General features: G+C 65.3%; 50 protein-coding genes, 1 tRNA gene and 3 pseudogenes (1 of these 54 cut by a window edge). 22 read left to right on the plus strand and 32 right to left on the minus strand.

Going from position 1 to position 56,677, the window contains the following annotated elements; all coding sequences use genetic code 11:
• Positions 1-293: pseudogene (locus CI41S_RS42940) on the plus strand (IS5/IS1182 family transposase); the annotation flags it as partial.
• Positions 294-717: 424 nt separating this feature from the next.
• On the opposite strand, the gene CI41S_RS42945 reads toward CI41S_RS42940, so the two are convergent.
• Positions 718-1,560 (minus strand): SDR family NAD(P)-dependent oxidoreductase, encoded by an 843-nt coding sequence (locus CI41S_RS42945; protein ID WP_139864983.1) that lies wholly within the window; start codon positions 1,558-1,560, stop codon positions 718-720.
• A 192-nt stretch (positions 1,561-1,752) separates the two neighbouring features.
• Between CI41S_RS42945 and CI41S_RS42950 the strand changes: the two genes are divergently transcribed.
• The gene (locus CI41S_RS42950; RefSeq protein WP_139487485.1) at positions 1,753-2,715 is read left to right on the plus strand and encodes a sensor histidine kinase; all 963 of its coding nucleotides are present in this window, start codon (positions 1,753-1,755) and stop codon (positions 2,713-2,715) included.
• A gap of 16 nt (positions 2,716-2,731) precedes the next feature.
• Here CI41S_RS42950 and CI41S_RS42955 read toward each other — a convergent pair whose 3' ends face one another.
• Complete coding sequence (locus CI41S_RS42955; RefSeq protein WP_139864984.1) at positions 2,732-2,911, minus strand: hypothetical protein; 180 nt, start codon at positions 2,909-2,911, stop codon at positions 2,732-2,734.
• 244 nt (positions 2,912-3,155) lie between these two features.
• Between CI41S_RS42955 and CI41S_RS42960 the strand changes: the two genes are divergently transcribed.
• Together CI41S_RS42960 and CI41S_RS42965 are read left to right on the plus strand one after the other, a co-directional pair.
• On the plus strand, positions 3,156-4,856 hold the full coding sequence (locus CI41S_RS42960; protein WP_244626878.1) for a putative bifunctional diguanylate cyclase/phosphodiesterase: 1,701 nt from the start codon (positions 3,156-3,158) through the stop codon (positions 4,854-4,856).
• A 473-nt stretch (positions 4,857-5,329) separates the two neighbouring features.
• Positions 5,330-5,734, plus strand: a complete 405-nt coding sequence (locus CI41S_RS42965) for a YccF domain-containing protein (RefSeq protein ID WP_139864986.1) — start codon at positions 5,330-5,332, stop codon at positions 5,732-5,734.
• Positions 5,735-5,884: 150 nt separating this feature from the next.
• Here the strand turns inward: CI41S_RS42965 and CI41S_RS45475 are convergent, their stop codons facing one another.
• The 3 genes from CI41S_RS45475 to CI41S_RS42980 all read right to left on the minus strand — a co-directional run bounded on the left by CI41S_RS45475 (position 5,885) and on the right by CI41S_RS42980 (position 8,375).
• Positions 5,885-6,145 carry a GCG_CRPN prefix-to-repeats domain-containing protein gene (locus CI41S_RS45475; protein ID WP_430650076.1) on the minus strand — a complete coding sequence of 87 codons (261 nt, stop codon included), beginning with the start codon at positions 6,143-6,145 and terminating at the stop codon, positions 5,885-5,887.
• A 103-nt stretch (positions 6,146-6,248) separates the two neighbouring features.
• Positions 6,249-7,286, minus strand: a complete 1,038-nt coding sequence (locus tag CI41S_RS42975) for an alpha/beta hydrolase (protein ID WP_139864988.1) — start codon at positions 7,284-7,286, stop codon at positions 6,249-6,251.
• 87 nt (positions 7,287-7,373) lie between these two features.
• On the minus strand, positions 7,374-8,375 hold the full coding sequence (locus tag CI41S_RS42980) for an LLM class flavin-dependent oxidoreductase (RefSeq protein ID WP_139864989.1): 1,002 nt from the start codon (positions 8,373-8,375) through the stop codon (positions 7,374-7,376).
• A gap of 131 nt (positions 8,376-8,506) precedes the next feature.
• Between CI41S_RS42980 and CI41S_RS42985 the strand changes: the two genes are divergently transcribed.
• Positions 8,507-8,583 (plus strand) — tRNA-Arg (locus CI41S_RS42985).
• Between the two features lie 92 nt (positions 8,584-8,675).
• Here the strand turns inward: CI41S_RS42985 and CI41S_RS42990 are convergent.
• A complete protein-coding gene (locus CI41S_RS42990; protein ID WP_139864990.1) occupies positions 8,676-9,236 on the minus strand; it encodes a TetR/AcrR family transcriptional regulator in 561 nt (186 codons plus the stop codon).
• Positions 9,237-9,383: 147 nt separating this feature from the next.
• Here CI41S_RS42990 and CI41S_RS42995 point away from each other — a divergent pair, with 147 nt between their 5' ends.
• On the plus strand, positions 9,384-10,790 hold the full coding sequence (locus tag CI41S_RS42995; protein ID WP_139864991.1) for an amidase: 1,407 nt from the start codon (positions 9,384-9,386) through the stop codon (positions 10,788-10,790).
• Between the two features lie 591 nt (positions 10,791-11,381).
• Positions 11,382-12,290 (plus strand): division plane positioning ATPase MipZ, encoded by a 909-nt coding sequence (locus tag CI41S_RS43000; RefSeq protein WP_139864992.1) that lies wholly within the window; start codon positions 11,382-11,384, stop codon positions 12,288-12,290.
• A 397-nt stretch (positions 12,291-12,687) separates the two neighbouring features.
• Here the strand turns inward: CI41S_RS43000 and CI41S_RS43005 are convergent, their stop codons facing one another.
• Positions 12,688-13,575, minus strand: coding sequence for a LysR family transcriptional regulator (locus CI41S_RS43005; protein ID WP_139865029.1), 888 nt, complete (start codon positions 13,573-13,575; stop codon positions 12,688-12,690).
• A 145-nt stretch (positions 13,576-13,720) separates the two neighbouring features.
• Here CI41S_RS43005 and CI41S_RS43010 point away from each other — a divergent pair, with 145 nt between their 5' ends.
• From CI41S_RS43010 to CI41S_RS43035, 6 genes are all read left to right on the plus strand, one after another.
• Positions 13,721-14,824 (plus strand): NADH:flavin oxidoreductase, encoded by a 1,104-nt coding sequence (locus tag CI41S_RS43010; protein WP_139864993.1) that lies wholly within the window; start codon positions 13,721-13,723, stop codon positions 14,822-14,824.
• An 18-nt stretch (positions 14,825-14,842) separates the two neighbouring features.
• Positions 14,843-15,073 (plus strand): hypothetical protein, encoded by a 231-nt coding sequence (locus tag CI41S_RS43015; protein WP_139864994.1) that lies wholly within the window; start codon positions 14,843-14,845, stop codon positions 15,071-15,073.
• A gap of 373 nt (positions 15,074-15,446) precedes the next feature.
• Entirely contained in the window at positions 15,447-15,743 is a 297-nt protein-coding gene (locus tag CI41S_RS43020) for a putative quinol monooxygenase (RefSeq protein ID WP_139864995.1), read from the plus strand.
• Between the two features lie 112 nt (positions 15,744-15,855).
• Entirely contained in the window at positions 15,856-16,581 is a 726-nt protein-coding gene (locus CI41S_RS43025) for an alpha/beta fold hydrolase (RefSeq protein WP_139864996.1), read from the plus strand.
• 53 nt (positions 16,582-16,634) lie between these two features.
• The gene (locus tag CI41S_RS43030; protein WP_139864997.1) at positions 16,635-17,561 is read left to right on the plus strand and encodes an MBL fold metallo-hydrolase; all 927 of its coding nucleotides are present in this window, start codon (positions 16,635-16,637) and stop codon (positions 17,559-17,561) included.
• A gap of 371 nt (positions 17,562-17,932) precedes the next feature.
• Positions 17,933-18,259, plus strand: a complete 327-nt coding sequence (locus CI41S_RS43035) for a hypothetical protein (protein WP_139864998.1) — start codon at positions 17,933-17,935, stop codon at positions 18,257-18,259.
• 307 nt (positions 18,260-18,566) lie between these two features.
• Here CI41S_RS43035 and CI41S_RS43040 read toward each other — a convergent pair whose 3' ends face one another.
• The 8 genes from CI41S_RS43040 to CI41S_RS43075 form a co-directional block, all read right to left on the minus strand.
• The gene (locus CI41S_RS43040) at positions 18,567-18,989 is read right to left on the minus strand and encodes a CBS domain-containing protein (RefSeq protein ID WP_172627224.1); all 423 of its coding nucleotides are present in this window, start codon (positions 18,987-18,989) and stop codon (positions 18,567-18,569) included.
• Positions 18,990-19,806: 817 nt separating this feature from the next.
• Positions 19,807-20,277, minus strand: a complete 471-nt coding sequence (locus CI41S_RS43045; RefSeq protein ID WP_172627225.1) for an aminoacyl-tRNA deacylase — start codon at positions 20,275-20,277, stop codon at positions 19,807-19,809.
• 227 nt (positions 20,278-20,504) lie between these two features.
• On the minus strand, positions 20,505-21,317 hold the full coding sequence (locus CI41S_RS43050) for a pentapeptide repeat-containing protein (RefSeq protein ID WP_139864999.1): 813 nt from the start codon (positions 21,315-21,317) through the stop codon (positions 20,505-20,507).
• Positions 21,318-21,360: 43 nt separating this feature from the next.
• Positions 21,361-21,681 carry a hypothetical protein gene (locus CI41S_RS43055; protein ID WP_139865000.1) on the minus strand — a complete coding sequence of 107 codons (321 nt, stop codon included), beginning with the start codon at positions 21,679-21,681 and terminating at the stop codon, positions 21,361-21,363.
• A gap of 31 nt (positions 21,682-21,712) precedes the next feature.
• The gene (locus CI41S_RS43060) at positions 21,713-26,533 is read right to left on the minus strand and encodes an NAD-glutamate dehydrogenase (RefSeq protein ID WP_139865001.1); all 4,821 of its coding nucleotides are present in this window, start codon (positions 26,531-26,533) and stop codon (positions 21,713-21,715) included.
• Between the two features lie 334 nt (positions 26,534-26,867).
• Positions 26,868-27,149 (minus strand): hypothetical protein, encoded by a 282-nt coding sequence (locus tag CI41S_RS43065; protein ID WP_139865002.1) that lies wholly within the window; start codon positions 27,147-27,149, stop codon positions 26,868-26,870.
• Between the two features lie 169 nt (positions 27,150-27,318).
• The gene (gene greA / locus CI41S_RS43070) at positions 27,319-27,801 is read right to left on the minus strand and encodes a transcription elongation factor GreA (RefSeq protein WP_139865003.1); all 483 of its coding nucleotides are present in this window, start codon (positions 27,799-27,801) and stop codon (positions 27,319-27,321) included.
• 135 nt (positions 27,802-27,936) lie between these two features.
• Positions 27,937-28,749, minus strand: a complete 813-nt coding sequence (locus CI41S_RS43075) for an AraC family transcriptional regulator (protein WP_139865004.1) — start codon at positions 28,747-28,749, stop codon at positions 27,937-27,939.
• Positions 28,750-28,861: 112 nt separating this feature from the next.
• Here CI41S_RS43075 and CI41S_RS43080 point away from each other — a divergent pair, with 112 nt between their 5' ends.
• Entirely contained in the window at positions 28,862-30,058 is a 1,197-nt protein-coding gene (locus CI41S_RS43080) for an MFS transporter (RefSeq protein ID WP_139865005.1), read from the plus strand.
• Positions 30,059-30,065: 7 nt separating this feature from the next.
• On the opposite strand, the gene CI41S_RS43085 is transcribed toward CI41S_RS43080, so the two are convergent.
• The 3 genes from CI41S_RS43085 to CI41S_RS43095 all read right to left on the minus strand — a co-directional run bounded on the left by CI41S_RS43085 (position 30,066) and on the right by CI41S_RS43095 (position 35,853).
• Entirely contained in the window at positions 30,066-33,215 is a 3,150-nt protein-coding gene (locus CI41S_RS43085; protein WP_139865006.1) for an efflux RND transporter permease subunit, read from the minus strand.
• Entirely contained in the window at positions 33,212-34,390 is a 1,179-nt protein-coding gene (locus CI41S_RS43090; protein ID WP_244626879.1) for an efflux RND transporter periplasmic adaptor subunit, read from the minus strand. Before CI41S_RS43090 ends, CI41S_RS43085 begins: the two co-directional genes overlap by 4 nt.
• Positions 34,391-34,716: 326 nt before the next feature.
• On the minus strand, positions 34,717-35,853 hold the full coding sequence (locus CI41S_RS43095) for a hypothetical protein (RefSeq protein WP_139865008.1): 1,137 nt from the start codon (positions 35,851-35,853) through the stop codon (positions 34,717-34,719).
• Positions 35,854-36,195: 342 nt separating this feature from the next.
• Here CI41S_RS43095 and CI41S_RS43100 point away from each other — a divergent pair, with 342 nt between their 5' ends.
• The 3 genes from CI41S_RS43100 (at position 36,196) to CI41S_RS43110 (ending at position 39,071) form a co-directional block, all read left to right on the plus strand.
• Positions 36,196-36,756 carry an isochorismatase family protein gene (locus CI41S_RS43100; protein WP_139865009.1) on the plus strand — a complete coding sequence of 187 codons (561 nt, stop codon included), beginning with the start codon at positions 36,196-36,198 and terminating at the stop codon, positions 36,754-36,756.
• Complete coding sequence (locus CI41S_RS43105) at positions 36,753-37,775, plus strand: GlxA family transcriptional regulator (RefSeq protein WP_139865010.1); 1,023 nt, start codon at positions 36,753-36,755, stop codon at positions 37,773-37,775. The genes CI41S_RS43100 and CI41S_RS43105 overlap by 4 nt, the downstream gene beginning before the upstream one ends.
• A gap of 183 nt (positions 37,776-37,958) precedes the next feature.
• Positions 37,959-39,071: a helix-turn-helix transcriptional regulator gene (locus tag CI41S_RS43110; protein WP_139865011.1), complete on the plus strand. Its 1,113-nt coding sequence runs from the start codon at positions 37,959-37,961 to the stop codon at positions 39,069-39,071.
• Positions 39,072-39,086: 15 nt separating this feature from the next.
• Here CI41S_RS43110 and CI41S_RS43115 read toward each other — a convergent pair whose 3' ends face one another.
• A complete protein-coding gene (locus CI41S_RS43115) occupies positions 39,087-40,352 on the minus strand; it encodes a serine hydrolase domain-containing protein (protein ID WP_244626880.1) in 1,266 nt (421 codons plus the stop codon).
• Between the two features lie 164 nt (positions 40,353-40,516).
• Between CI41S_RS43115 and CI41S_RS43120 the strand changes: the two genes are divergently transcribed.
• The 3 genes from CI41S_RS43120 to CI41S_RS43130 are packed head-to-tail and all read left to right on the plus strand — an operon-like array spanning position 40,517 to position 41,998.
• On the plus strand, positions 40,517-40,822 hold the full coding sequence (locus tag CI41S_RS43120) for a hypothetical protein (RefSeq protein ID WP_139865012.1): 306 nt from the start codon (positions 40,517-40,519) through the stop codon (positions 40,820-40,822).
• Positions 40,823-40,836: 14 nt separating this feature from the next.
• Positions 40,837-41,478, plus strand: coding sequence for a glutathione S-transferase family protein (locus CI41S_RS43125; protein WP_139865013.1), 642 nt, complete (start codon positions 40,837-40,839; stop codon positions 41,476-41,478).
• A 7-nt stretch (positions 41,479-41,485) separates the two neighbouring features.
• A complete protein-coding gene (locus CI41S_RS43130) occupies positions 41,486-41,998 on the plus strand; it encodes a DUF1697 domain-containing protein (protein WP_139865014.1) in 513 nt (170 codons plus the stop codon).
• Between the two features lie 387 nt (positions 41,999-42,385).
• Here CI41S_RS43130 and CI41S_RS43135 read toward each other — a convergent pair whose 3' ends face one another.
• The 9 genes and pseudogenes from CI41S_RS43135 to CI41S_RS43175 all read right to left on the minus strand — a co-directional run bounded on the left by CI41S_RS43135 (position 42,386) and on the right by CI41S_RS43175 (position 48,807).
• Positions 42,386-43,609: a threonine ammonia-lyase gene (locus tag CI41S_RS43135; protein WP_139865015.1), complete on the minus strand. Its 1,224-nt coding sequence runs from the start codon at positions 43,607-43,609 to the stop codon at positions 42,386-42,388.
• A gap of 131 nt (positions 43,610-43,740) precedes the next feature.
• Positions 43,741-44,481 (minus strand): di-trans,poly-cis-decaprenylcistransferase, encoded by a 741-nt coding sequence (locus CI41S_RS43140; RefSeq protein WP_139865016.1) that lies wholly within the window; start codon positions 44,479-44,481, stop codon positions 43,741-43,743.
• 36 nt (positions 44,482-44,517) lie between these two features.
• On the minus strand, positions 44,518-44,901 hold the full coding sequence (locus CI41S_RS43145; protein WP_139487511.1) for a transcriptional regulator: 384 nt from the start codon (positions 44,899-44,901) through the stop codon (positions 44,518-44,520).
• Positions 44,885-45,502: a hypothetical protein gene (locus CI41S_RS43150; RefSeq protein ID WP_139865017.1), complete on the minus strand. Its 618-nt coding sequence runs from the start codon at positions 45,500-45,502 to the stop codon at positions 44,885-44,887. Before CI41S_RS43150 ends, CI41S_RS43145 begins: the two co-directional genes overlap by 17 nt.
• 139 nt (positions 45,503-45,641) lie before the next feature.
• On the minus strand, positions 45,642-45,998 hold the full coding sequence (locus CI41S_RS43155) for a DUF1428 domain-containing protein (RefSeq protein ID WP_139865018.1): 357 nt from the start codon (positions 45,996-45,998) through the stop codon (positions 45,642-45,644).
• 120 nt (positions 45,999-46,118) lie between these two features.
• Positions 46,119-46,856 (minus strand): DUF899 domain-containing protein, encoded by a 738-nt coding sequence (locus CI41S_RS43160; protein ID WP_139865019.1) that lies wholly within the window; start codon positions 46,854-46,856, stop codon positions 46,119-46,121.
• A 22-nt stretch (positions 46,857-46,878) separates the two neighbouring features.
• Positions 46,879-47,214, minus strand: a pseudogene (locus CI41S_RS43165) (SRPBCC family protein); the annotation flags it as partial.
• An 11-nt stretch (positions 47,215-47,225) separates the two neighbouring features.
• The gene (locus CI41S_RS43170; RefSeq protein ID WP_139487515.1) at positions 47,226-47,699 is read right to left on the minus strand and encodes an ArsR/SmtB family transcription factor; all 474 of its coding nucleotides are present in this window, start codon (positions 47,697-47,699) and stop codon (positions 47,226-47,228) included.
• 136 nt (positions 47,700-47,835) lie between these two features.
• Positions 47,836-48,807: a Bug family tripartite tricarboxylate transporter substrate binding protein gene (locus CI41S_RS43175; RefSeq protein WP_139487516.1), complete on the minus strand. Its 972-nt coding sequence runs from the start codon at positions 48,805-48,807 to the stop codon at positions 47,836-47,838.
• Positions 48,808-48,959: 152 nt separating this feature from the next.
• Here CI41S_RS43175 and CI41S_RS43180 point away from each other — a divergent pair, with 152 nt between their 5' ends.
• Both CI41S_RS43180 and CI41S_RS43185 read left to right on the plus strand, forming a co-directional pair.
• A complete protein-coding gene (locus tag CI41S_RS43180) occupies positions 48,960-49,379 on the plus strand; it encodes a VOC family protein (protein ID WP_139865020.1) in 420 nt (139 codons plus the stop codon).
• 221 nt (positions 49,380-49,600) lie between these two features.
• Positions 49,601-51,059, plus strand: a pseudogene (locus tag CI41S_RS43185) (AMP-binding protein).
• Positions 51,060-51,191: 132 nt separating this feature from the next.
• Here CI41S_RS43185 and CI41S_RS43190 read toward each other — a convergent pair.
• From CI41S_RS43190 to CI41S_RS43205, 4 genes are all read right to left on the minus strand, one after another.
• Entirely contained in the window at positions 51,192-52,481 is a 1,290-nt protein-coding gene (locus tag CI41S_RS43190; RefSeq protein ID WP_139865021.1) for a cytochrome P450, read from the minus strand.
• A 206-nt stretch (positions 52,482-52,687) separates the two neighbouring features.
• A complete protein-coding gene (locus tag CI41S_RS43195; protein ID WP_139487520.1) occupies positions 52,688-53,782 on the minus strand; it encodes an HD-GYP domain-containing protein in 1,095 nt (364 codons plus the stop codon).
• Positions 53,783-53,996: 214 nt separating this feature from the next.
• Positions 53,997-56,282, minus strand: coding sequence for a xanthine dehydrogenase family protein molybdopterin-binding subunit (locus CI41S_RS43200; RefSeq protein ID WP_139865022.1), 2,286 nt, complete (start codon positions 56,280-56,282; stop codon positions 53,997-53,999).
• A protein-coding gene (locus CI41S_RS43205; protein ID WP_139865023.1) for a (2Fe-2S)-binding protein crosses the window boundary here: on the minus strand, positions 56,279-56,677 show its 3' portion. 93 nt of this gene lie beyond the right edge of the window; the window shows 399 of its 492 coding nt (coding positions 94-492); the start codon falls outside the window, past its right edge — the gene reads right to left on this strand; it ends in the stop codon at positions 56,279-56,281. The genes CI41S_RS43200 and CI41S_RS43205 overlap by 4 nt, the downstream gene beginning before the upstream one ends.

Here is a 56,677-nt window from a genome sequence, read left to right on the forward strand (position 1 = left end):
GGATCAAGGTCTATGGCCCGCCGGCCAACAGCAAGCATGGGAGCGATCCCTATGCACCACGCCCCGAGGACGGCCCCGGCATGGCCGCCTGGCGCAGACGGATGAAAAGCCTGCACGGCAAGAGCGTCTACAAACGCCGGGCGCCGGGCGAATGCATCAACGCCCGCTTCCGCAACTGGGGCCTGCGCCAGTTCACGGTTCGGGGTCGCGAAAAAGTGCTCACCGTGCTGCGCTGGTTCGCCCTCGCCAACAACGTCCTCGCCGGACACAGGCTCCTGGCCCAAGCAGCATAACCAAACACCAGCGACCTTGAGGGTTGCGCCCTGATCGCCATCGCTCTACTGGGCCAAATGGCGCGGTCACCCCTGTTAGGGTCACAAGCTCTCAGGATGACGGGTTTGTTAGCTCAACTTGCTCGGTGTCATCACCCGCGCATGCGGGTGATCCAGTATTCCAGAGGCAGTGGTGAATGAACCGAGAGGCCGCGGCGTACTGGATCGCCCGGTCAAGCCGGGCGATGACAGCGGTGGGTGAGGACAAAGCTTCACACCCTCTCAGGATGACGGGTTGGATTGATGCGCAACTCTTTCCGTCGTCATTGTGAGGAGCGAAGCGACGAAGCAATCCCTGCTTCCGCGTATGCTGCACATGGGTTGCTTCGCGGAGCCTGTCATCGGGCGCGCGTTCGCGCGACCCGTTGGCTCGCAATGACGGATGCTACCCCGCGCCCTGATCGAACGCCTTGCGCAGCGCGACGTAGCCGGCCTGCTGCTGGCTCCAGTTGCGGCCGCCGGTGATGGCGCCGTCGACGACGAGATCGTGGCCGTTGATGAAGCTCGATTCGTCGCTGGCCAGGAACACCGCGGCATGGGCGATGTCGTCGGGCAGGCCGGCGCGCGGGATCGGCTGCGCCGCCTTGTAGACCTCGCGCATCACCGCCGAGGTCTTCTCGGCGGCCTCGGTCGATAGCCCCAGCGCCTTGCCGAAGATCCCGGTTGCGATCGCGCCGGGCGAGATCGAGTTGACGCGGATGCCGGACTCGCCGAGCTCCATCGCGACGCATTTGGTGAAATGAATCACCGCGGCCTTGGCTGCGCCATAGACCATCGAGGACGAGAAGCCGGCGAGCCGGCCGGCGATGCTGCCATTGTTGATGATGCTGCCGGAACCCTGGCTGCGCATGACGGGCGCGGCGTGCTTCATGCCGAGCATGACGCTGCGCACCAGCGTCGCCATCGCCGCGTCGAAGCGCTCGACGTCGAGGCCTTCGATGCCGCCGGTCTGCGCCGGCCCGCCGGCATTGTTGAACAGGCAGTCGAGGCGGCCGAATTTCTCCACCGCCAGCGCGATCAGCGCCTGCATCTGGTCCTCGACCGTGACGTCGGTCTGCCGGAACACGCAGTTGGCCCCGAGCTGTTGCGCCAGCGCCTCGCCTTCCGCCGCGCGGCGTCCCGCGATCACGATCCGCGCGCCTTCCGCGACGAAGACTTCCGCCGTGCGCAGTCCGATGCCGCTGGTCGCCCCGGTGATCACCGCGACCTTGCCGTCCAGCCGTCCCATGCCGGTCCCCCTGTTTTGCGTTTGATGTTGCGGGATTTTCGCGACAGGCCGCGGACAACGCAAGCGCGAGCGCGATATGGCGTTTGCCTAGCCCTTTGCCGGGTCCACCTGTGGCCAGAAGGACACAACTGCGGTTTTTTGGTCGCAGCGGCCTTATTTTGGGTCGGCTGATCACGTGAACTGGAACGACCGATGACGAAGTGGATTGACGAATTCCGGCAGTGTTGGCAGGGCAATTCGCAGCCGTCGCTGCTGCTTGCGAGCGGCTTTGCCGTGTTCTGCCTCATTTTGGCGACGGGTGCGCGCTTCGGGCTCGCCCAGATCAGGCCGGACGTGTTCTTCACGCCGTATTTCCCGGCGGTGTTCTTTGCCACCGCGTTTGGCGGATTCCGGATCGGCGTCGCCACCGCGCTGGCGAGCGGCCTGCTCGGCGTCATCCTCAATTTCTCGGAAGCGACCGTCGATCCGGCGCGCTTTGCGCTGTTGATGATCTTCTGGGTGGTGTCCGGGATCGCGATCTGGGGCGTCGAGCATTATCGCTCGCTGGTGGCGCAGCAGCGCGAGGTCTCCAAGCGCCTGATCGAGGAGGAACAATACCGCCGACTGGTGGTCGACGAGTTGCAGCACCGGCTGAAGAACAAGTCCTCGACCATTCATGCGGTGCTACATCAGGCGCTGCAGGACCGGCCTGAGGTCTGGCAGCGCATCGACCACCGCATCCGCGCGCTGTCGGCGACCGACGATCTGATCGCGCGGGTCGACGGCTACGGCTGCGATATCAAGGACCTGCTGCGCTCGGAGCTCGGGCCTTACGGCCATGTCCGGTTCAATCTCAACGGCGAGCAGCTGTTCCTGCCGGCCAAGCTCGCGGTGTCGCTGGCGCTGATCTTCCATGAGCTCGCGACCAATGCCGGCAAATACGGCGCGTTCTCCTCGCCGCGCGGATTTTTACAAGTGTCATGGACGGTGGACGATGGCCGTCTCAACGTGATCTGGGACGAAACCGAGGGGCCGGCGGTGGATTCGATCGGCGAAGCCGGCTTCGGCACCAAGCTCCTGAAATCGGCGTTGCGGCCGTTCGACGGCAAGACCGAGATCAGTTACCTGAAAACCGGCGTTCATTGCACGATGCAATGCAAGGTGCCGAGCGGCTGACAACGCCGTCGCCGCATCAGCGCATTTTGGCTCTTTGTTTGAGCATGATCTCCGCTTCACACTTTTCCGGATCATGCTTTGTTTGAGCATGATCTTTCCGGAAAACCGCTTCACACTTTTCCGGATCATGCTCCCAAAGCGCGCAATCGCAACCGCGCGCTGCGGAACCGCTTTCGCAAGCGGCGGCGCCGCGCATTGACACTCTGTTAATGACGATTGCCGCGGCGGCTGGGGAAAGCCGCCGGCGGTTCATTCTGTCACGGCTTTTCGCAGGTCCGCTTAACCAAAACTACAACGGACTTTGCCAAGGTCCGCGCATGCATGAGTTCATTAAACACGATTTTCAGTCCGGCACGTCAACGACCGGCCAAGACAATAATTCCCGCCAAGACTCCAGCCAACAATTCAGCCAGGAATCCAACCCGGAATCCGGGCAAGAATTGCGTATCCTGCGCGATCTTCTGCAGCTGCTGCCCGCCGGCATCACCGTGCAGGACGAGCGCGGCGAGTTCATTCTGGTCAACGAAGCGGCCGCGGCGCAATTGCAGCTCGCCGCCGGCGCCAGCCGGCCGACGGCGCCGGCCGACGAACGCCACGCCGCCAACCTCGAAACGCTGCGCAGCGGCTGCCCCGTGGTGCTCGAGGAGACGCTGACCTGCGGTGCCGTCAGGCACGTGTTCCTCACCTCGCACCGCCCGGTACAGATCGCCGGACGCAGCCTCCTGATCTCGGCCTCGACCGACATCAGCGAGCAGAAGGCGTTCGAGGACCAGCTGTTCCGCTCCGCCTATTACGACGAACTGACCGGGCTGCCGACGCGCCGGGTGATCGAGCATCGCGTCAACGGCCTGATCCGCGACGAGCAGCAGGGCCATTTCGCGCTCGCCTTCCTCGACGTCGACAATTTCAAGCATATCAACGACTATTACGGCCACGTGATCGGCGACGCGCTGCTGGTGGAATTGTCCAAGCGGCTCGGCCACGCCTTGCGCGGCACCGACATCCTGTCGCGGATCTCCGGCGACGAGTTCCTGCTGCTGTTGAACCCGATCAACAGCGATCGCGAGGTCGCCGAGTTCATCCATGTCATGCAGGAGCGGCTGAAGGCGCCGTTCTTCATCGATCAATCCGAGATCTTCGCCTCGACCTCGATCGGCGTCAGCCTCTATCCGCTGCACGGCCGAAGCTACAAGGCGCTGCGGCAGAACGCCGACATCGCGATGTACCGGGTCAAGAACAACGGCAAGGGCTCGGCCGCGTTCTTCGACGCCAGCATGGAGCGCGAGGCACTGGCGCGGATGAAGATCGAGCAGTCGCTGCGGCTGGCGATCCTGGAAAAGCGGTTCTGCTGCGCGTTCCAGCCCAAGGTCGACATCCGCACCCAGGAGGTCAAGGGCATCGAGGCGCTGGTGCGGCTGCGCGACGACGAGGGCGTGATCCAGGCGCCCGGCACCTTCATCGACCTCGCCGTCGAGCTCGGGCTGATCGATGAGCTGACGCTGCTGGTGCTGGCCGAGATCGTCAAGTCGATCGACCTGATCAACGACACGTTCGGCCCCAACGCCACCATCAGCATCAACGTCGCCGCCAAGCAGGCCGCCAATTCCGAATTCATGCGCACCTTCGCCCGCGCGCTCGAGGACACCGGCTACGCCCGGCGCTTCATGATCGAGGTGACCGAGGACGCGTTCATCACCAAGTCGCATTTCCAGGACGAGATCCTGCCGATCCTGCGCAACATCGGCGTCGGCATCTCGATCGACGATTTCGGCATCGGCTATTCGTCGCTGTCGGCGCTCGCCGACATCACCGCCGACGAGATCAAGATCGACCGCTCCTTCATCACCGACATCCACAAGCGGCCGCGCAGCCAGGGCATCTTGCGCGCGATTGAATCGCTGAGCGAGGCGCTCGGCATGACCGTGATCGCCGAGGGCATCGAATCCTACGAGGAACTGACCTATCTGCAGGCGGCGACCAAGATCCGCTTTGCGCAGGGCTATTACTTCGCCAAGCCGATCTTCCTCGAGGATCTGAAGCCGGCGACGCCGGTCGCCAGCGAGACCCGCGCCAGCCTCGCCGCCCGCCCGGCCCAGGAAAACCGCCAGAGCTATTCCCGCGCCAGTGGCTTTCGGCGCTAGGCGGCGACGACTCGATCAGCGAAGACTTCCTACTTCACCTCTCCCCGCTCTTTGCGGGGAGAGGTCGGAACGCATCGCAAGATGCGATCCGGGTGAGGGGCAAGGCACACTGCTCAACAAATAACAAAATGCTCGCCGGATGGAGGCCCCTCACCCCAACCCTCTCCCCGTAAGAACGGGCAGAGGGAGAAGAGAGGGCCGCGCGGCGCTTGTTCCCCGCTCTTTCGGCAGGGACTCTCAAAATGCCGAAAAACAACCCCATGCAAAGTAGCCGACGGCTGCCCACGTTCGACATGGCCGCTTGACACGTCGGGCAACTCAGCGGTAATCTTTTATTATTCCGAAAAGGTGCGTGCCCTCGCCCGCGAGGCTTTGAGCTGCGCGTTGCGCCGGCTTGGCCATCGCGCACCTACCGCCGCTCCGGCCGTCCGCCTATATAAAGCGTGGTTCCCGCGGCAGCGAAGGTGTCGGCCATGCAGCCTGTCTCTATCCTCCTCAACGTCCTCTGGATTCTGTTCGGCGGCGCATTGATGGCGGCCGGCTGGCTGATCGCCGCCGTGATCATGGCGATCACCGTCATCGGCCTGCCCTGGGCGCGCGCCGCCTTCAACATCGCCGTCTATTCGCTGTTGCCGTTCGGCTCGCGCGCGGTGCGCCGCGACGAATTGACCGGCCAGAGCGACCTCGGCACCGGCGCGCTCGGCCTGATCGGCAATTTGATCTGGTTCATCCTGGCCGGCTGGTGGCTCGCGATCGGCCACGTCGTGCTCGCGATCGGGTACGCGGTGACGATCATCGGCATCCCGTTCGCCTGGGCGCATCTGAAGCTCGCCGGCATCGCGCTGTGGCCGATCGGCAAGGCGATCGTGCCGGCGTAAAAACTAAAGCGCGATGAGATCAGGTTGAATCATCATCGCGCTTTAGCTCTTTGTTTGGGCATGATCTCCGCGCAAACGCTTCGCGTTTGTCGCGAGGGAAAACCGCTTCGCACTTTGCGCTAACGCGGCCGTACCGGTCCGGATCATGCTCTAGAGCCAGTCCTTCGTTGTCTGGGCGCAGGCCTGCCAATCGCGCCGCCAGACGAATCCGCCGCCGCCGCAGGGCGGACGCGGGCGCGTGGTAGCGGGGCATTGGTTCCTCACGCGCAGGCCGGGCGTTCCCCAGCCATCAATCACACACGCGCCCGCAACAGTGGCGTGGCAACCGACGCCGCATCCGTCTGCGGCGTGGGCCGGGCTATAGCCAAGCAATGCAACTGCGGTCAGACACGCGAGCAAAGATGTCTTCACGATGACCTCCATCGGGGCTGTGTCGCGTCCACGTGTTCCCCATCATGCGCGGTCTCGATGGCGCCCGCCAGCAGAAACGGATCACATCCTTGCGCGCGCGGGCTCAGTCCGCCGCCGGGCAGCCGGGGATGTCGAACACCGCGGTCAGGCCGCACGGCGAGTTGAGCATCTTGCCGCCCTCATGGCCTACGCCGGGCACGTCCCACACGCTGTGGTTCGGCGTGCCGCTGTCGCGGGCCTGCATTGCTGCGACATAGGCGTGGCCGCGGGCGTAGCGATATGGCCCTTCGGCTTCCGCCATGCAGGATTTGTCCAGCGCGGGATGATTGGGATCGGTGTCGAGCGTGCCGAGCAGATAGATCACGCGGCGCGCGACATAGGCCTGCTCCAGCTCGGCGGCTGACGGCGCGGCGAGATAGGGCGGACGGTCGTCCATGCCGAACTTCCAGCGGTTGTAGCCGTGGCAATTGGCGGCGATCTCCGGCATCGGCCGCTGCCCGGTGAAATAGGCGTAGGAGGACGGATTGGCGACCACGAAGCGCACGCCGATGCCTTCACGGATCAGCGGCTGATCGCCCCTGGTCGCAATCGCATAGCGCTGCACCACCTGGCCGCCGCCGGAGTGGCCGAACACCACGACCTGCTTCAGGTTCGGAAACAGTTTCTTGTCGCCGAGCCTGGCCAAGATGGCGTCGAGCGCATCGAACGAACTGGCGGGGCTGGGCGCGAGCGCGGGCTCGCCGCCCTGCCAGCCATAGAGGCTCCAGCGCAGCGTGTCGGCCGGCAGCTTGAACGCATCGACGTCAGGCTCGATCAGGAATTGCGGCGCGATCATCAGCGTCGTCTTGCCGGCGTCGCCGGCCGCGGCCTGCGCGCTCAACGCCGCGCGAAAATAATCGTCGGCATTGCGCAGCACGCCGTGCAGGACGAGCACGGCGCGGGTGATCTCGGGCAGCGGATTGGACCAGTCGGTAGAGAGATAAACCGGGAATGCGGCCGCGCCGACCGCAATGTGCGCCGGTGCGATTTCCTTGACCGGCTTGCGGTTGCGCTCGGCCTGGGCGTCGGTTGCCGACGCGACCGGCGCATGAGCGGCGATCGCGACCAGCAGCAGCGCCGCAAGCAAGGTTCGATAGTGCATGGTTCAACCCCCTAGGCCACCACCCGGCCGCGATTGTTGGCGGCGAGGATCGGGCGGATCAGCCGGCCGAACCGCTCGGCCTCCTCGTCATGCAGATAGCCGGACAGGCAGAACGAATGGCAGCCGGCGTCGATGAACTGCTGCAGCGTATCGGCGCATTGTTCGGGATTGCCGACCACCGCGATGCCGGCGCCGGGCCGCACTTTGGTGATCCCGGTCCACAGATGCGGCATCAGCAAGTCGCCATAGTCGCGCGCCAGCTGCTGCACGCGCTGATTGGCTTCCGAGCGGGTATAGAGCGTCTTCATCTCCTGCTTCTGCCGCTCGGTGGCGTGGCGCACCAATTGCTCCGCCCTCCCAGCCGTCCGCCTCGTTCTCGCGGCAGATCACCTGCAGCCGCATGCCGAAGCCGATCGCATCCGCGCGGTCGTGGGCGCGCGCCAGCTGTCTGATCTCGGCGATGTTTTGCGCGATGCGCTCCGGCAGATCGCCCCAGAACAGGTGCACGTCGGAATGTTTCGCCGACAATTCCCAGGCCTGCCGCGAGCCGCCGCCGAGATAGAATTTCGGATAGGGCTGCTGCAGCGGCCGCGGCCTTATATGCGCGCCGGAGATGGTGTGAAATTTTCCTTCGAAATGCACCGGGCCGCGCGTGGTCCACAGCGCCTTGAGGATCGAGACCTCCTCCTCCATCAGCGCGTAGCGCTCTTCCTTAGGCTGGCGCACGCCTTCGGCCTCGACCTCGCTCTCGTTCTGGCCGGCAATCAGATTGATGCAGATCCGGCCATCCGACATCTGGTCGAAGGTCGAGATCATCTTCGCCAGCAGCACCGGATTGATGTAGCCGGGCCGCGCCGCGATCAGCGGCTTGATCCGCCCCGAGCGCGCCGCCATGAACGCGCCGGTGATCCAGGCCTCCCAGCACACCGAGCCGACCGGGATCAGCAGATACTCGAACCCGGCATCCTCGGCCGCCTTGACCACGCGTTCGCAGAGTTCCGGCGAGCCCGCGACCTGCGCCTCCATCAGCCCATAGGCCGTGGTGTCGCCATGCGTGGGCAGATACCAGCCGAATTCCAGCGGACGCATCGGCAAACTCCCTCGAAATGCGGCCCTTTTTCCGCAAGACCGTCATATTGGCGCAGCCAGTCTAGCGTCTGCAACCGGCCGGACAACGCCGTTGCCGTTCATGGGCCAATCAGCTAAATGATGCCCTGCACGCACCCGTAGCTCAGCTGGATAGAGCGTTGCCCTCCGAAGGCAAAGGTCACACGTTCGAATCGTGTCGGGTGCGCCATCTCTCCGCACACCGCGAAAAGATTTGTAAAGCTCATTGAAGACGCGGTGCGTCTTCCAAGGGCGGTCGCTGTTCTCGCGGGATCAGGCCGCTTACGCCGGCAGGAGCCCGGTCGCTCGATAGCTCTCAATCAGCGTGTCGAACAAAGAAATGTCCGAGCGACTTCTCGCCATCAGTTGGGCACCTGCAACGGCAGCGAAAATGGCGCGAGCGCGCTCTTCGCTTTTATTGCGAGAGACAACCCCAGCCGCAGTCAGCACCTCGCTGAGCCAAGCCACATTCACATCAGCAAAGGTCTGAACCTCTTTCTTCACCGGCTCCGGAAGATCATCATACTCGGCGGACATGAAGCTGCAGAGGCAAAGCTTGTTGGCGCTCTCAAGCGATCTGCGAAAAATCCCCGGGTATTGCCGGAGAGCGCTCAACGGATCATCCGCCTGCGCCAGATTGTAGAGATCCTCCTTCGTGTCCTCCCAGTATCGCCTGGCTACCGCAACGCCGAGGTCGGCCTTGCTTGGAAAGTGATGGTAGATGCTTGCCGCCTTGATCCCGACTTCGTCGGCAAGATCGCGGAAGTTTAGACCACCGTAGCCGTGCGCCTGAGCGCTCTGCCTGGCGGCCGCCAAGATCGCTTCCTTTGAGCTCGTCATCATTTCAGCACCCTAGTTCGACCGGCCACGAGCCTACCATGTGACAGGTAGGTCTTGACAACAAAAATGGGAAGATCTAATTTACCCTACCAAGTGACAGGTAGGGTAGGGGACCACGATGGGCAACAGAGCGCGAAAGGAGCCCCAACCATGAGCGAAGACATCTATTTTTCTGATGCGACCAAGCTGGCGGAACTGATCCGGAATCGGGAGGTCTCGTCGGTCGAGGTCGTGCAAGCCCACCTGGACCGAATTCAGGCGGTGAACCCGAAGATCAATGCGATCGTCACTCTCGCCGACGGCGCGATAAAGGCGGCCGAGGCGGCCGACGCTGCCGTTCACGGCAGCGAACAGCTCGGCGCCCTTCACGGTGTCCCGTTCACGGTCAAGGACTCGATCGACACCGCCCGCGTGCTGACGCAACGCGGCTCACCGATCTTCAAGGGCCGCACACCTGACACGGACGCGACCAGCGTCGCGCGGCTGAAGAAGGCTGGCGGCATCCTGCTCGCCAAGACCAATCTCCCCGAATTCTCCTACTGGATCGAGAGCGACAACCTACTCACCGGCCGCTCGAACAATCCCTGGGACGTGACCCGCACGCCGGGCGGCTCCAGCGGCGGCGAGTCGGCCGCCATCGCGGCCGGCATGTCGCCCATCGGCCTCGGTACGGACCTAGCCATCTCGGTGCGCGGCCCGGCAGCACAGACCGGCATCGTGTCCCTCAAGGCGACGCACGGCCGAGTGCCAATGACCGGTATCTATCCGCGCACGCCGCGCCGCTTCTGGCACGTAGGGCCGATGGCCCGTAGCATCCGCGACCTGGCGCTCGCCTTCTCGCAGCTTGCCGGTCCGGACGGTCAGGACGCCTTCTCCACGAGCACCGTCCAGTTCGACGCCGGCATCGGTCGCCAGCCGTATCGCCAGCTCCGCGTGGGTTGGCTGGTCGAACCCGGTTTCGGCCCGATCGACTCCGAAGTCGCCAAGGCAGTCGAGGCGGCCGCGGACGCACTCAAAGGTCTCGGCTTGCACGTCGAGCCGGTCCGCATACCGGCGCTCGAAAAGGACTTCGCCCTCGACGTCTTCAACCGCATCCACGTCATGGAGATGAAGCCGGCCTTCGCCCAGGTGACCGCCGGCCACGAAGACCAGATGTACAAGATGTCGAAGACGATGCTCTCACTGCCCGACACCTCGATGAAGGACTTTATCGAGGCCGAGCAGGCGGCGGAGCGTCTCCGCGACGGCTATGCCGCGTATTTCCAGAAGTTCGACGCGCTGATCACTCCGGTCCTTCCGCTTCCGGCTCACAAGCACGGGCAGGAGGAGTTCGTCATCAACGGGCAGAAGGTCGATGCCACCTACCTGCAGGGCGCAACCGTTCCGCTCAACATCACCGGCCTGCCGGGGATCTCGATGCGGTTCGGCACGAGCAAGGAAGGTCTGCCGATCAATGTCCAGATCGTTGGAAGCTGGTTGGCAGAATCGACGATCCTGAACGTCGCGTCCCTGCTCGAAAGCGTGAGCACTGTCCGGAGCCTTCACCCCAATCTCTGACGAAGAGGCGCGCCGGTGTCATGCGAACACGCAACGATGCCGGCGCTCCGACCTTACATCTGGCTTCGCTGCCGGAGTGGCGAGGCCGGTCCGTGATCTCAATCCGGAGCGCGCTCGACCATGGGTCCGATTTCCTTTTTCTACGTCGCCGTAGAAGGTGCCATCGGCAGCGCCGGCCGCTATTGGGTCACGCTCGCAGCAGCCAGCACCTCGGAACATTCCCTTGGAGCACGATCCTGATCAACGTCGTGGGCCGGCTGGGCGGCAGTCCAAGCGGGCGGCGCCACCTGATGCGTAATGCTATTCTGACGAAGGTTGGTCGGCAATCGAGAGGGATCGAGTACCAAATCATAGCGCCACGGCGAAGCAATAGTGCCCGCCTTCATCGGCCGTGGTGCGCCATTTCGGAATACGCAATCGCCGGCAAGCGCCGCCTCGTCCCTCGTTGGCAATGGAACTGCTCAAGCTAACCTCGCAACGGACGGGCAGGCGTGGCTTGCCCGCGCACATCGGCGACAAATGTCGGCCAGGAACCGGGCGCGGTGCATTGCATTGGTTTTCTGATAGAAACTCTTGTTTGCAAGGCTTGCGATGCTGCACGCGACAGATATCGCAGGGGCAGGATCGCCGTACGTCGTCGTCATCGGTAATGAGAAAGGCGGCTCCGGGAAGACCACGCTTGCCATGCATTTGGCCATCGCACTCCTGAAGGGGGGCCATCGGGTCGGGACCATTGATCTCGACAGCAATCAGAGAGGCCTGACGCGATACATTGAAAATCGGCGCATTTGGGCGAACCATCGGCGGATCGAACTCGAACTACCGCTGCATGGCTTCGTTCCGCGCGCCGGCGGCGCGAGGCTGGAGGACAACGAAGCCGAGGAATTGGCTGCCTTCGAGGATATCGTTTGCGACGTCAGGAAGTTCGTCGACTTCCTGGTGATCGACACGCCTTCGACCGACACGTATCTGATGCGCCTTGCGCATCTGGTGGCCGACACGGTGCTGACACCGGTCGCCGACAGTTTTCTTGACCTCGGCACGCTGGCCTCGATCGATCCCATTACGCATGAGGTGACGGGAACCGGTCACTACGCGGAAATGGTGTGCGAGGCCCGCAGGCACCGGCGGGTGTTTGACCAAGGCGGTACCGATTGGGTCGTCATCCGCAATCGCTCGGCGCGGGGCGGACTGGTACGTGGCAGCGTTGCCGAGCTGGGCATCAGGCTGGGCCTCAGGGACATCGAAGGCTGTGCTGAGCGAATCGTGTATCGCCAGTTTTTCGCCGCGGGTCTGACCGCCCTCGATGCGCTGGACGAAGCAGCCCTCGGCGCCGCTACCGGTCGGTCGCACCAATTGGCTCAACGGGAGATTGGCAAGCTCGTCGGGCTCTTGAACCTGCCGACCAGCGAGCGCGCGCGCCGCAGGGCCGCCGCGCGCAAAGAGTGGTTTGCTTCGTCAGGCGCGCCACTCGGCGTCGATGAATTGCTGACCGAATAGCGGGAAATGAAGATGCGGTCCTCGCCCCGCAGGCAACGGCAGCCCAAGGCCGCTATCGAAGGGGTGACCGCGATCTTCTCAGCTCGAAATGAATCCACGGCGGCCGCGTTATCGGTTTTGGAAGTGGTGACTGCTGTTGCATTGGCGGTACGGGCATGCGTGCTTGCAAGCGTCTGGCGGGTGCTCGATCAGCACCGGCCGCCCATGTAAGCCATCGAAGACGGCCCGCCATCGGCAACGGGCTCAATGGCTTGGGAGTAACCCGCCTACTTACGGCGATTCACGCCCGTGCGGTGTGGCGCAATCCACACTGTGAACAACAAAGCATATCCTCGTGCCCGCGGAACCGCATCCGGATTCCTTCACCGTTGCAGCCTTCCTGCCCAGCACGTGCCGCTCAGGCCGCGGCGCCCGCGAGCAGCCGCTTTCGCAGGGCGTCGATGAACGCTCTTACCCGGATCGGCATGTGCGCGCGGATCAGGAAAACCGCCCAGATCCCGAGTTCGACCGGCTCGGCGTCCGCCAGGGCGACGCGCTTCAATTCGCCGCGCTCGAGCTGCCGGTAAACATCCCAATAGGTCATCATGGCGACGCCCACGCCCGCCACGCAAGCGGCGCGAACCGCATCGACGGTGCTGGCCGACAGCGGACCGGCGATCCGGATCTGCTCCGGTTCGCCTCCGCGCACAAACGGCCAGGTCTCCATCGCGTGAAGCTTGATGCAAGGGTGGCTCACCAGGTCGCTCAGCGTTGCCGGCTCACCGAAGCGAGCGATGTAGGCCGGCGAGGCGCAGACGACATAAGGATTGTCGGCGAGCCGCGTCGCGATCAGGTCGGAAGGTTTCATCGGCGCCACGCGGACGGCAACGTCAAGCCCCAGCGCAGCGATGTCGGTGCGATCATCGCTGAGGACAAGATCGACCCGAAGCGCCGGATTGTCCGCGATCAGATCGGCCACGACCGGCACGATGACGGCATGGCCGATGACGTTCGGCGCCGTGACCTTGAGCAGACCCGAGAGACCTGAGCCGGCGGAGGACACCGACTCGAATGCTGAATCGCGCGCCGCGATCAGCGCGCCGGCGTGAGGCAAGAAGGCCTCTCCCTCGGGTGTGAGCGAGAGCGAGCGCGTCGTACGATGAAACAGGCGCGCGCCCAGCTCGGCTTCGAGAGCCGCGAGCCTCCGGCTGACCAGCATTGGCGTTGTCCCCATCTGCCGCGCCGCGGCCGACAGGCTGCCGGCGGCAACAATGCTGCGAAACAGGGCGACATCCGCGAAATCCATTTTATAACGATAAGCGATAAAGTGCTTATCTCCTAGCCGGACTTCTGCCGGCGCGCCGCGAGCCCTAAGTCGAGCTCCAGCAAGGGAGCAAAGGCTGCTCCCGCCGGGAAAGGCGCCTCGTCTCGCGCCTCGGGAGACCACGATCATGGACCGCGACACAAAAGGGCTTTTCGCGCCGCTCGATATAAACGGCCGCATCGTGAAGAACCGCCTCGCGGTTGCGCCGATGACGCGCATCACGGCGACCGCGGATGGCCGCGCCACCGAAACCATGACGCGGTACTATGAACGGTTCGCGCGCGGCGGATTCGGCACGGTCATCACCGAAGGCATCTACACCGACCAGGCGTTCGCGCAGGGCTACATCCATCAACCCGGCATGACCGACGAGGCGCAGGCCAAGGCCTGGAGGCCGGTCGTCAACGGCATCAAGGCGCATGGCGCGGTCGCGATAGCCCAGATGATGCATGCCGGCGCGATCAGCCAAGGCAATCGCTTTCGCGACAGCACGGTCGGACCATCTGCAATTCAGCCGAAGGGCAATCAGATGACGTTCTATCACGGCAAGGACCGCTACGCGGTGCCGGCAGCCATCACCGAAGAGCAGATCGCCGACGCCATCGCCGGGTTCGCCGGCTCGGCTGTGCGCGCAATCCACCTCGCCGGGTTCGACGGCATCGAGATTCATGGCGCCAATGGCTACCTGCTCGACCAGTTCCTGACCGACTACGCCAACGACAGAACCGATCGCTGGGGCGGCACCACGGAGAACCGCGTGCGGCTGATCGTGGAGGCCTTCAAGGCGGTGCGCGCCAAGGTCGGGAACGCGGTGCCGGTCGGCGTCCGCATCTCGCAAGGCAAGGTGAACGACTATCACCACAAATGGGCGGGCGCCGAGCGCGATGCCGAAATCATCTTCGGCAGCCTCGGCGATGCCGGCGCCGACTTCATCCATGTGACCGAGTTCGAGGCATGGAAGCCGGCTTTCGCCGAGCACGGCCCGTCATTGATGCGTCTTGCCAAGCGCTACGCCCCCAAAGCGGCGATCTTCGCCAATGGCAGCCTGCACAACATCGAGCAGGCGGTTGCGGCGCTCGGCGACGGCGCCGACGTCGTCACGATCGGTCGGGGCGCCCTGGCGAATCCCGACTTGCCCAAGCGTCTGCTGGATCGCCACGCCCTGGACGAGTTCGACCCTGCGATCCTCGGCCCCATCGCCGACATCAAGGACACCGAACTGACGATGTGAACGCGTCTCGCGACATCGATGGCGAGAGCCGACGCCCTGAACATGATGCATGCATCGGAAGGAACGATCATGACGAACGCGATTTCCGATGCCGCGGTGGCGTTGTCGCTGATGCGGCAAGCATTGAGCCTGCTCGATGGGCCCGAGCACGCGAAGGCCGCAGCCCTCCTTCGAGCGGCCATCGAGGAGCTGTCGCGCCCCCGTCCGACAATCCCACCGCGCGAGGGCAAGGATCCGACTATCTCCTAGGCCGAGGTTGGGCATGCCATCGCGACGACCTCCTCATTCATCGTGCGGCGGCGCTTGATGCCGCCGCACGCTCGCGCAAGGGGGCGGCGGGGAGCCCAATCGCGAGGGCCTGTATCCAGTGATTTTATAAAAACACAAAAGATATAAGGAAATTGACTGTTCGATACGCTTCCATGCACGAACCTATTCTCATTGCCGGCTTTCGATTTCTTGCGGTGTTTTTCGCAAGTTTCCCGCAATTTCCTGATCGCGACGGAACACAACTCGCTTGAGGTTGAAAGCGTTTTTCTAAAAGTACAAATATACACGCCAGATATACGACACGCGTTGCAAGACAGCGCCGTCGTTGGACGCAACCGAAAGGATCATCGGCATGGCGAAGTTCGCCTTCTTCGTTGAGTTGAAAGCCAAGCGGGGCAAGGAAGCGGAGGTCGAAGCTTTCCTGAAGCACGGCGCCGTGATGGCAAGGGCCGAGGCCGGCATCGCGGGCTGGTATGCAGTCAAGGAGGAAGCGCCGGGGCTGTACGGCATCATCGACACTTTCGCCGACGAAGTCGGACGTGACGCACATCTGAACGGCGAGCTTGCAAAGGCGCTGTTCGGGCGGGCGGATGAACTTTTTTCCGAAGCGCCCAAGGTGCACCGACTTCACGTCATCGCCCAGAAATAGGGCGCCCTACTGAGGTCTTCGCGACAAGGCAGGTGATGAGCTCGGGCGGCCCGACTTGACGCGCCTTTCAGCGAAGTCACCTCTTCCATAACTCTCCTGAAAAGGACTCACGATGAACCAGGAATCGCCCAAGCCCACGATCGTCCTTGTGCACGGGGCCTTCGAAGACGCGTCGATCTGGAATGGCGTGATTGAGCGGCTCCAGCGCGACGGCTATCCGGTCGTCGCCTTCGGCAACCCGCTGCTCGGCCCGGCCGTCGACACCGCGTATCTGCGCAGCCTGTTGGACAAGATCCAGGGGCCCGTGATCCTGGCGGCCCACTCCTACGGCGGGGCCGTCATCACGCAGGCCGGGGACGACCCCAAGGTGAAGGGCCTCGTCTACGCGGCCTCCATCATGCCCGCGGTCGGGGAGGCCGCAACCCATCTGCTCGAACGATTCCCCGGCAGCACATTCCCCACATCCGTCGAGCCGACCACCTACACCCTGCCCGACGGGAGCAGCGGCACCTATCTCCTCTACCAGCCCGCCAAGTTCCACAGCAACGTCGCCGCCGATGTGCCCGCCAGCGTGGCCGCCCTGATGCTCGCCGGCCAGCGCCCCATGAACCTGGCGGCCCTGACCGAGCCGATGACATCTGCGGCATGGACGAGCAAGCCGAGCTGGCAAGTCAGGCCTTTGCAGGATCGGGCCATTCCGGTCGACGAATACAAGTTCGAGGCCGATCGCGCCCACTCCACGGTCATCGAGGTCGACGCTTCGCATGCCGTCACCGTCTCTAACCCGGACGTCGTGGCCAACGCGATCGAACAGGCCGCCCGCGCAGCAGCGATGTAGCGGCGTCCGCTGCGTGCTGTTGCTGGGCATCGTTCAAACCGGAGGCCGATCCGATGACGCAAGAGGATGAGCAGGAAGCCACGCCGCCTTGGGATGCAGCACGCGTAAACCTCACCTCGAAGGAGCTGGCTCCCGGCGTGTTCGCGGTCATGCCCGATGATGTGTTCACGAAAGACCATGTCGCCACCACAGCCGGCTTCGTGATCGGCGAGCACAGCGTACTCGTCGTCGAATCGATGCTGAACGGCGATCTCGCCGCGCAGCTAATCGGGCTCGTACGCCAAGTGACGCCGAAGCCGATCCGCTTTCTCGTCAACACCAGCTATCACGGCGACCACGCCTACGGGAATTACCTGTTCCCGGACAGCACCGTCGTGATCCAGCATCCGGCCACCAAGCGCTACATGGAAGAGAATTTTGAGGACGATCGCCGCTTCATGATCGGCCTCATGGGCAAAGGCAAAGGCATTGAGCGCGTGCAGGCACGCGCCGCCGACATTACCGTCCCCGACATGATCGGCATCGATCTCGGCAGTCGCATCGTCGAAGTCCGTCACTTTGGCTTCGCACAGACGCCGGGCGACCTCGTCATCTGGGCCCCGGATGCGAAGGTGCTTTGGGTCGGCAACATGATCCAGGCGCCGTCTCCGGCGCTCCCGTGGCTCCTCGAAGGGCGGCATAGGGAGACGATGACGACTCTCGCCCGCGTACGCGACTTCCTGCCGGACGACGCGACCATCATTCCCGGCCACGGTCGGCCGATGCGTCCGGCGGACATCGAATTCCCGCTGCGCTATCTGCGCGAGCTCGACAGCGCCGTGCGCACGGCGATCGAACAGGGTCGATCGGTCGAAGCCACGCTCGAGGCGGTCGCCATGGCTGACTATGCTGAGTACAGCCTGTTCGATTGGGCGCACAATTCCGTCAACGTGCCGGCCGCCTACCGCCACCTGCAAGAGCCGGGCAGCGAAGGCGCCTAGGAGAGAGCACATCGGGCGGCGAAACGGCGCCCTCCTCAAGGTCGTATGAGCGCTCGATGGCCATGACGCGTTTCGGCAAGCACCAATCGATGCGATCGACATATCGATTTACATAACTGTTATTGCATTACTTTTTTCCGGTCGCCATGCGCCCGACGGCGAAAGCACGCCGATACCTGATTGCCGGCTCGCAAGATAACCCCTTTCGCTGGTAGACACAGAGTCGGAGGCAGCCTTCGCCATGGAGCAGTTCGACTCGCTCCGAATCTTCCGGGCCACATGTCGGGAAGCGACTGCGGGTTGGCAGGTGCAAGGAAGTCTGCCCCGTTTGTGGTCTTCGCCTTTGGGCGATCAACTTGCGGGAGCAACCCTTGGCGAAAGGGTTACAGGAAGGCGAAATCAGGCAGGAGCTGCAAAGCGGCGGGCACCTGCGCAATGTCCTCATCATCACCAAGACGATTGAGGGTATGGCCGAGCACCTGGCCTATGTTCGGCCGAGCTGGCGACGCGAATTCCTGCCGCTGCGAACCTGGGGCGACAAGGAAGATCGTACCTATAAGGATTTGGATCGATTGCTGGTGCTGCTCCGCGACGACTTCGGCTACCGGGGATTCATCGGGCTCTACATGGATGGTGACCCCGCTCTGGCACGCTATAGCGTACTTTCGGAAAGCGAAGACGCCAACGACAAGCCGTAACCGGACCTGGCAGAACCGCTAGCAACGCCAGTCCTGATGAACGGAACTTCGACGAACCGATCGCATCGACGGGCTGCGGCTGAACAGGACACAGACGAGATACGATATCGCCGCCGCTGTTGCCGCGAGAGCTTTTGACCGAACGCAGACTTGCATCTCGCGCACGTTCGATCTCTCATAGCGCCACGGCAAAACAACAGCGCCCATCTTCATCGGCCGTGATGCGCCACGTCGTTTTTTCTGCCCCGGCCTGTTGCCCGGCCAGGGTGCTGGCCGATCTGCCGGGGTCCGGCAGACCGGCCTCGCTTCAATGGTGATGCGCCGACACGCTCTTCACGCATTGCGACACGAGATCAGCACCGGCAAACTGGCCGACATCCCCGAGGCTGATCATGCCGACCATCCGCTTGCTCTTGTTGATCACCGGCAGCCGGCGGACCTGGAGCGTTTCCATGTGATGCACCGCTTTCGCCAGGTCGTCGTCTTCCCGGCAGCAATGGATGCCTTCGGTCATCACATCCCGCGCCGTGGTCCGCGCAGAGTTGAAGTCCTTGCTCGCAAGACCTTTGCAGACGAGGTCGCGATCCGTCACCATCCCGATCAGACGGTCGTTCTGCCCGATCGGAATGCAGCCGATATCGCGCCCTTGCATCAATTTTGCGATTTCAGTGATTGGGGTGTCGGGGCTGACCCAATCGACGCCCTTGTGCATCATGTCCTTGACCTTCATGGAGGACCTCCCTTCCAAGGCAGCAGCCCCCACGCGCGCCATTATACGACAGAGCGGGCGCGACTGCATGTGTGCTGCGCCTTGGTCCGGGCGCTTCGACGGACGGTCCCTATGATGCGCCTCAGTCGTGCGCGCTGAAGCGGCCGTACCGGGAACCGGTGGTCGAGCGCGCGAATTGCACGATTGCCTTATTCGGTCCAACTGCGGTCTTCGCACGACTCGCATTCAAACATATGAATGACAACTCCGCTTTCAGATTCCATGATCGTTCTGACGAGGGTGAGCCGTGATCCGCAAAAGCGGCAGTCATGATGTGACCGGTCCGGAACAGTGGCGATCTTCTCAGCTCGAAATAGATCCACGGCGGCCGCGTTATCGGTTTTGGAAGTGGTAACTGCTGTTGCATTGGCGGTACGGGCATGCGTGCTTGCAAGCGTCTGGCGGGTGCTCGACCGGCACCGGCCGCCCATGTAAGCCATCGAAGATGGCCCGCCATCGGCAACGGGCTCAATGGCTTGGGAGTAACGCGCCTGAAGCTTACGGCGATTCACGCCCCTGCGGTGTGGCGCAATCCACACTGTGGACAACAAAGCATATCCTCGTGCGCGAGGAACCGGATTGTAGCGCAATCCCATCCAGCGCGGCGGCTTGAACCGGCACTTTTTGGAGCTAACGCGGAATTGCAATTGCCATCGGCATTCTGCATGGATGGTGCCCCGAACTGGCGCGCTATTTCGTGCTTTCGAAAAGGGCTGACTTCATCCCATACGCGGCGCTTGTCAGGGCGCTGCGACAGATGGTCCCCTATGACGCCGCCTCAGTCGTGCGCGCTGAAGCGGCCGTGCCGGGAACCGGTGGTCAGGCGCGCGAATTGCGCACGGCCGAGATGAAGCAACGTCTCGTGATCGCCGGCTTCGATATAGATCTCGGGCTGCATCCGGATGCTGTCATCGACGATCACGTCGAGCCCGTAGCAGATCCCGGCGGCGGGAACCGCGCCATGCGCGCAGTCCGCGAACAGCCGATCGATCTCGCCTTCAGCGGCCATGGCGATATCGTCGCCGAAGCTCGCCTTTAGATCCGCCAGCCTGAGGTGGTGCGATGCCGGCAGCACGGCGAGCAGGTAGCCGTCGTTTCGGCGCAACACGACGGCCTTGGCCAGGCGATCACCCGACACGTGACATGCCTGCGCGGTCAGCGCTGACGACATCGTCAGCACGTGCGGGATTTCGTCGTATTCGATGTTTTCGGCAGCGAGATAGTTATGCAGTGTAGGAGAAATGGTCATGGCGTCACCCTTGGTGCGACATGCAACCATCCACCGTGGTCGGTGCCCGCCGCACGATGAGCGGCTGCGTGGTTCTCAAGGCAGAGCATACGTCCTGCCGAAGGACACTGCAATTCGATCGCTCGGGCTATTTCCGTTCCGCTGGAAACGGAACGAAAGCGCGCTTTAGCTCCTTGTTTGAGCATGATCTTTTCGGAAAACCGCTGCGCACTTTTCCGGATCATGCTCTAGTTCGGACGCCGCGCCAGCTCCAGGTTCCGGGCCTTGTCGAGATTGCGGGCCTCGGCCAGCGCGGCGGCGCCCGGCAGCAGGGCCGACGCAAGGTCGGCCCCGGTGAAATCGGCGCCGGCCAGGTTGGCGCCGGTGAGGTCGGCGCCGGCAAGGTCAGCCCGGCTGAGGTTGCAATTCGCGAGATTGGCGTTCTGCAGCTGCGCGAATTCGAGATCGGCGCGCGCCAGATTTGCGCCGGCCAGATCCGCATTGCGAAGATCGGCGGATTTGAGCACGCCGCGCATCAGCCCCATCGACTGGTTGCGCATGTCGGCGCTCAGATCGGCGCCGGCGAGCCTGGCCCCGGTCAGGCTGGCACCGGACAGATCGGCGGTGATGCGGGCGCCGCTCAAATCGGCGCCGCCCAGCTTGGCGCGTTGCATCTGGGTGCCGAGCAGCGATGCCTTGACGAGCGACGCCCCGCTCAAATCCGCGTCGATCATCCAGGCCTGATTCAGGATGGCCCGATCGAAGCGCGCGCCCTTCAGATTACTCCGGTTGAGCTTGACGAGATGAAGATTGCCGCCGGAGAAGTCGAGGCCCGAGAGATCGAGCTGCGACAGCCGCTTTCCCGCCAGATCTGCCGTGCGTTGGTCGCCTTGCGGTGGCGCCTTGAGCAGCGCGTCGACCTCGGCGCGCGTCATCTCCGACGCCGTCATGTCGGGACTGTTGAGGTCGACACCGCGCAGCATGTCCTGCGCAACGGCGTCCGTCGGAGCAACCAGCAGCGCCGCCATCGCTATCAAAGCAAATGCGAGACGAAACGACATCGCCGTTTCTCCGCTTTCAAGGTATCGCAGCGCTTCCCGTGGCCTACGAGATCTTCGCCACGATGTTGGGCCGGTTCTTCTCGAGCCAGGCGACGGCCTCGGGCCCATCGACCACACATTCGAAGGTTTCCCAGGTCGGGTCCTCCAGGGACTCCAACTGCAGTCGCTTTGCCGCATACTCGACGAGATCGTGCAAGCGTTCGTATCCTTGTCGGTGCTCGAGGGAATCGGCAATCGCCGTGCTGGTCCATCCTCGTTGGGCCAAGTCGACAATGCTCAGAGCATCGGCCTCGCTGAACCACGGTGTGGCATCGAACTCGATGCAGCGGACATTGTCAGCGGTATGGCAGTTGGCGTGGATCATTGGATTCCTCCGTTTGCCGCCTCATTCGCCCTCAGGCTTTGACCAAATCTCCCAGCAGGTTCGCCGCCACCGTCAGCTTGGCGAGGGTCAGGCCGCTGCCGGCAATTTCCTCGACCGAGCGGCGGATCCGCGTCGCTTCGGGGTGCGCCGCGAGCCATGTCTCGACGGCCGCCTGGCCGGCCTGGCCGGTCGCCAGCATATCCGCGGCCAGCCTTCGCTCGGCGCCGGCGATCTGCTCGACGGCGCGATCGATCGCCATCCGTTCGAAATAGTCGTTGGCCGGCACGCTGCGCGCGGCGGCGATGATGCGGTCGAGCCGGAAATTGGCCTCTGCAGCGAAGAAGGTCGCAGCCGCGTCGCCGATCGGGCGGCCGGTGCGCTCGGCAACCGTCACGATGTCGGGTGCCGAGACCAGGGCGTCGAGGTCGGCGAGTTCGCCGGCGAGGCCGGCCGGGACACCGGCGTCGGTGAGTTCCTGGCGCCGCTTGCCGCGGGCGGCCTGCAAGTCCGGCGGCAGGGCGCTGTCGAGCCCGGCGACGATCTGGCGAATCGCCGGGCCGAAGCGCGCGACAACGGCCTCCAGCCCGTCCTTGAAATCGGCATTGCGCACATACCAGACCATGCGCGACAGCAAGAGGTCCTGCACGGACGCGTAGAGCGCCAGCTGCACCTGTCCGTCGATGCAGGCATCGAGCGCGTCGATCGCGTCATTGAGCCATTTCAGCCCGTAGCATTCGTCAACCGCCACATAGGCCATGACGATGGTCGGGATATCGGCATCGGTCTCGTCGATCAGGCGTACCACGCAGGCCGAGCCGCCGCGGTTGATCACCGCATTGGCAAGGCTGGTCGCGATGATCTCGCGCCGCAGGCGATGGAATTCGACCGCGGTCGGGAATTTGTCCTCAACCTCGCGCGGAAAATACTGCGACAGTTCGCGGGCAAGATAGGGATCGTCAGGCACGCTGGTGACGAGCAGGTCGTCGTACAGCGTCAGCTTGGCGTAGGCGAGCAGCACGGCAAGCTCGGGCCGCGACAGCGACTGGCCGCGCCGTGTGCGCTCGGTGAGCGCCGCATCGTCGGGCAGGAACTCCACAGCGCGGCTGAGCAGGCCGCGCTGCTCGAGCGATTGCATCAGGCGGGCGAGGAAGCCGGTCTCGGCCACGCCCTTGCGTTCGGCCAGCGACAGCGCCAGCGTCTGCAGATAGTTGTTGCGCAGCACCAGCGTGCCGACCTCGTCGGTCATGGCGGCAAGCAGGCTGTTGCGGTCGGCGGCGCCAAGGCGCCCCTCGCGCTCGAGGCGCGCCAGCGCGATCTTGATGTTGACCTCGACGTCGGAGGTGTTGACGCCGGCGGAATTGTCGATCGCGTCGGTGTTGAGCTTGACGCCCTTCTGCGCCGCCTCGATGCGGCCGCGCTGGGTGACGCCGAGATTGGCGCCCTCGCCGATCACCCGGGCGCGCACGTCGCCGCCGGTGATGCGGATCGGATCGTTGGCGCGGTCGCCGGCCTGATCGTCACCTTCCGTGGAGGCGCGGATATAGGTGCCGATGCCGCCGAACCACAACAGATCGGCGCGCGCCTTGAGGATCGCCGTCATCACCTCGAACGGCGTCGCCTGCGGCTTGTCGAGATCGAGCAGGGCGCGCACCTCAGGCGCCAGCGGGATCGCCTTGAGCAGGCGCGAGAACACGCCGCCGCCCGGCGAGATCAGCGACCTGTCGTAGTCCTGCCAGCTCGACCGCGGCAGATCGAACAGGCGCTTGCGTTCGGCGAAACTGACCAAGGGATCCGGCGAAGGATCGATGAAGATGTCGCGGTGATCGAATGCCGCAACCAGCTTGGTCGCCGGCGACAGCAGCATGCCGTTGCCGAACACGTCGCCGGACATGTCGCCGACGCCGACCGCGGTGAAAGGGGTGGTCTGAATGTCGGTGCCGAGCTCACGGAAATGGCGTTTGACCGCCTCCCAGGCGCCACGCGCCGTGATCCCCATCTTCTTGTGGTCGTAGCCCTGGCTGCCGCCGGAGGCGAAGGCATCGCCGAGCCAATGGTTCTTCTCGATCGAGATCGCGTTGGCGACGTCGGAGAAGGTGGCGGTGCCCTTGTCGGCGGCGACGACGAGGTAGGGATCGTCACCGTCATGCCGCACGGTGGAATCGGGCGGCACGATGGTGTCGCCGTCGAGATTGTCGGTGAGCTCGAGCAGCGAGCGAACGAAGATGCGATAGGCTTCGGTGCCTTCCGCGAGCCAGGCGTCGCGATTGGACGGCGGCGGCAGGCGCTTCGGCACGAAGCCGCCCTTGGCGCCGACCGGCACGATCACGGCGTTCTTGACCTGCTGCGCTTTTACCAGGCCGAGGATCTCGGTGCGGAAATCCTGCGGCCGGTCCGACCAGCGCAGGCCACCGCGCGCAACCTTGCCGAAGCGCAGATGTATGCCTTCGACACGCGGCGAATAGACGAAGATCTCATAGAGCGGCCGCGGCGCCGGCAGGTCGTCGATCCGGTGTGCGTCGAACTTGAAGGAGATCACCGGGCGCGGATGGCCGTCCTCGCCGAGCTGCCACAGATTGGTGCGGATGGTGGCCTGCACCAGATTGGTGAAGCGGCGCAGGATGCGGTCTTCATCGAGCGAGGCGACCGATTTGAGCTGCTCCTCGACCTCGGCAAGCAGCGACGTCTCGCGAGCCGCGCGCTCGGCATCGGTGGAGGCGAGGCGCGGATCGAGGCGGGTCTGGAACAGGGCGACGAGGCTGGCCGTGATCGCCGGGTTCTTGCGCAAGGTCTCCCACATGTAGTCCTGGGTGAACGGCGCGCGGATCTGGTGCAGGTAGCGGGACAGCGCCCGGATGGTCGAAACTTCGCGCCAGCCCAGCGCGGTGCGCAGGATCAGGCCGTTATAGCCATCGGATTCGGCGAGATCGCGGACCACCGCCATGATCGAGGCTTCCAGGCGATGGCTGAATTCCGGGGTGATCGTGATCGGCAGGCCGTCGCTGGCCTCGATCGTCATGTCGTGGAGCCAGACCGGCGCAGGCGCCGGCACGGCGCGCGGCAGGATCTCATAGGTGCGCTCGTTGACGACACGCAGGCCGTGATTCTCGATCACGGGCACGCGGTAGGACAGCGAGAGCGGCGCGCCATGCGAGAGAACCTTCAGCCCGAAACGGCTCGGGTCGTCCTGGTCTGCGCTGCGGTAGACCGTGATCGCGACCGGATGCTTTGCCGAGAGCTTCTCGATGGTGGCGATGTCGGAGACCGCCTGCTCGGCGCCGAACACTTCGGTGTAGCCGCCGGTAAAGGCCTGGGCGTATCGGCTGGCGAGCATGCGCGCCCGCATGCCGTCGGTCGACGCGGCGAGCGCCGCCTTCAGCTTGTCGGCCCAGGTCGCGGCAATGGCGCTGATCCCGGCCTCGAGCGTGGCACGTTCGACGGCCGGGGTTTTGCCCTCGTAACGTCCGATGATGTAGTGCACGCGTGCCAGCGCGCCTTCCGGGAACGATACGTAGGAGGCGGACAGCCTCCCCTTAAAGACCTGCGACAGGAAAGCACCGACGCGGGTGCGGACGTCGGTGTCGTATTTGTCGCGCGGAATGAAGGTGAGGATGGAGACGAAGCGATCGAACTTGTCGACCCGCGCCAGTGCGCGGACGCGCGGGCGCTCGTAAAGAATCAGGATCTCGATGACGAAATTGTAGAGCGTGTCGACGTCGATCTGGAACAGTTCGTCGCGCGGATACTCTTCCAGAATGTGCATCAGCGCCTTGCCGGAATGGCCGGCCGGATCGAAGCCGGCGCGCTGCAGCGCCCGCGCAACCTTGTGGCGGACATAGGGGATCTGCCGCACCGAGCGGGTGTAGGCGCCCGAGGTGAACAGGCCGACGACGCGCAGCTCGCCCTCGAGCCGGCCGTCGGGCGTGTAGAGCTTGATGCCGACATAATCCATCCGGATGCGGCGATGGACGCGGCTGGAGACGTTGGCCTTGATGACGATCAGAAGCGTCGGCTCGCGCATGAACTCGCGGATTTCCGGCGACATCACCACCATTTCGTTGCCGCGGCGCAGCACCTTCACGTCGGGATCGCGCAGGATGCCGAGGCCTTCGCCGCTCGTGATGTCGTCGGCCGCATCGCTGTCGGGCGAGAAGCGATATTCGCGCACGCCGAGGAAGGTGAAATTGTCCGCGCAGAGCCATTGCAGGAATTGATTGGCCTCGGCGACCTCGTCGATCGGCAGCGGCGGCGGATTGGCAGAGAAATTCTTGATCGCTTCCTCGACACGGTCGCGCATGGCGCGCCAGTCGGCGACGCAGGCGCGGACGTTGGCCAGCGTTCTGGCGAGGCCGTCGATCAGCTTCTGGCGATCGGCATCGGCGTCGAGGCGCGTGATGTGGAAATGAATCAGGCTCTCGCGCGTGCCCCTTGCGCCCTCCGGCAGTGTTTCGCCGTAGAAGCGCAGCAGCTTGCCCTGGTCATCGCGCTCCACGGCAATGATCGGGTGCGCGACGAGGGTGACTTCGATGCCCTGCTCGCCGAGCTCCGCCATGGTGGAGTCGAACAGGAAGGGCATATTGTCGTTGAGGATCTCGAGCACCGAGATCTCGCGCCCGTCCGGCAATGTCGGATTGACGATGCGGATATCGGCGCTGCCTGCAGTGCGCCGCTGCACGTGCTCCCAGGCTTGCTCCGCCAGCAGTGCAAGCGAGACGGCATCGTATTTGGCGAGGTCCTCGATGTTGGTGTAGCCGAACAACGGCTCGGCAAAGGCCCGCGGGCTCTTGCCCGGCTGCACGGTGCCCGCGGCATCGCGGATCAGAGCTGCTCGAGCCTTGTCATCGCGCCACGCCATCGTGTCCTCCCCTTGCCGCTTGTCCGACCGCAGCCGCGATCATCCGCCTGATTCCGTAAGTGCTTCTCTTCGCGTGCTGCGCGAAGTCCTCCGGTCTCAATGCTTCGACCCATCACAATACTACGATCCCGGAACAAACGGAGCGCAGTGTCGTGAGGCGTGCTGAAATTCCCTGTGGCGGGGTGAGGCCGAGGTCGGCGCCGGCGGGCCGCCGGATCATTGCGCAGGAAGAATCGCAAGCAATTTCAATTATGTACGAATCGGCCGGCGCGGCGCGCGCCGCGCCCAATCGTCCGGGCGGCGGTGCGCCGGTCGTGATCAAAGCCTCGATGAATCAGGCCGCCAGCGCCTGCTGCAGCGCAATCGCCTGGTCGCGGGTCTGGAAGGCGATGGCGGTGTGGCTGTAGTCGGCGGCGGACTGCGATTGGGCAATGTGATCGAGCACCTCGTGGCCCTTGATCACCATGAGATCCGGGCCGCTCTGCGACGGGAAGATGCCGACCACGACGTCGTAGGCCGTGACCACCGCGCGCAGCGCGCTCGCCTTGTCGTCGGAGGCCTCGATGAAGATGCGAACATCGGCGGCGAGATCCCGCAACTCGTCAAAGTCGATCACCTGTTTACTCCCACGCAACACACTGATCGACCGTACTGCCAACGTGCTTACTGAAACATAAAAGGACGCCGGGGCTGTCCGGAAAATATGTCGCGCAGCTGGGCTCGGCGCGCGCGAGCGACCGCGTCCTCTGATGCGATGAGAACGATGTCACGGCAGGTGCGGGCGCTCAGGCGATCGCGACGATCTCGAGTTCCTGATTGCCCGAGCCGACGACGTCGCCTGCGGCCTTGCCGAGCAGCGACCGCGCGACCGGCGAGACATGGGAAATCGAGCCGGCCTTCGGATCGGCCTCATCCTCGCCGACAATGCGATAGGTCTGCACGCGCCCGTCGGGGCGGCTGAACGTCACCGTCGAGCCGAACGCGACGGTGTCGGTCGAGGCGGGAGCGGGCATGATTTGGGCCGTGCGCAGCCGTTCCACCAAGTAGCGGGTGTCGCGCAAGGGAACCGCCGACTGGCGCCGCCGTTCATTGACGTCCTCGAGCTGCTGCGCGGCCTCATAGGCCGCGCGCGCCTCTTCAAGCTGCAGCTCCAGGGCTTTCAGCCCGGCCTCCGTCACCAGATTGGGATGCGGCGAAACCGGCCGGTCGGGCAGCAGCGTTTCCGACGCGGTCTCGGCACTTTCTTCCTTGGTGAACGCAACGCTCAATCTCTCATCCCTCGGTATCGGCCGCCGCCTCAGGGCGAACGAGCAGCTTAGGTCAGAAGCGGCGCGGAAGCCACCAGCACAGCGATGGCAGCCAGCGGCGTCAGCATGATGGCGAGGCTGCGGGGATATTGTGCATCACACCACGAATGCGGCACCGCGGTCCCGGGCAATATCGCTGAGATATTTCGCCGGCGGCTTGCCGAGCGCCTTCCTGAACATGGTGATGAAGGCGGTGACCGATTCATAGCCGAGATCGGCCGACACCTGCTGCACGCTCGCGCCGCCCGAAAGCTCGCTCAGCGCGACGATCAGATAGAGCTGCTGCCGCCAGCGCCCGAATGTCAGGCCGGTCTCCCGCAGCACGAGGCGGGCGAGGCTGCTCTCGCTGAGCGCAACGCGCGCGGCCCACTCCGCCTGGGTGCTGCGGTCGGACGGATCCTCGGCGAGCGCCGTCGCGATCCGCCGCAGGCGCGGCTCCTCTGAAATCGGCAAATGCAGCTGCTGCACCGGCATGCGCGGCAACTCGCTCAGCAGCATCTGCGTCAACAGCGTCTCCCGCACTGCGTCATCGCGCCCCCGGTCCGACAGCTCGATCATGAGCTCGCGCAGCAGCGGCGAGATCGACAGCGTGCAGCACTTGTCCGGCAGCGCGGCCGCACCGGGCTCGATGAAGACGAACAGGATGCGGGCATTGGCGGTCGCGATATTGGTGTGGCGCATGCCGCCGGGGATCCACACGCCGCAGTGCGGCGGCACCATCCACAACCCGGTCGGGACCCGGCACATCACACCGCCGCCGAGGGCGAACACCAGCTGGCCCTTGCGGTGCTGGTGTTCGGCGACCTCGACCTTGTGCTCGGTGACCTCGAGCCGCACCGCGATCGCCGGGGCCGCGACGTCGTCCGGATCGAGGTTCGGCCAGGGGTAGCGAAGTGAGAAACCGGTCATGGGATTGGATCGAGTGACTGAATTTAGCGATCACCTGAACAGATATCTAAATTCTTCGCCCGGCCAAGTCGAGTAGCTTCCCGCGCGCCACCAATCAGACCAGGAGCATGGGATGACGATGATCGCGCCGGCGCCGACAGTGAGCGGGCACGGGCCCCTGTTGATTGGAATCATGCTGATCGCCGCGACGCTGCGGGCGCCGATCACCGGCGTGGCGCCGCTGCTCGGCGTGATCCGCGACAGCAGCGGGATCAGCGCGGCCGAGGCGGGGGTGCTGACCACCCTTCCCTTGCTGGCGTTTGCCGCGATCTCGCCGTTTGCGGCCACGCTGGCGCGCAGATTCGGCATCGAGCGAGCGCTGTTCAGCGCGCTGCTGGTGATCGCCGCCGGGATTGCGTTACGCTCGACCGGTCCGGTCTGGGCGCTGTTCGCGGGGACGGCGATGCTCGGCGCCGGCATTGCGGTCGGCAATGTCTTGCTGCCGAGCCTGCTGAAGCGGGACTTTCCGAGCCGGATCACCGGCATCACCGGCGCCTATGCGATCACGGCCGGACTGGTCTCGGCGCTGGCGTCGACCACGGCAATCCCGCTCGCCAGCCTGCCCGGATCGAACTGGTATCTCGCGCTCGCCGGCACGTTGGTCCTTCCAGCGATCGCGCTGCTGGCCTGGCTGCCGCAGCTTCGGTCGGATTCGGTGCCGACAGCGGAGGTCGCTGCGCCGCCGCATGGCGGCCCGCTCTGGCGCTCGGCGCTGGCCTGGCAAGTCACCGGCTTCCTCGGCCTGACCTCGCTGGTGTTCTACATCGTGGTCGGATGGTTGCCGGCGGTTCTGGTGGAGGCCGGCTACCCGGCCGCGACCGCGGGCTCGCTGCACGGCCTGTCGCAACTAGCGACCGCGGTCCCCGGGCTGATCCTCGGTCCGGCGGCGCGGCGCATGAAGGATCAACGCGCCATCGCGGTCGCGGTGTCGCTTGCGACCGGGGTGGCGTTGCTGGGGCTCTGGCAGCTTCCCGCGCTGGCGATGTTTTGGGCCGCGCTGTTCGGCTTCGGCGCGGGCGCCGCCTTCATCCTCGGGCTGACCTTTGTCAGTCTGCGGACCTCGCACAGCCATCAGGCCGCGGCGCTGTCGGGCATGGCGCAATGCGTCGGCTATTCGCTTGCGGCGGCGGGCCCGCCGCTGGCCGGACTTGCCCATGACGCAACCGGCGGCTGGGGCATCGCGCTCGTCGCCTGCATCGCGGTGACGTTGCTGATGGCCGTGCTCGGCAGTCTCGCGGGACGCGCGACGACGATCCGGCTCGATCGGTGACGCGCCGTCACTCCGCCTGCGGATGCACCGAGGCGTCCGGCCGCTTGCCGACGCGGCGCTTCACGCCCTCGCGCATCCGCTGGAAGGTGACGTAGAGCATCGGCACCAGGAAGATGCCGATCGAGCTTGCCGCGAGCATGCCGCCGAACACCGCGGTGCCGACGGCGCGGCGGCTGATTTCGGCGGCACCGGTTGCGACCACCAGCGGCACCAGGCCGAGGATGAAGGCGATCGAGGTCATCATCACGGCGCGGAAGCGCATCTGCGATCCGGTGATCGCGGCGTCGACGATCGGACGGCCGGCCTCGCGCTGCTCCTTGGCGAACTCGACGATCAAGATGCCGTTCTTGGCCGCGAGCGCGATCAACACCACGAGGCCGATCTGGCCGTAGAGATCGAGGTTCAGCCCGGCGAGCTTGATGGCGAGATAGGAGCCGAGCACGCCGACCGTGACCGACAGCAGCACCGGAATCGGGATCGTCCAGCTTTCGTACAGCGCGACCAGGAACAGGAAGGCGAACAGCACCGCGAGCGCGAGGATGATGCCGGTCTGGCCGGAGGCGGCCTGCTCCTGATAGGCGGTGCCGGTCCACTCATAGGAGTAGCCCGCCGGCAGCGTCGTCTTGGAGATATCGGCCATCGCCGCGATCGCGGTGCCCGACGAGATGCCGGCCGCCGGACCGCCGTTCACGGTGACCGAACGGTAGTTGTTGTAGCGGGTGATCACCTGCGGCCCGGTGACGATCCGCAAGGACGCGATCGAGCGGATCGGCACCATCTCGCCGCCGGAGTTGCGCACATAAATCTGCCAGATGTCGGGGATGTCGCCGCGGTCGACCGCCTCGCCCTGCACGTTGACCTGCCAGGTGCGGCCGAACAGATTGAAGTTGTTGACGTAGATGCCGCCGAGCGTGGCCTGCAGCGCGGTGAAGACGTCGCTCATGTTCAGCCCGAGCGCCTGCGCCTTGGCGCGGTCGATGTCGAGATAGATCGACGGGTTGGTCGCGGTGAATGTCGAGAACACGCGGGTCAGCCGCGGGTCGCGGTTGGCCGCGCCGATCAGCCCGCCGGTCACGCTGCCGAGCGCGGCGGGATCCTGGCCTTCCAGCGCCTCGAGCTGATACTCGAAGCCGCCGGAGGTCGACAGCCCGATGATCGGCGGCAGGTTGAACGGCAGCACGGAGGCCTGGCGGATCTGCGTGCCGGCGCCAAAGGTCTGCCGGATCGCGGCCTGCACCGACTCGTTGGCTGCCTTGCGGTCCTCGAACGGCTTCATGCGCGCCACCATGAACGCCGAGTTGGGCTCGCTGGCGCCATCGAGCAGCGAGAAGCCGATGATCGACAGCACGTGGTCGACCGCCGGGTTCTTCTTCAGGATCGCCTCGACCTGCTTGGTCGCCTCGCTGGTACGCGCCACCGACGCGCCGTCGGGCAATTGCACCGAAATGAAGAACGCGCCCTGGTCCTCCTCGGGAAGGAATCCCGTGGGCGTGATTTTGGACACGCCGAACACCGCGCCGGCGAACACCAGAACCGCGACCAGCGACAACACGGCCGCGCGCAACAGCCGCCGCACCAATCCGGCGTAGCGGTCGCGGACCCAGTCGATACCGCCGAGTATTCGCCCCATGATGCCGCGGCGCGGCCCGCCGTGGCGCAGGAACACCGCGCAGAGCGCCGGCGACAAGGTCAGCGCGTTCAAGGCCGAGATCACCATCGCCGCGCTGATCGTCACCGCGAACTGTCGGAACAGCGTGCCGGAGATTCCGGGAATGAATGCGATCGGCACGAACACCGAGAGCAGCACCAGCGAGATCGCGATGATCGGCGCAGTGATCTGCGCCATCGCCTTCTTGGTGGCGTCGGCCGGCGACAGTTCCGGCTCCTCCTCCATGACGCGTTCGACATTCTCGACCACGACGATGGCGTCGTCGACCACGATGCCGATCGCGAGCACCATCGCCAGCAGCGACACGGTGTTGGCGGAATAGCCGAGCGCCAGCAGCACCGCGAAGGTGCCGATCAGGCTGACCGGCACCGCGACGGCCGGAATCACGGTGGCGCGCAGATTGCCGAGGAACAGGAACACCACGATCACGACCAGCACGAAGGCCTCGCCGAGCGTCTTGATCACCTCCTTGATGGTGTCGGTGACGAAGCTCGTGGAATCGTACTGCACGAGATAGGTCAGGCCCTGCGGAAACCGCTCCGACAGCCGGGTCAGCGTCGCCTGCACCGCCTTGGCCGTGGTCACCGCATTGGCGCCAGGGGCGAGATAGATGCCGATCGGCACGCCGGGATTGCCGTCGATCCGCGATTCCGAATCCATGTTCTGGGCGCCGATCTCGACCCGGGCGACGTCCTTGATCCGCAGCACCGATCCGTCCGGATTGGCGCGCAGCACGATGTTGCCGAACTGGGCCGACGTGGTCAGGCGCCCCTGGGTCTGCACGTTGAACTGGAACTGCTGGTCGTTGCTGATCGGGCGCGCGCCGATGCGGCCGACCGGCGCCTGCACGCTTTGGGCGCGGATCGCCGCGATCACGTCCGACGGCGCCAAATTGAGGCTGGTGAGCCGCTGGGTGTCGAACCAGATCCGCATCGAGTAGTTCAGCTTGGCGAACAGCGAGGCCTGGCCGACGCCGGGCGTGCGCGAGATCGCGTCGAGCACGTTGATGATGGCGTAGTTGGTGATGAACAGCGGATCCTGCTCGCCGTTCTTCGAATACAACACGATGAACTGCAGCACCGCCGAGGACTTCTTCTGCACGACGAGGCCCTGCGCCTGCACCTCGGTCGGCAATTGCGCCAGCGCGCTCTGCACCCGGTTGTTGACGTTGACGGTGTTGATGTCGGGGTCGGTGCCGAGCGCGAACGAGACCGTCAGCGTGTAGCTGCCGTCATTGCCGCTGGTCGACTTCATGTAGAGCATCTTGTCGACGCCGACGACCTGCGCCTCGAGCGGCTGGGCGACGCTGGATTCCACCACCTCGGCGGAGGCGCCGGGAAACACCGCCGTCACCGTGACCTGCGGCGGCACGATGTCGGGGAACTGGGCGACCGGGATCTGCAGCAGCGCCAGCGCGCCCGCGATCGTGATCACGAACGCAATCACGATCGCAAGCCGCGGACGATCGACGAAGACCGCTGAGATCATGGGTTGCCGCCCGACGCTTTCGTGCTGCTGCCCCCACCGCCGTCCGCCGAGGCCTTCATGCTGGACTGGATCAGCGCGCTGGCCGGCCCCGGCGCGACCACCTCACCCGGCCGCACCTTCTGAATTCCTTCGACGATCACCTTGTCGCCGAGCGCAATGCCGTTGGTCACCGCCGCGATGGTCGAGGTCGACTGCCCGAGTTCGATCCGCTTCTGCTCGGCCTTGTTGCCGGCGCCGACGACATAGACATATTCGCCCTGCTGATCCGACAGCACCGCGGAACGCGGGATCGCCAGCACCTCGACCGGCTTGACGCCTTCCAGCAGCACGGTGACGAACTCGTTGTCGGTGAGCTCGCGGACCGGGCCGCCGGTTTCCGCGGAATTGTACAGCGGCGGGTTGGGAATGGTGCCGCGCAGCGTGATGGTGTCGGTGTTCTGCGCGATGGTGTTGTTGACGAAATCCAGCGCACCGACCTTGTCGTAGAGCCGGCCGTCCGGCAGGCGGACCCGGATCACGACCGCCTTGAAGCCGCCGGTGGTCGCGTAGCGTTCGCGCAGGTCCAGCGACTCGCGCACCGGCACCGGGAAGGTGACATACATCGGGTCCTGGCTGACGATGGTGGTCAGCGTTCCCGAGCTCGGCGTCACCACGTTGCCGTCGGTGACCGCGGTGCGCCCGATCCTGCCGTCGATCGGCGAATGGATCATGGTGTAGTCGAGATTGATCTGGGACAGGTCGACCTGCGCCTGCGCGGCCTGCACCTGCGCCTCGAGGCTCTGCTGGTTGGCGACCGCCGCGTCCACGCTCGATTGCTGGCCGGCCGGCCCGCCGAGCAGGGCCTTGGCGCGGTTCGTCGTCAGCACCGCGTTGGCCAGCGTCGCCTGCAGCTGCGCGACCTGCGCCTTCTTCGATGCGAGGTCGGCTTCGAACGGCCCGCGCTCCAGCTGATAGAGCAGATCGCCGGCCTTGACCTCGGCGCCCTCGACAAAGTTCCGCTTTTCCAGGAAGGCAGTGACGCGCGCGACCACGTTGACGCGATTGGTGGCCTCGATGCGTCCGAGAAATTCATTGGACTGGATTACCGGCCGCTTGATCGCCTCGATCACGCCGACAGCGGGCGGCCCGGCTGGACCGGCCTGGGCATGGGCTGCCGAAATTCCCGCGAGCGCCAATCCTGCCGATGCGAGAACACCCGATAGGAGACGACTTGATAGGCGAAGGCTTGCCAATCGACCGCGCACGCTTGCCGCACCATTCATGTTGTCCAACCCTCTTCCGGCTACCGCCGGATTTCTAGCAAGCAGATCTGACGTCGAGTTCCCTTAGCCACGGGACGGATGGACAAGCTGCAAGGCAGCAGATCATAACGCGCCTGATCCGACAATCCTGCAACCCGGTGGCAGCGTTCCACATCCGCGCTCTCCGCAGCGGGCACACGGAGCCATCGCGTCAATGTGATGAGAGCGCGGTAGCGTGACGACGGCCGCGGCCACGACCGCTACAAGGCAATGGCGTTCTTCAGGCGCGACGTGATCTGATAGGCTGGCGACGCCAGCCGTTGCTGCAGCCATGGCCGCGCGCGCGTGCCGCTGGCCTCGTGCACGCCGTCGAACACCGTCATGTCGATCAGATCGGGATGACCGGCGGCGAGATAGACCGCGCGCATCTCCGCGAACTTGGCGTCACGCCCATGTTCGATCGCGTTGGCGGCGTCGCGGCTGCCGATCTCGACGAACAGCGGACACGGGCAGATCAGCCGCGCCAGATTTTTGCCGGCATATCTGGCGCGGCCGCTGTCGAAATGAATGTATGACGCGAGCTCGATGCCGAGATTGCCGCTGATGACGGGCGACATCAGAAATTTCGTCTCGTCGCGCATGTAGCCGGACACGACGGTCGGCCGCATGCGTCCCGTGGCGGCCTCGAGATGCAGCGCGAGGAACGCGCCCCAGGACACGCCATACACGCCGACATTGAGGCCGGACACGCCGGTCAGCCGCCGGCAGACGATCTCGCCGGCATCGAGCGATGCGCACGATACATTGTGCGCGGAGATGCCATGGCATGCCAGCATCGCGGCGATGTTGTTCTGGCTTTCCTGGTTTCCGATCTGGACGATGTAGGGACACCAGACGGCATAGCCGTCACGGCAAAGCTGCTTGCCGATCGCATTCATGTAATCCGGATCGGAGTCGGCGAAGCAGCGCTCCGGCGTCGCGGCCATACCGTGGCCGAGCAGGATCAATCCCTTGACCTCACCGTCGGGCATGCCGAGACAGCCGCGCACCGGCAGCCCGCATTCGAGACCGAACTCGACCTTCGTGACCGCGAACCCGTCCGCGCCGGCGCGCCAGAGCAGACGCATCTCGCCGGCGGACGGCCGATAGAGCCGGTCGTGCCGGAACAGCGATCGCATCTCGTGCCGGACCACCGCGCCGGTGGCGACCGCCTTGAGCTTTCCGCTTGCCGCGATGTCGAAGAACGAACGGCAGAATGCGTCGTAGCCGAGCGTCGGCAGATCGACATTCGCGCACGATCCCTGGCAACGGCCGAGCCGCAGCGCGTTGTCGCCGGCGATCGACGCGGGGCCGACCAGCGTCATCAACAGTCCGGACAGCGCCCTGCGGCTGATCATCGACCCTCCCCGACGTGATCAAGGCTGAATGATCCGAGGTCGGCGCTAGCTGGCGCCTTCAGATGCCGGGACGCAAATTAAAGGATGTCCATCGTCGCGTGATCGCAGGCAGCGTTGCAAAGAAGCGACGGTCGCTGGCGGCGCTGCGCCCTGAAGATGTTTCGAAATGCGTCAGGGCAATTTCAAATCATCCAATCGCTTCCGGTCAGCCACATGCTGCGCGCCGTGGAATCTCCAATCGAGATTGGCGCGAATTGTCCCATCTTGGTCCCGTGACAGTATTTTGATCCCGACAAACTGGTGTAGGCTGCCATTCATCGCAGCCGAGCCGGAACGCACGACATGTCCGCCGCCGCCCTGATCGTCATCGATGCGCAGGAATCCTTTCGTCACCGGCCGTTCTTCACCGAGGAGGGCCTTGCCGCCTATGTCGACCGGCAGCAGGCGCTGATCGACGGCGCCAGGGCGAATGGCACGCCCGTCGTGCAGATCTTCCATGTCGCCGACAGCGGCGCGTTCGCCGAAGCGTCCGGCTTCGTCACCACGCTGGCGCCGCTACGGATCGAACCGGATGCGGTGTTTCGCAAGCGTCGGCACAGCGCGCTGGTCGGCACCGGCCTCGACGTCTGGCTGGCTGCCAATGACATCCGTCATCTCATCATATCAGGGATCCGCACCGAGCAGTGCTGCGAGACCACGGCGCGGCATGCCTCGGATCTCGGCTACGCGGTGAGCTTCGTCAGCGAGGCGACGCTGACCTTCCCGATGACCGATGCGGCCGGCCGCCTCTGGAGCGCCGCCGAGATTCGCAGCCGCACCGAGCTCGTGCTGTCCGGACGGTTCGCGCGCATTGCAACGGTCGCCGAGGCGCTGGCCGACCCGAAGGAGGAGATCGCCGCATGAATTCCAGGCGGGGACAGCCGGCGGAAATCCCGGTGCTCCTCGTCGTACCGCCGCGCGTGCTGCTGCTTGACGCCGCCGGGCCGATGGAAGTGCTGCGCATGGCCAATCGCGAGCAGAGCGCCGTGCGCTTTGCCGTCCGCTTCGTCGGTCCTCAGGACTCGACGCAAAGCTCGATCGGGCTCGCCGTCGCCAATATCGCACCGCTGCCCGACCGCGTCCCCGACGGGACGCTGGTGGTACTTGCCGGAAGCTCGGATCCGCCGCCGGGCACCACGGCCAGCAGCCGCAAACAGGATGCCTTGCTCGAAGCCAGCATCGTCCGCTGGCTGAGGCATGTGATCCGGCCCGGCGTCAGCCTGGTCTCGATCTGCTCGGGCGCGTTGCTCGCCGCCCGCGCCGGCCTGCTCGACGGCTATGAGTGCACTACCCACTACGACAAGGTCGCCGAGCTCGCGCGCGTGGCGCCGGCCGCCCGCGTCCGGGAGAACAGGCTGTATGTCGAGGACGGCGAACGGCTCTCCAGCGCCGGCATTGCCGCCGGCATCGACCTGATGCTGCATATCGTCGCCAAGATGGCCGGTCACGCCACCGCGCTCGCAGCGGCACGCTATCTGGTGGTCTACCTCCGCCGCACCGGCGCCGACCCGCAACTCTCGCCCTGGCTCGACGGACGCAATCATATTCACCCGATGGTCCACCGCGCGCAAGACGCCGTTGCCGCCGACCCGGCCCATGACTGGTCGGTCGACGAGCTCGCGCGCGTCGCCGCCGCAAGCCCGCGCAATCTGTCGCGGCACTTCAAGGCGCACACCGGGATGAGCATCACCGATTATGTGAACCGCCTCCGCATCGCGCTGGCGCGCGAGCTGATCGCGGGCTCCAGGCTGCAGATCGAGACGGTCGCCGAGCGGGCCGGCTTCGCATCGGCCCGGCAATTCCGCCGCGCCTGGCACAGACTGCACGGCTCGCCGCCGAACGCGATGCGGAGCGAGCGGACCGCCGACGCGGTGTCTCGGTAACGCAGCCGCGCATCGCAGTCAGCCGATGTGAAGATCACCGGCAATATCCTGCCGCCGCGCCCGTGCGTGAATGCTTGAAGCCCCGGAATCGCCCGGACTCCCGCGCTATCGTGAATTGCTCTACGAAATATTTCCGTCATCGGCGGGTTTATGTGTTGGGCAACGAGGCTTCAGGAACGGCCGATGAAGAACGAGCTGCACGCGCATCTGATCGAACTGGCCTATGAGGCCGCGGTGGTGCCCGAGCTGTGGCCGAAGGTGCTGCATCAGGTCGGCAACATCGCAAGCGCACGCGGGATCGTGCTGCTGACCGCGGACCCGCATGACGTGCGCTGGGTCGCATCCCCCGACATCCACGACGACATGGTCGCCTATGTCGAAGGCCGCTGGCACGAGCGCAACGGCCGGCTGCCGCGGCTGCTCGCGGCCAACCATGCCGGCTTCCTGCGCGAGATCGACGTGTTCGATACGCCCGAGGAGATCCAGCAGGATCAGCAGATCCGCGAATTCTTCCGGCCGCGCGGGCTCGGCTGGGGCGCCGGCACCGCGATCCCGGTGCCGAGCGGCGACGTGCTGATCTACAGCGTCGAGCGTGAATACGATCGCGGGCCGATCGAGCAGGAAGCGATCGCGCAACTCGATGCGTTGCGCCCGCATCTGGCGCGCGCCGCGCTGCTCTCGGCACGGCTCGGCATGGAGCGCGCCAGGGCCGCGACCGAATCGCTGGCGATGATCGGGCTGCCCGCCGCGGTGCTGCGGCGTGGCGGCCGGCTGATGACGAGCAACACGCTGTTCGACCGCCTGGTGCCCGACGTGATGCAGGACCGCGGCGAGCGACTGACGCTCGCCGCAGTTGCCGCCGACGCGCTGTTTGCGCAGGCGCTGGCGGCGCTCAACGGCGGGTTGATCAGCCTGGAGGTGCGCTCGATCCCGATCGCGGCGCAGGACGATCGTCCGCCGCTGATCGTGCATCTGGTCCCGATCCACGGCGCGGCGCAGGATCTGTTCGATCGCGCGGTGGCGATCGTGATGGTGACGCCGGTGGTGCCGGCGGAGGTGCCGACCGCGGAAGTGCTGCAGGGCCTGTTCGATCTGACACCGGCGGAAGCGCGCGTCGCGCGCGGCATCGGCGAAGGCCGCACCATCGAGGCGATCGCCCTGGCGTTCGGCACGTCCCGCGAAACCGTGCGCAACCAGCTCAAGGCGGTGCTGGCGAAGACCGGACTGCGGCGGCAGGTGGAATTGGCCGGTCTGCTCGCCGGCGCCAAGGTGCCGCCGGGCTCGCGCACCGAGTGACGTCGTGAGCAATTGCTACGTCGCGGTGTGCGCCCGATAGAGCGCGCGCTCGAACGCCCGGCAGGCGTCGAGCGCAGGCGCATCGGCAAACGGCAGGATCTGCATCATGATCACGCCGGCGATGCCCGAGGCCGGATCGATCCAGTAATAAGTATTGAAGAGGCCGGCCCAGGTCAGGCTGCCGCCCTTGCGGCCGCCCTCGACCGGATCGAGGTTGATCATGTGGCCGATGCCCCAGCGCAGCCGGTTGCCGGGGAAGAAATCGACGTCGTTCGACAGCGCCGGATTGGTCGTCTTCATGACGCCGGCCGCGAGATCGCCGATCTGGTTGGTCGCCATCAGCGCGAGCGTGCGCGGCCGCAGAATCGAGGTGCCAGCGAGGCTGCCGCCATTGAGCAACGCCTGCAGCAGGATGAGAAAATCCGGCGCGGTCGAATAGAGCCCGCCGCCGCCCGAGACCGTTCGTGGCGAGGTGTGTCGCTCCAGCGGCTCGGGCTTGAGCGTGCCGTCGCTCCGGCGGACGTGGAGATGCGCCTCGCGGGCACGCTGCGGCTCGCTGATCGCAAAGCCGGTGTCGTTCATGCCGAGCGGACGCAGGATGTGATCGGCGAAATAGCGGTCCAGCGTCCGCCCGCTTGCGATCTCGATCAGCCGGCCGACACGGTCGAGGCTGCCGCCATAGGCCCAGCGCCGCTCAGGATCGAACATCAGCACGCTGCGCGGCAGCGCCGGATCGGACCGCGCCGCCCGCCCATAACGTTTGGCGTCGGCATCCCACAGCGGATAGCTGAGGCCCGACGTATGCGACAGCAGGTTGCGCAAGGTGATCGGTTGGCGCGGCGGCCGCAGCTGCGGCACGCCCTTGGCGTCGAACCCGGTGAGCACGGGGAGCGCCGCCAACGCCGGATCGACATTGGCGGCGGGCTCGTCCAGCTTCAGCCTGCCCTGCTCGACCAGTTGCAGCGCCGCGACCGAGGTCACGAGCTTGGCCATCGAGGCGATGCGAAACAGGGTATCAAGGGTCATCCTCGCCGCCGCGCCCTGGGCGCGGGCGCCGAACGCGCCCTGATAGATCGGTCCTTGCGCGCTCGCCGCCATGGCGACGATGCCGGGCACCTTGCCGCTATCGACCATAGCGCGCAGGGCCGCATCGATGTCCCGGCCCGACGTCGACGCGCGGAGCGGCGTCGCTGCGGCCGCCGGCCACGGATCGGCCGTCGCGCCCGCAGCGGCCATCGCCGCCGTGCGCAGCACCACATCGCGCCGACTGAAAGCCACCATCTCGCGGGCCGCTCCCTCCGGCCGTTATGCCGGACGGCGCCGCCGGGCACAATCGCCGGCGCAAACGAGCGCATGTTCAAATCGCGCCGGTTGCGCTAGTGATAGCTCCCCTTCCAGATCCGCGCGCCAGCCCGGCGCGCATCCCGTCAATGAGTGCATCCATCATGGCTGAAGCCGATCTCGACGCCGTCATCCGGCAAACCGCAAGAGTGCAGACCAAGGCCGTGATGGCGGCTGCGAAGAAGCGCCAGGCCGTCTGGGCGGCGCGCGCCGCCAAGGCCAAGGACAAGGAGGCCAAGGCGCGCTTCCGTTTCCTGGCCAAGAGCACCATGGAGAACGCCAGCGCGACTGCCAAGCGGCTGCAGAACTCGGCCGAGAACGCCGCCGATGCCTATGCCCGCGCCATGAAGAAGGCGCTGGAAGAACCGCCGCCGGCAAAGAAGGCTGCAAAGAAGAAAGCGGACGCCTGACAAGGGAGCCCTGCATGCTCACCGTCCATCATCTCGGCAAGTCACAATCGGAGCGGATCGTCTGGCTCTGCGAGGAGCTGGAGATCCCCTATGAGCTGCAGCGCTATGCGCGCGATCCCGTCACGATGCTGGCGCCGGCCGACTACAAGGCGCTGCACTGGATCGGCACCGCCCCGGTGATCACGGACGGCGAGCTGACGCTGGCGGAATCCGGCGCGATCGTCGACTACATCATCGCCCGCCATGGCGGCGGCAGGCTGGCGCTGAAGCCGGACCACCCCGACTTCGCGCACTACCTGCACTGGTTTCATTTCGCCAACGGCACGCTGCAGGCGCAGCTCGGCCGCAACATGATCCTGAACCGGCTCAACCTGCCCGCCGACAATCCGATGCTGGTGGCGACCAAAGCGCGGGTCGACCGCTCGTTCGATCTGATCGACGCCAGGGTGCGCGACAACAACTATCTCGCGGGCGACGAATTCACCGCGGCCGACATCATGACCGGCTTCTCGCTGACGACGATGCGCTACTTCCTGCCCTATGATTTCGGCCGCTGCCCCAACATCAGGGCCTATCTCGGCCGTATTGGCTCGCGCCCGGCCTACCGGCGCGCCATGGAAAAGGGCGACCCCGGCATGGAACTGCTGCTGACATGAGGCGCTGATGCCCCGTTACGTCGCCCTGCTCCGCGCCGTCAATGTCGGCGGCACCGGCAAGCTGCCGATGACCGAGCTGAAGGCGATGTGCGAGGACGAGGGCTTTGGCGAGGTGCAGACTTATATCGCCAGCGGCAATGTGGTGTTCTCCTCAAAGCTCGGCGCGGCGAAGGTCAAGGCGGTGCTGGAGCAGCGGCTTGAGGCCTATGCCGGCAACCCGGTCGGCGTCGTCATCAGGAGCGCGGACGAGATCGCCGCGGTGCTGAACGCCAATCCGTTTCCGAAGGCGCCGCCGAACTACACGGTCGCGATCTTCCTCGACGAGCCGCCGCCGAAGGATGCGCTGAAGCAGATCAGGGGCCAACAGGACGAGGAGGTGCGGCTCGGCAAGCGCGAGATCTATGTCGCCTATGGCAGCGGCATGGGCCGCTCCAAGCTAAAGATCCCCGCCGCCGTCAAGGGCACCGCGCGCAACATCAACACGATTGCGAAGCTGGCGGCGATGGCGGCGGAGGGCTGAGGGCCTCACTGCTCTAGGACGGTCATCCTAGGAGCCGTGCGCTCTTTGACCCGTCATCCTGAGGTGCGAGCTCTTGCGAGCCTCGAAGGATGCACGGCCACCAGCCGGGCCGATTCATCCTTCGAGGCTCGCCGAAGAGGCTCGCACTTCAGGATGACGGGTTGAACAGCGGGGCACCATTCCAGCGTCGCTCCGGCGAAGGCCGGGACGATGCGTGGAGAGAATTACGCTGCCAACTCCGTCATCCTGAGGAGCGCGCTCTTGCGCGCGTCTCGAAGGATGAATCGGCCCGGCTGGTGGCCGTCGACCCTTCGAGATGCGCGCCAGTGCGCGCTCCTCAAGGTGACGGGACTGCAGACGGCGTCGCGTGCGAGAGCCGCGCCCCGCTCAACTCTCCCGCACCGCAAATCCGGCCGTGCCGAGCTGGGCCAGCACGTCCTCGAGATGGGCGCGGTCGCGGGTTTCGATCACGAGCTCCAGCAACGTCGCCTTGGCCGGCAGGTCGGAGAAGGTGCGCTGATGCGAGACCTCGATGATGTTGGCGCCGGCTGACGCCAGCAGATCGCAGACCGCGGCGAGCTGGCCGGGGCGGTCGACGATGTCGAGGGCAAGCTGGGTCAGCCGCCCCTCGCGCGCGAGCTCGCGGGTCAGCACCGAGGCGATCAGCCGCGTGTCGATATTGCCGCCGGTCAGTACCAGGCCGACCTTGCGGTCGGCAAAGCGCTCCGGCGCTGCGAGCACGGCGGCGAGGCTGGCGGCGCCGGCGCCCTCGACCACCGTCTTCTCGATCGAGATCAAGGTGGCGACGGCGCGCTCGATCTGGTCCTCGCTCACCAGCAAGATGTCGTCGACGAGATCGCGGACGATCTTTGTCGTGATCGCGCCCGGCGACTTGACCGCGATGCCCTCGGCGAGCGTATCGCCGCGCATCGGCAGGTTCGCGCCTTTGACGGCGTTGTACATCGACGGATAGAGCTGCGCCTGCACGCCGATCACTTGCACCGACGGCTTCAGCGCCTTCGCCGCGGTCGCGATGCCGGAAATCAGCCCGCCGCCGCCGATCGGCACCACCAGGATGTCGAGCTCCGGCACCGCCTCGAGCATCTCCAGCCCGATCGTGCCCTGGCCGGCGATGATCAGCGGGTCGTCATAGGGATGAACCAGGATCAGGTCGCGCTCGGCGGCGTGCGATTTGACGAAGGCAAAACACTCGTCCAGCGTCTGCCCGATGATGAGGACCTCGGCGCCGTGGCGGCGAGTGTTCTCGATCTTCACCATCGGCGTGCCGATCGGCATCACGATGGTGGCGGGAATGCCGAGCCGCTTGGCGTGATACGCCATGCCCTGGGCGTGATTGCCGGCCGACATCGCGATCACGCCGCGCTTGCGTTCCTCCGCCGACAGCGCCTGCAGGCGGTTCAGCGCGCCGCGCTCCTTGAAGGTCGCGGTGAACTGCAAATTCTCGAATTTGAGGAACAGGCGGCAGCCGCAGATCTCGCCCAGCGTGCGGCTTTCATTGCACGCCGTGACCATGACCTGGCCGCGGATCACTCCCGCGGCGCGGCGCACATCGGCAAGGGTCACGGCGGTGGTGTCGGAAGGCTTTAGCATCGGGCTTCGCTTGGAACCGTTTCGGAACGACGAAGCCTAGCCGGTTTTGACGCCGAAAACGACCGTCTTAGCGGACATGCTCTATTCACCTCCCCCGCAAGCGGGAGAGGGAGAGCAGTCGTATCCTGCGGCTACAGGTTCGGCACCTCCGCCGGCGCAATCGCGGTCAGCCCGCCGAAGCGGCGCTCGCGGCGGTGGAAGGCAGCGAGCGCATCGGCGAGCGCGTCGCCGTCGAACTCGGGCCACATCCGGTCGGTGAAATGCAGCTCGGCATAGGCGCCTTCCCAGAGCAGGAAGTCCGACAGCCGCTTCTCGCCGGAGGTGCGGATGATCAGGTCGACGTCGCGCAGACCGGCTTCGCCGGTGATCAGATCGGCAAAGCTCTCGCGGCTGAGCTGGCCGACAGCGCCGGCGCGCGCCGCCGCGTTGAGGATGGCGTCGCGTGCCGAATAGTCGATCGCGATGCGCAGATGCAATGTGGTGCCGCTCGACGTCGCGGCCTCGGCGCGGGTGATCGCGCTGGCGATGCCGTCCGGCAGGCGGTCGCGGCGGCCGATCACGGTGAGGCGGACGCCGTTGCGCACCAGCGCCGCGACCTCGTTGGCGAGATAGAACCGCAGCAGTCCCATCAGCGCGGTGACCTCGGCCTTGGGACGGCGCCAATTGTCGCTGGAGAAGGCGTAGAGCGTCAGCGTGCCGACGCCCTGGTCCGGCGCCGCCTCGACCACGCGGCGGATCGCCTCGACGCCGGCCTCATGGCCGCGCAACCGCGAGAGCCCGCGGCGGGTCGCCCAGCGGCCGTTGCCGTCCATGATGATGCCGACATGCAGCCGTGCGGCGGGATCCAGCTTGAGCGCGACGTTACTTTGCATCACAAAGTCTCCGGGCAAAAAAATCCATCATGGTGGTCAGGCGGTCTGGACGCCGAGGCGACCGGGCGCGCCCGCGTCCTTGCCGGCGGCTTTCGCCGCGTCGCGCACCAGTTGCTCGAGCACGGCGAGATAGTCGAGGAAGCGGCGGCGGCCGGTCTTGGTCAGGCGGCAGGTGGTGTGCGGGCGGTTGCCTTCGTAGCCCTTGATGACGTCGACGAGCCCCGCCTCCTGCAGCACCTGCAGATGCCTGGAGAGATTGCCGTCGGTCAGGCCGCAGAGCTGCTTGAGATCGGCGAAGGCGAGCCCCTTCGGATGCGCCATCAGCGAGGTGAGCAAGCCGAGCCGCGCCTTCTCATGGATGACGCGGTCGAGGCCTTCATAAGCGAACGGCGCGCTGGTCATGTCAATCTTCGGCATCATCGTCTCCGGAGGCAAAATACAGCAGCGCCGCGAGCAGCAATTGACCGATCGCGAACGGCAATCCCATGGTCCAGGGCGACAACGCGTGGCTCTGACTTGCGATCAGGAGCACTGTGAAGCCCGAGAGAAAATACCAGGCGCCGCCCAGCGCAATCGTGCGCGGCAGGAGGCGCACCGACGCGAACACGCCGAGGCTGACCAGCACCTGCCACAGGCCGGGCAGCATCCACAGCGTCTCCGGCGCGAATTTCCATTGCAGGATTGCGAGCAGCACGCCGGCGATCGCCGCAGGAACAAACTGTTCGATCGCCTGCTGCACCATGGTATCGGCGAGACCGGAGTGATGCCGCCGCGAGCGCGCCTGCATCTCGACCCAGATCAGCACGGCCGACAGCAGCGCGGCCGCGGCCCAGCCGGCGAGGAAGACGATCGGATGCGAGGTGGGGTCGGCGAGCCACAGATACTGGGCGAACGCAGTGACGAGCGCGATCCCGCTGGTCGCGGCGACCGTGGCCGGGCCGTAGCCGCGGAACGCAGTGCCCGCCGCAATCTGATTGCGGATCGCGAGGATGTCGGCCAATGCCTTGTCGAGGTCACGCATGATTCGCCCGAACTTTGTACTGCAAAGTATACGGGCTCACCAAGCAAACGCAAGCGGCTGCCTACCGCGCGTGCATCAAGATGTTTAACTGCAAGTTACTGCACGAATCCTGCACAGATGCCGCACGAAGTCGTGCCGCTCACACCTTCACCAGCTGAGCAAAACCACCGTAGATCATCCGCGCGGCGTCGAACGGGACGTTGTCCTTGTTCATCAATGCGAGGCGCGGATCCGCCATCACCTTGGCGTTGATCCTGTCGCGCTGGGCGCGCGACTTGTAGGTGATCCAGGCGAACACGACGGTCTCGCCAGACTTCAGCTTCACGCTTTGCGGGAACGAGGTCAGCTTGCCCGGCTTGACGTCGTCGGCGACCCATTCGCGATAATCCAGCGCGCCGTATTCGCGCCAGATCTTGCCGGCCATCTTCGACAGTTTTGCATAGGCCTTGAGTTTCTTCTTCGGCACGGCGACGATGAAACCATCGACGTAGGGCATGGGGGGATTCCTTCCAGCGTCATTGCCAGGAGCGAAGCGACGAAGCAATCCATTTCACCGCTTGCGGCGCCATGGATTGCTTCGCTCCGCTCGCAATGACGGAGCGCAAACGTGCTCGCATCAACCGTGACAGCAGGATGCCTGAACCGGTGCCGGTTGGTACTGGTCACGTAGCCGCACCCAATCCATCGGATAGGGCAGCCCTTCTTCGTGGCGGCCGAGCGGCGTCAAATCGAGATAGTGATAGGCCGCGTTCATCATGTCGAGGCCGCGGGCGAAGGTGGAATAAGTGTGGAACACGGCACCGGAATCGTCGCGGTAGAACACGCTGATCCCAGGCAATTCGTCGCCATAGGGCGGCGTGGTGCCGAAATTATACTGCGCCTCGCCCTTGTCCATCTGCTCGCGGGTGAAGGTGACGCCGTAATCGTAGTTGAAGTCGTTATCCCCTGATGACACCCAGTCGAAGGTCCAGCCCATCCGCTGCTTGAACGCCTCGAGCTTTGCCAAGGGCGCGCGCGAAATTCCTGCCATCGCGGTGTCGCGCGCGGCGAGATGCGGCGCCATGCGGTCATAACCGTCGGCCCAGAACGAGCAGCTCTTGCAGGCCACGTCCCATTCGGGCGCGAACATGATGTGCTGCACCACGAGTTGCGGCCGGCCCTTGAAGAGGTCGCCGAGCGTGACCTTGCCGCTTGGCCCGTCGAACAGATAGGGCTTGTCGACCTTGACCCAGGGCAGCTCGCGGCGCTGGCGGCTCAGCGCCTCGCGCGCCTGCGTCAGCTCCTTCTCGCCGGCCATCAGCGCCTTGCGGGCTACGATCCATTCCTCGCGCGAGACGATCTTGTGCTGTTGCATGAAATGCTCCCTTCGACAGCGGTCAGGCGTTGACGAAATTTTCCAGATTGCCGAGGGACTCAATCCAGCCACGCTGATGATTGTCGCGGGCGGCCTCGTCGGCGAATTGCGCGTGATGGAAGGTGAGCAGCGTGCCGCCGGCCTCGGGCTTGATCGAGATCGTGACCAGCGACTCGCGCTCCGGCGTCGAATGCCAGGCCCAGCTGAACACCAGCCGTTGGTTCGGCACCACCTCGCGATAGACGCCGCCGACCTCGTGATATTCGCCGTTCGCACCCGTGAAGCTGATGCGGTAGCGGCCGCCGACGCGGACATCGAGCTCGGCGCGCGTGGTGCCTGATTTGACCTGCCCGGGGCCGAACCACTGCGCTAGGTTTTCCGGCTCGGTCCACGCGGCGTAGACCTTTTCCGGCCGCGCCCGGAGGCGCCGCGTGAGGGTGAGGCTTGGACGCGTGTCCGGGCGCGCGGCGAAGCCGGCGTCGGCTGCGGTGCTGTTGGCCGATTGATTGACCATGGGTTGTCCTCCACAAAAGCGGCAAGGCGGTCGAGATTGTCGGACCAGAATTGCGCGTAGCGATTGAGCCAGTTCATCGCCTGCTCCATCGGTCTCGCGGTGAGCCGGCAGGCCACCGTGCGGCCGGTCTTCTCGCGGGCGATCAGGCCGGCATCCGAAAGCACGTCGAGATGCTTCATGATCGCCGGCAACGACATCGCAAACGGCTGCGCCAGCTCGCTCACCGACAGGCTGTCGCGGCCGCCGAGCCGGGCCAGCAAGGCCCGGCGGGTCGGGTCGGACAGCGCAGCGAAGGTGCGGTCCAGCGTCTCGTCTTGATACTTAACCATGTGGTTTAGTATAGGCGCAATCGGCGCGGCGTCAAGGGCGCGGCTTCACGATCGCGTCAAGACGGCGCTGCCCGCAAAAGCAAAGCCCCGCCTTGCGGCGGGGCTGGTTCCTTCAACGGTGAGCGCTGTTCTCGACTTACTCGACCTTGAGGCCGGCGAACTCGACCACCTTCTTCCACTTGTCGGTCTCGGCCTTGATGTCGTTGCCGAACGCGTCCGGCGTCTGGATCAGCGGATCGCCGCCGAGCTCGACCAGCCGCTTCTTCATGTCGGGCTCAGCGAGAATGGCGTTGATCTCGGTGTTGAGCTTGGCGATCAATTCCTTCGGCATGTTCTTCGGCGCCCCCATGCCGAACAGCGCGCTCGCCTCATAGCCCTTCACGGTCTCTGCGACCGCCTGCACGTCGGGCAATTGCGCGGAACGTTCCGTCGACGTCACGCCGAGCGCGCGCAGCGCGCCGGAGCGAATGTGCTGGATGATCGAGGGCATGTTGTCGAAGATCACCTGCACCTGGCCGCCGAGCAGATCGGTGATCGCCGGCGCGGCGCCGCGATACGGCACGTGCTGCATCTTGCAGCCGGTCATCGCCATGAACATTTCGCCGGACAGATGCACCGAGGTGCCGTTGCCGGACGAGGCCATGTTCACCTTGCCGGGGTTGGCCTTCACGTATTCGATGAACTCGGCGACGTTCTTGGCCGGCACGTCCTTGTTGACAGTCATCACGTTGGGGACGCGGTTGAACGAGGCGATCGGCGCGATGTCGCGCACGAAGTTGAACTTCAGGTTGGCGTAGAGCGACGCGTTGATGTAGTTCGCCGGATTGACCAGCAGCACGGTATAACCATCGGGCTCGGCGTTGATCGCGGCCTCGGTGGCGATGTTGTTGCCGGCGCCCGGCTTGTTCTCGATCACGAATTGCTGGCCGAGCCGTTCCGACAGCCGCTGCCCGACCAGGCGCGCGATGATGTCGGTGGCGCCGCCCGGCGGATAGCCGACGATCCAGCGCACCGGCCGCGCCGGATAGTCGGCGGCGGAGGCGCGGCCGATCGCGAATGTCGAAATCCCCGACCCGATCAGGCCCAGCGCGGTGCGGCGTGAAATCATTGAAGTTTCTCCCGATGCGGCAGGGTTTGGCGCCCTGCCCGTTTCTGTTGAGTTGCAAGCGGCGGGGTTTTAACAAACAATGCCGGATGCGGCCAGTGCGACACGAACGCAGCCGACCGCGACGAAAGGCTAAGCCCGAAGGATCGACAATCATGGCCGTCAAGGTGAACGCGCTCGACCATCTCGTGATCAACGTCACCGATGTCGTGCGTTCGGTTGCCTGGTACAGCAGGATCCTCGGCATGGAAGTGAAGGTGTTCGATCCCGGCAAGGGCAAGACGCCGCGCACCTCGCTGGTGTTCGGCCATCAGAAGATCAACGTGCGGCCGCGCGACGCCGACAAGGTCGAGTGGTTCACCGCCGATCACGAGGCGGCCGGCAGCGACGACCTCTGCTTCCTCACCGCGAGCACGCCGGCGGAAGTGGTCGCGCATCTCAAAGCCAATGGCGTCAAGATCGAGGAAGGCCCGGTCGCCAAGCAGGGCGCGCGCGGCACGCTGCGCTCGGTCTACTGCCGCGATCCCGACGGCAGTTTGATCGAGATTTCGTCGTATGAGGACGGCGCGAAATAAGCTGTCCCCCGTCATTGCGGGCGGAGCGAAGCAATCCATCGTGCCGCGAGGAGGTCTGGATTGCTTCGTGGAGCCTGTCATCGGGCGCGCATGCGCGCGACCCGTTGGCTCGCAATGACGAGGCTGGACCACGCGATATCCGATTTGCCCGTCGCGCAATCCGATGGCACAAAGGCTCCCGACATCAAGCAAGCAGCCGCTGAAGCTGCGCGGGAGGACACATGACCAACTCAACGCCGGCGCCGGGCATCGTGGGGCCATTCGCGGGGCTCGACGTGCCGTGGCTGCTGCAGATGCGCGCCGAGGTGCGGCGCGACCATCCGTTCCTGATCTGGGCGCCATTCGACGCGCCGGCGCGGCGCTGGAGCTACGGCGAATTCCACGAGCGGGTCGGCGCGCTCGCGGCGGGACTTGCGAAGCGCGGTATCAGGCCGGGCGACTATGTGCTGATCCATCTCGACAATTGCATCGAGGCGGTGATGGCGTGGTTCGCCTGTGTCGAGCTCGGCGCCATTGCCGTTACCACCAACACCCGTTCGGCCGCCGCCGAGATCGAATACTTTGCCGGCCATTGCGGCGCGGTGGCCGCGATCACGCAGCCGGCCTATGCCGAGCTGGTCGCCGCCAACTGCAAGGGCCTGCGCTGGATCGCCGTGATCGCGCACGACGCCGGGCAAGCGCCCGCGACGGCGCCGGCGCGCGGCGACAGCTTTGAGGCGCTGTTCGCCGACAGCGCCGACCGGCCGCGCCGCCCGACCGATCCGCTCGCGCCGTGCAGCGTGCAATACACCTCCGGCACCACATCGCGGCCCAAGGCGGTGCTGTGGACGCATGCCAACGCGCTGTGGGGCGCCAAGATCAACGCCGCGCATCAGGACCTGCATGCATCGGACGTGCACCAGACCTATCTGCCGCTGTTCCACACCAATGCGTTGGCCTATTCGATGCTGGCGTCGCTGTGGGTCGGCGCGACCTGCGTGATCCAGCCGCCTCTGGGGCACCGCGGTGAACGAGCCGCCGCCCTTCGCCGCGTTCGGCGTCAAGATCATCGGCTGGTGGGGCATGACCGAGACCATCACCCACGGCATCGTCGGCGAGGTCGACCAACCCAACATACCGATGTCGATCGGCCGCGCCGCGCCGGAATACGAGATCCGCATCACCAACGACGACGGCTCGCCCACCGGCGTCGGCGAGACCGGCAATCTCCTGATCAAGGGCATTCCCGGCCTGTCGCTCTTCGCCGAATATCTGCACAACGACAAGGCGACGCGCGAGAGCTTTGACGAGCACGGCTATTTCATCACCGGCGACCGCGTCACGCTGCTCGAGCGCGGCTACATGAGATTCGGCGACCGCGCCAAGGACATGCTGAAGGTCGGCGGCGAGAATGTCGCGGCCTCCGAGATCGAGCAGGTGATCGGGGTGATCCCGGGCGTGCGCGAGGTCGCCGTGGTGGCGAAGAAGCACCCGATGCTGGACGAGGTGCCGGTGGTCTTCATCATCCCGCAGGCCGGCGTCGCCGCCTTGCCGGCCGATCTGCACGACAGGGTCATGACGACCTGCCGCTCCAGCCTCGCCGACTTCAAGGTGCCGCGCGAGATTCGCTTCGTCGACGACATGCCGCGCTCGACCTTGGAGAAGATCGCGAAGGCGGAGCTGAGGAAGATGGTGGATTAGAATCTCCACCCGTCATTGCGAGCGCAAGCGAAGCAATCCATGGTTCCGCATACGCGGCGGGATGGATTGCTTCGCTTCGCTCGCAATGACGGGGGAACAGCCAGCCACACAGCAACATGCGTGGGGTGGCCGTTAATTCACCTCGAACCGGATTGGCAGCTTCTTCGGGCCGTTGACAAAATAGGCCTGCGTCATCTTCACCTCGCCGTCGAGCGACAGCGATTTCAGCCGCGGCAGCAGTTCCTCGAACAGGATGCGCATCTCGAGCTTCGCCAGATACTGGCCGAGGCAGAGATGCGCGCCATAGCCGAACGCGACATGGCGGTTCGGCTTGCGGTCGCTGCGGAAGCGGTAGGGGTCCTCGAACACCTCCTCGTCGCGGTTGCCCGAGGCGTAGCACAGCATCAGCCAGTCGCCCTTGGCGATGCGGCGGCCGCCGAGCTCGGTGTCCGCCGTGGCCGAACGCATGAAATGCTTGACCGGCGTCATCCAGCGGATCGCCTCGTCGACCAGGCCCGGGATCAGCTCCGGATTGGCCTTCACCTTGGCGAACTCGGCGGGGTCCTCGGCCAGCGCCCAGATCGCGCCCGCGGTCGAGGACGAGGTGGTGTCGTGGCCCGCGGTCGCGACGATGATGTAGTAGCTGGTGGCGTCGAGCTCGGGCAGGTATTCGCCGCCGATCTTTGCGTTGGCGATGACGGTGGAGAGATCGTCGCGCGGGTTGCGGCGCCGATCTTCGGTGATGGTGCGGAAGTAGGCGGAGAAGTCGGCCACCACCGCCTGCATCATCCCGGAGTATTGTTCCGCGCTCAACGCCTCGCGGATGCGCGCAGTGTCGGGATCCTGCGGACCAAACAGCTCCTGCGTCAGCTTGAGCATGCGCGGCTCGTCCGCTTCCGGCACGCCGAGGATCTCCATGATGACGTGCAGGGGATAGCCGAGCGCGACGTCATCGACGAAATCGCAAGCGCCGCCCTTGTCGAGCATCCGCTGCACCGTGGCGCGCGCGATCTGGCGGACGCGGGCTTCGAACTTGCCGAGATTGTTCGGCATGAACCAGCCTTGGGTGAGCGCGCGATACTTTGGATGATCTGGCGCATCCATCTGCACCAGGGAGCGCACCAGATTCGGCCCGCCGGTGATCTTGCGGATGCGCTCCACCACCGCTTCCGGCGTCAGCGTGGTGGCGCGATCGGCATTGTGGAACAGCTCGTTCTGACGGCTGACGGCCTGGATCTGCGCGTGCTTGGTAACCACCCAGAACGGCTCGAACCGCTCCACCCGCGCGATGCCGAGCGGATTGTTGGCGCGCAGCCAGCGATAGCTGTCGTGGATGCGGTGGTCGGCATAGGCGACCGGATCGACCAGGGTCGCCGCGATATCGGCGGGGATATCGAGATTTTCAGTTGCCGTCGTGTCCATGGGTCGTCCTTGCCATCTGCGCATTGATCGCGCCGATGATCACCGGAATCTAGGCGGGGTTAAGGACGCGGACTTGCGTTGATTGGCTAGAGTCCTTGCCCCAACCGTCATCGCGAGGAGCAAAGCGACGAAGCAATCCATCTCTCCGCACGCGGGGAGAGATGGATTGCTTCGCTTCGCTCGCAATGACGCGGGGAGAGAAGGGCTCAGTAATGCCCGAACGCCACCGGGCGGAACGCCTGCAGCAATTGCTGGTCGAGCTTGCCGGCCATCTCCTCCATCATAGAGAACGCCTTGGCGTGGGTGAATTGCAGGCGGTAGGCGCGCTTTTCGACCAGCGCGGCGTAGACGTCGACGATGGTGGTGACGCGGACGATGTCGCTGATCTGGTTGCCGCTCAGCCCGTTCGGATAGCCGGTGCCGTCGAGAAATTCGTGGTGATGCAGGATCACGTCGAGCATTTCCGGCGGAAAGCCGCCCTGCGCCGACAGCGCCTCGTAGCCGCGGCGCGGATGCTCGCGCATCTCGGCCATTTCCTCGACCGTCAACGGGCCGGGCTTGTCGAGCAGCGCCACCGGAATGAAGGCCTTGCCGACGTCGTGCAGCAGCGCGGCGCGGGCGAGCCGGCGCTGGTCGTCCTCGCGCATGCCGAGATGCTGCGCGAACGCCACCGCAAAGCCGGTCACGAACAGGCAGTGGCGATAGGTTTCCTGGTGATGGCAGCCGACCGTGGTCAGCCACTCGCGCAGCGAATTGTGCTTGATCGCCTTGAGGATCTTGTTCTCGGCCGCGACGATGTCGTCGTATTTCAGCGGCTCGCCGGCGCGCATCCGTTCGAAGATCTTGACCATCACGCCATGCGCGGCCTCGACGCCGCGGTTGAGCGCCTTGCCGCGATCGGTTTCGTCATAGCCGCTGTCGTCGGGGAAGGCGGCGCGGATGCGCTGCAGGATGCCGCGCGCATCGAACGGCCGCGAGATCGTGTCGGTGGCGCCGAGCGCCCAGGCCTGCATCGAGGCGTGGTGCAGTGCATCCGCCAGCACGAACAGCCGCGGCATCTCGCGATAGGCGTCGGCCTGCAGCTTGGCGCGGACCAACTGCACGGCTTCGGGCGAGCGCAGGTTGATGTCGACCACGATGCCGGAGAGGTCGCGGGCCGGCTGCTCGGGAATCTCGGAGGTCAGGACGGTGTCGACCTCGCCAACCGACCGCAGGATGCTGGCGAGTTCGTTGCTCTGATCGCTGCGGTCCGATGCCAGCAACAGGCGGCGCTTCGAAGTGTTGTTGGCTAAGGCTGTCATGCAATCCCCGTCGCGGTAACCGACCGACCGGGCGACGCTACCTGACGATGCGTTCCCTCCGACTTAATGGGGATGCTGAACGGCGGTTAAGCACAATGCATACAATTTGAGGAACCGCGGAATCCGCCAGCAAGATCAGGGGCCCCAAAAACAAACCGCCGGGGAAATGCTCCCCGGCGGCCGATCTTTTTTGCAGGCGGAAGGCGCGCTTTGTTCAGGCCTTCATCGCCGCCTTCACCGCCTCTGCGGTGATCGGCAGGCCGCGGACGCGGGCGCCGACCGCGTTGAACACGGCATTGCCGATCGCGGGCGCCACCACCGTCACCGCGGGCTCGCCAACGCCGGTCGCCTTTTCACCGTTGGCGATGACGTTGACCGCGACCTCCGGCATCTGGCTCATCCGCAGCGGCGTGTAGCTGTCGAAGTTGGTCTGCTCGATGCCGCCGTCCTTCAACGTCGCCTTCTCGAACAGCGCCAGCGACATGCCCCACAGCGCCGCGCCCTCGACCTGGGCCCGGATGCCGTCGGGATTGACCTGGGTGCCGACGTCGGTTGCGACCGTCAGCTTCTTCACCGTCACCTCGCCCGACGGCGCGACCGCGACATGGGCGACGCAGGCGGTCCAGCTGGCGGTGGCGCGCTCCTGCGACGACACGCAGGCGACGCCCATACCTTCACCCTTCGGCAGCTGCTTGGTGCCGTAACCGGCGAGGCCCATCGCAGCGAGCAAGGTGTTGCGGAGGCGTTGCGCGCCACCGTCATTCTTGCCCTTGCCGTCGAGCAGCGAGATGCGCAGCTGCGCCGGATCCTTGCCGGTCGCGTGTGCGATCTCGTCGATCATGCTTTCCACGGCCCAGAAGGTCCAACCCGGCGCCACCGAGCGCAGCTGACCCGACGGGGTGGCGTTGTGCGCCATCTCGTTCTTGATCGCCCGCACATAGTGGTTGGGCACGGTGTAGAAGAAGTCCGCGCCATTCACCGTGAATGAATCGAGCGGGCCCTTCTTGTCGACCGAAGGTGTCAGGAAGTCGGGGATGCCCCAACGCTGAGTCGGCCAGGCCGACACGACGTCATGGCTCATCGCGACGATCTTGCCGTCGCCATCCATGCCGGCCTTTACCTTCTGGAAGGTGAGCGGACGCGAGAAATCCATCGTCATGTCGTTCTCGCGCGTGTAGATCACCTTGACCGGCTTGCCGACGGCCTTCGCCGCCTGCACCGCCGGCACCATCATGTCGGCGTCGAGCCGCCGGCCGAAGCCGCCGCCAAGCCACATCTGGTGCATCACGACATATTTCGGATCGATCCCGGCCGCGCCGGCCGCGATCGCGCCGGAGCGGGTCGCGAACTGGTTGCCGGAATACATGTGCAGGATGTCGCCCTTGAACTCCGCAGTGGCGTTCATCGGCTCCATCGGCGCATGGATGTTGATGTTGGTGGTGTACTCCGCCTCCAGCACCTTGGCCGCGGAGCCGAACGCCGCGTTCGGATCGCCGTCCTTGACGAAGAACTCGCCGGAGTCGCTGAGCCCCTGCAGCCGCTTGGCCTCGGTGAACAGCGATTCGCTCGACAGCTTTGCGTTCGGGCCGCCGTCGTAGCTGATCTTCAGCGCCGCCGCCGCCTTCTTGGCGTTGGCGTAGGTATTGGCGACGGCGACCACCCAACCGGTCGTGGTGCCGGTCTTGTCGTCGAGCGTCACCGCCTTGATGTAGCCCGGCACCTTCTTGGCCGCGCTGTCGTCAACCGACTTCACGGTGGCGCCGTAGCGCACCGGCGGGGTCACGATGGCGCCGTGCACCATGCCCGGCAGCATCACGTCGATGCCGTATTTCGCCGTGCCGTTGGTCTTCGACGGAATGTCGAGTTGCGGCACCGAGACGCCGATCATGGTGTACTGATCGGGCGACTTCAGCTTGATCGCCTTCAACTCGTCGGCCGTGAAAGTCTTGGTCGCCTTGCCGCTCTTCACCACGTCGGCGAACGACATCGACTTCTTCGACTTCGGATGGTTGATCGTGGACGAGCGCACCACACACTCGTTCGCGGGCACGCCCATCGAGGCGGCCGCCGCCTCGGTCAACGCCATGCGCCCTGCGGCGCCGGCACGGCTCATCGCATCGAAGTTCATCATGGTCGACCAGCTGCCGCCGGTGATCTGCGCCCCGAGCACGGGGTCGTTGAACTTCGGATCATTGGAGGCGAGCTGGACCCGCATGTCCTTCCAGTTCGCGCCGAGCTCTTCGGCGACGATCTGCGCCATGGTCGAGGCGACGTGCTGGCCCATGTCGGCCTTGCCGCAGGTCACGGTGACGAGACCGTCGGGCGCGATCGAATACCAGACGCTCGGCTCGAAATTGGCGGGCGCGGCTGCGGCGGCCTGCTCGATGCCGGGCACGCCGGCATAGCCGAGCACCAGACCGGTTGCCGCGGTGCCGACCAGGAAGGAGCGGCGGCTGAGGTCTGTGGTCTCGGGGGTGACGTCCTTGACGTGCTTGTTCATGTGGCCCTCCGCTCGGTTCCGGTGGCCGACGCGGTGCGCATTTCGGATGCCGCCCGCATGATCGCCTTCTGGATTCGCGAATAGGTCATGCAACGGCAGAGATTGCCGTCCATATGCGCGACCACTTCGTCCTTGGTCGGGTTGGAATTCTTCGACAGCAGCGCGGCCGCCTGCATGATCTGGCCGGACTGGCAGTAGCCGCATTGCGGCACCTGCTCGGCGATCCAGGCCTTCTGCAAGGGATGATCGCCCTTGGCGGAGAGTCCCTCGATGGTGGTGATCTTCTTGCCGGCAGCGTCGGCGACCGAGGTCTGGCAGGACCGCACGGCTTCGCCGTTGAGGTGGACCGTGCAGGCGCCACACAGGCCAGCGCCGCAACCGAACTTGGTGCCGGT

Origin of the sequence: Bradyrhizobium ivorense, assembly GCF_900696085.1 — a bacterium.
Lineage (GTDB): Bacteria > Pseudomonadota > Alphaproteobacteria > Rhizobiales > Xanthobacteraceae > Bradyrhizobium > Bradyrhizobium ivorense.

What these genes read in the sequence shown, in the direction of transcription:
- CI41S_RS42945 (WP_139864983.1), bottom strand. Translation starts at nt 1,560, where the DNA reads ATGGGACGGCTGGACGGCAAGGTCGCGGTGATCACCGGGGCGACCAGC.
- CI41S_RS42950 (WP_139487485.1), top strand. Translation starts at nt 1,753, where the DNA reads ATGACGAAGTGGATTGACGAATTCCGGCAGTGTTGGCAGGGCAATTCG.
- CI41S_RS42955 (WP_139864984.1), bottom strand. Translation starts at nt 2,911, where the DNA reads ATGCGCGGCGCCGCCGCTTGCGAAAGCGGTTCCGCAGCGCGCGGTTGC.
- CI41S_RS42965 (WP_139864986.1), top strand. Translation starts at nt 5,330, where the DNA reads ATGCAGCCTGTCTCTATCCTCCTCAACGTCCTCTGGATTCTGTTCGGC.
- CI41S_RS42975 (WP_139864988.1), bottom strand. Translation starts at nt 7,286, where the DNA reads ATGCACTATCGAACCTTGCTTGCGGCGCTGCTGCTGGTCGCGATCGCC.
- CI41S_RS42980 (WP_139864989.1), bottom strand. Translation starts at nt 8,375, where the DNA reads ATGCGTCCGCTGGAATTCGGCTGGTATCTGCCCACGCATGGCGACACC.
- CI41S_RS42990 (WP_139864990.1), bottom strand. Translation starts at nt 9,236, where the DNA reads ATGATGACGAGCTCAAAGGAAGCGATCTTGGCGGCCGCCAGGCAGAGC.
- CI41S_RS42995 (WP_139864991.1), top strand. Translation starts at nt 9,384, where the DNA reads ATGAGCGAAGACATCTATTTTTCTGATGCGACCAAGCTGGCGGAACTG.
- CI41S_RS43000 (WP_139864992.1), top strand. Translation starts at nt 11,382, where the DNA reads ATGCTGCACGCGACAGATATCGCAGGGGCAGGATCGCCGTACGTCGTC.
- CI41S_RS43005 (WP_139865029.1), bottom strand. Translation starts at nt 13,575, where the DNA reads ATGGATTTCGCGGATGTCGCCCTGTTTCGCAGCATTGTTGCCGCCGGC.
- CI41S_RS43010 (WP_139864993.1), top strand. Translation starts at nt 13,721, where the DNA reads ATGGACCGCGACACAAAAGGGCTTTTCGCGCCGCTCGATATAAACGGC.
- CI41S_RS43015 (WP_139864994.1), top strand. Translation starts at nt 14,843, where the DNA reads ATGGCGAGAGCCGACGCCCTGAACATGATGCATGCATCGGAAGGAACG.
- CI41S_RS43020 (WP_139864995.1), top strand. Translation starts at nt 15,447, where the DNA reads ATGGCGAAGTTCGCCTTCTTCGTTGAGTTGAAAGCCAAGCGGGGCAAG.
- CI41S_RS43025 (WP_139864996.1), top strand. Translation starts at nt 15,856, where the DNA reads ATGAACCAGGAATCGCCCAAGCCCACGATCGTCCTTGTGCACGGGGCC.
- CI41S_RS43030 (WP_139864997.1), top strand. Translation starts at nt 16,635, where the DNA reads ATGACGCAAGAGGATGAGCAGGAAGCCACGCCGCCTTGGGATGCAGCA.
- CI41S_RS43040 (WP_172627224.1), bottom strand. Translation starts at nt 18,989, where the DNA reads ATGAAGGTCAAGGACATGATGCACAAGGGCGTCGATTGGGTCAGCCCC.
- CI41S_RS43045 (WP_172627225.1), bottom strand. Translation starts at nt 20,277, where the DNA reads ATGACCATTTCTCCTACACTGCATAACTATCTCGCTGCCGAAAACATC.
- CI41S_RS43050 (WP_139864999.1), bottom strand. Translation starts at nt 21,317, where the DNA reads ATGTCGTTTCGTCTCGCATTTGCTTTGATAGCGATGGCGGCGCTGCTG.
- CI41S_RS43055 (WP_139865000.1), bottom strand. Translation starts at nt 21,681, where the DNA reads ATGATCCACGCCAACTGCCATACCGCTGACAATGTCCGCTGCATCGAG.
- CI41S_RS43060 (WP_139865001.1), bottom strand. Translation starts at nt 26,533, where the DNA reads ATGGCGTGGCGCGATGACAAGGCTCGAGCAGCTCTGATCCGCGATGCC.
- CI41S_RS43075 (WP_139865004.1), bottom strand. Translation starts at nt 28,749, where the DNA reads ATGACCGGTTTCTCACTTCGCTACCCCTGGCCGAACCTCGATCCGGAC.
- CI41S_RS43080 (WP_139865005.1), top strand. Translation starts at nt 28,862, where the DNA reads ATGACGATGATCGCGCCGGCGCCGACAGTGAGCGGGCACGGGCCCCTG.
- CI41S_RS43085 (WP_139865006.1), bottom strand. Translation starts at nt 33,215, where the DNA reads ATGATCTCAGCGGTCTTCGTCGATCGTCCGCGGCTTGCGATCGTGATT.
- CI41S_RS43095 (WP_139865008.1), bottom strand. Translation starts at nt 35,853, where the DNA reads ATGATCAGCCGCAGGGCGCTGTCCGGACTGTTGATGACGCTGGTCGGC.
- CI41S_RS43100 (WP_139865009.1), top strand. Translation starts at nt 36,196, where the DNA reads ATGTCCGCCGCCGCCCTGATCGTCATCGATGCGCAGGAATCCTTTCGT.
- CI41S_RS43105 (WP_139865010.1), top strand. Translation starts at nt 36,753, where the DNA reads ATGAATTCCAGGCGGGGACAGCCGGCGGAAATCCCGGTGCTCCTCGTC.
- CI41S_RS43110 (WP_139865011.1), top strand. Translation starts at nt 37,959, where the DNA reads ATGAAGAACGAGCTGCACGCGCATCTGATCGAACTGGCCTATGAGGCC.
- CI41S_RS43115 (WP_244626880.1), bottom strand. Translation starts at nt 40,352, where the DNA reads ATGGTGGCTTTCAGTCGGCGCGATGTGGTGCTGCGCACGGCGGCGATG.
- CI41S_RS43120 (WP_139865012.1), top strand. Translation starts at nt 40,517, where the DNA reads ATGGCTGAAGCCGATCTCGACGCCGTCATCCGGCAAACCGCAAGAGTG.
- CI41S_RS43125 (WP_139865013.1), top strand. Translation starts at nt 40,837, where the DNA reads ATGCTCACCGTCCATCATCTCGGCAAGTCACAATCGGAGCGGATCGTC.
- CI41S_RS43130 (WP_139865014.1), top strand. Translation starts at nt 41,486, where the DNA reads ATGCCCCGTTACGTCGCCCTGCTCCGCGCCGTCAATGTCGGCGGCACC.
- CI41S_RS43135 (WP_139865015.1), bottom strand. Translation starts at nt 43,609, where the DNA reads ATGCTAAAGCCTTCCGACACCACCGCCGTGACCCTTGCCGATGTGCGC.
- CI41S_RS43140 (WP_139865016.1), bottom strand. Translation starts at nt 44,481, where the DNA reads ATGCAAAGTAACGTCGCGCTCAAGCTGGATCCCGCCGCACGGCTGCAT.
- CI41S_RS43145 (WP_139487511.1), bottom strand. Translation starts at nt 44,901, where the DNA reads ATGATGCCGAAGATTGACATGACCAGCGCGCCGTTCGCTTATGAAGGC.
- CI41S_RS43150 (WP_139865017.1), bottom strand. Translation starts at nt 45,502, where the DNA reads ATGCGTGACCTCGACAAGGCATTGGCCGACATCCTCGCGATCCGCAAT.
- CI41S_RS43155 (WP_139865018.1), bottom strand. Translation starts at nt 45,998, where the DNA reads ATGCCCTACGTCGATGGTTTCATCGTCGCCGTGCCGAAGAAGAAACTC.
- CI41S_RS43160 (WP_139865019.1), bottom strand. Translation starts at nt 46,856, where the DNA reads ATGCAACAGCACAAGATCGTCTCGCGCGAGGAATGGATCGTAGCCCGC.
- CI41S_RS43170 (WP_139487515.1), bottom strand. Translation starts at nt 47,699, where the DNA reads ATGGTTAAGTATCAAGACGAGACGCTGGACCGCACCTTCGCTGCGCTG.
- CI41S_RS43175 (WP_139487516.1), bottom strand. Translation starts at nt 48,807, where the DNA reads ATGATTTCACGCCGCACCGCGCTGGGCCTGATCGGGTCGGGGATTTCG.
- CI41S_RS43180 (WP_139865020.1), top strand. Translation starts at nt 48,960, where the DNA reads ATGGCCGTCAAGGTGAACGCGCTCGACCATCTCGTGATCAACGTCACC.
- CI41S_RS43190 (WP_139865021.1), bottom strand. Translation starts at nt 52,481, where the DNA reads ATGGACACGACGGCAACTGAAAATCTCGATATCCCCGCCGATATCGCG.
- CI41S_RS43195 (WP_139487520.1), bottom strand. Translation starts at nt 53,782, where the DNA reads ATGACAGCCTTAGCCAACAACACTTCGAAGCGCCGCCTGTTGCTGGCA.
- CI41S_RS43200 (WP_139865022.1), bottom strand. Translation starts at nt 56,282, where the DNA reads ATGAACAAGCACGTCAAGGACGTCACCCCCGAGACCACAGACCTCAGC.